General features: G+C 68.2%; 56 protein-coding genes and 1 pseudogene (1 of these 57 running past the window's edge). 32 read left to right on the top strand and 25 right to left on the bottom strand.

Annotation, left to right across the window (positions count from 1 at the left end):
- The first annotated feature begins 128 nt into the window (after window positions 1-128).
- Both ACFWFP_RS22465 and ACFWFP_RS22460 read left to right on the top strand, forming a co-directional pair.
- Window positions 129-905: a hypothetical protein gene (locus ACFWFP_RS22465; RefSeq protein WP_379297998.1), complete on the top strand. Its 777-nt coding sequence runs from the start codon at window positions 129-131 to the stop codon at window positions 903-905.
- A 140-nt stretch (window positions 906-1,045) separates the two neighbouring features.
- Window positions 1,046-1,405 (top strand): hypothetical protein, encoded by a 360-nt coding sequence (locus ACFWFP_RS22460; protein ID WP_379297996.1) that lies wholly within the window; start codon window positions 1,046-1,048, stop codon window positions 1,403-1,405.
- A 1-nt stretch (window position 1,406) separates the two neighbouring features.
- Here ACFWFP_RS22460 and ACFWFP_RS22455 read toward each other — a convergent pair whose 3' ends face one another.
- The 3 genes from ACFWFP_RS22455 to ACFWFP_RS22445 all read right to left on the bottom strand — a co-directional run bounded on the left by ACFWFP_RS22455 (window position 1,407) and on the right by ACFWFP_RS22445 (window position 4,203).
- Window positions 1,407-2,117 (bottom strand): DUF1906 domain-containing protein, encoded by a 711-nt coding sequence (locus tag ACFWFP_RS22455; RefSeq protein WP_379297994.1) that lies wholly within the window; start codon window positions 2,115-2,117, stop codon window positions 1,407-1,409.
- 164 nt (window positions 2,118-2,281) lie between these two features.
- On the bottom strand, window positions 2,282-3,430 hold the full coding sequence (locus ACFWFP_RS22450) for a hypothetical protein (RefSeq protein WP_379297992.1): 1,149 nt from the start codon (window positions 3,428-3,430) through the stop codon (window positions 2,282-2,284).
- 188 nt (window positions 3,431-3,618) lie between these two features.
- Window positions 3,619-4,203, bottom strand: a complete 585-nt coding sequence (locus ACFWFP_RS22445; protein WP_379297990.1) for a CHAP domain-containing protein — start codon at window positions 4,201-4,203, stop codon at window positions 3,619-3,621.
- A 391-nt stretch (window positions 4,204-4,594) separates the two neighbouring features.
- On the opposite strand from ACFWFP_RS22445, the gene ACFWFP_RS22440 reads away from it, so the two are divergent.
- A complete protein-coding gene (locus tag ACFWFP_RS22440) occupies window positions 4,595-5,320 on the top strand; it encodes a helix-turn-helix domain-containing protein (RefSeq protein ID WP_379297988.1) in 726 nt (241 codons plus the stop codon).
- Window position 5,321: 1 nt separating this feature from the next.
- Here ACFWFP_RS22440 and ACFWFP_RS22435 read toward each other — a convergent pair whose 3' ends face one another.
- Window positions 5,322-6,749 carry an MFS transporter gene (locus ACFWFP_RS22435; RefSeq protein WP_379297986.1) on the bottom strand — a complete coding sequence of 476 codons (1,428 nt, stop codon included), beginning with the start codon at window positions 6,747-6,749 and terminating at the stop codon, window positions 5,322-5,324.
- A 74-nt stretch (window positions 6,750-6,823) separates the two neighbouring features.
- On the opposite strand from ACFWFP_RS22435, the gene ACFWFP_RS22430 reads away from it, so the two are divergent.
- Both ACFWFP_RS22430 and ACFWFP_RS22425 read left to right on the top strand, forming a co-directional pair.
- Window positions 6,824-7,309, top strand: coding sequence for a MarR family winged helix-turn-helix transcriptional regulator (locus ACFWFP_RS22430; RefSeq protein ID WP_379297984.1), 486 nt, complete (start codon window positions 6,824-6,826; stop codon window positions 7,307-7,309).
- A 19-nt stretch (window positions 7,310-7,328) separates the two neighbouring features.
- The gene (locus ACFWFP_RS22425) at window positions 7,329-7,652 is read left to right on the top strand and encodes a hypothetical protein (protein WP_379297982.1); all 324 of its coding nucleotides are present in this window, start codon (window positions 7,329-7,331) and stop codon (window positions 7,650-7,652) included.
- Here ACFWFP_RS22425 and ACFWFP_RS22420 read toward each other — a convergent pair.
- Window positions 7,649-7,939 carry a hypothetical protein gene (locus tag ACFWFP_RS22420; protein WP_379297980.1) on the bottom strand — a complete coding sequence of 97 codons (291 nt, stop codon included), beginning with the start codon at window positions 7,937-7,939 and terminating at the stop codon, window positions 7,649-7,651. The genes ACFWFP_RS22425 and ACFWFP_RS22420 overlap by 4 nt on opposite strands.
- A gap of 250 nt (window positions 7,940-8,189) precedes the next feature.
- Entirely contained in the window at window positions 8,190-9,143 is a 954-nt protein-coding gene (locus ACFWFP_RS22415) for a DoxX family protein (protein WP_379297978.1), read from the bottom strand.
- 121 nt (window positions 9,144-9,264) lie between these two features.
- On the opposite strand from ACFWFP_RS22415, the gene ACFWFP_RS22410 reads away from it, so the two are divergent.
- The 3 genes from ACFWFP_RS22410 (at window position 9,265) to ACFWFP_RS22400 (ending at window position 11,676) form a co-directional block, all read left to right on the top strand.
- On the top strand, window positions 9,265-9,864 hold the full coding sequence (locus ACFWFP_RS22410; RefSeq protein WP_379297976.1) for a class I SAM-dependent methyltransferase: 600 nt from the start codon (window positions 9,265-9,267) through the stop codon (window positions 9,862-9,864).
- A 96-nt stretch (window positions 9,865-9,960) separates the two neighbouring features.
- The gene (locus ACFWFP_RS22405) at window positions 9,961-11,055 is read left to right on the top strand and encodes an agmatine/peptidylarginine deiminase (protein WP_379297974.1); all 1,095 of its coding nucleotides are present in this window, start codon (window positions 9,961-9,963) and stop codon (window positions 11,053-11,055) included.
- 51 nt (window positions 11,056-11,106) lie between these two features.
- Window positions 11,107-11,676, top strand: coding sequence for a TetR/AcrR family transcriptional regulator (locus tag ACFWFP_RS22400; protein WP_379297972.1), 570 nt, complete (start codon window positions 11,107-11,109; stop codon window positions 11,674-11,676).
- Window positions 11,677-11,692: 16 nt separating this feature from the next.
- On the opposite strand, the gene ACFWFP_RS22395 is transcribed toward ACFWFP_RS22400, so the two are convergent.
- Window positions 11,693-12,214, bottom strand: a complete 522-nt coding sequence (locus ACFWFP_RS22395; RefSeq protein WP_379297970.1) for an ATP-binding protein — start codon at window positions 12,212-12,214, stop codon at window positions 11,693-11,695.
- Window positions 12,215-12,270: 56 nt separating this feature from the next.
- Between ACFWFP_RS22395 and ACFWFP_RS22390 the strand changes: the two genes are divergently transcribed.
- Both ACFWFP_RS22390 and ACFWFP_RS22385 read left to right on the top strand, forming a co-directional pair.
- Window positions 12,271-12,489: a ribbon-helix-helix protein, CopG family gene (locus ACFWFP_RS22390; protein WP_379297968.1), complete on the top strand. Its 219-nt coding sequence runs from the start codon at window positions 12,271-12,273 to the stop codon at window positions 12,487-12,489.
- The gene (locus ACFWFP_RS22385; RefSeq protein ID WP_379298349.1) at window positions 12,486-12,905 is read left to right on the top strand and encodes a PIN domain nuclease; all 420 of its coding nucleotides are present in this window, start codon (window positions 12,486-12,488) and stop codon (window positions 12,903-12,905) included. The genes ACFWFP_RS22390 and ACFWFP_RS22385 overlap by 4 nt, the downstream gene beginning before the upstream one ends.
- A 23-nt stretch (window positions 12,906-12,928) precedes the next feature.
- On the opposite strand, the gene ACFWFP_RS22380 is transcribed toward ACFWFP_RS22385, so the two are convergent.
- The 4 genes from ACFWFP_RS22380 to ACFWFP_RS22365 form a co-directional block, all read right to left on the bottom strand.
- Window positions 12,929-13,876: an alpha/beta fold hydrolase gene (locus ACFWFP_RS22380; RefSeq protein WP_379297966.1), complete on the bottom strand. Its 948-nt coding sequence runs from the start codon at window positions 13,874-13,876 to the stop codon at window positions 12,929-12,931.
- A 161-nt stretch (window positions 13,877-14,037) separates the two neighbouring features.
- On the bottom strand, window positions 14,038-15,342 hold the full coding sequence (locus tag ACFWFP_RS22375) for a cytochrome P450 (RefSeq protein ID WP_379297964.1): 1,305 nt from the start codon (window positions 15,340-15,342) through the stop codon (window positions 14,038-14,040).
- Window positions 15,343-15,491: 149 nt separating this feature from the next.
- On the bottom strand, window positions 15,492-16,571 hold the full coding sequence (gene ychF / locus ACFWFP_RS22370) for a redox-regulated ATPase YchF (RefSeq protein WP_379297962.1): 1,080 nt from the start codon (window positions 16,569-16,571) through the stop codon (window positions 15,492-15,494).
- Between the two features lie 113 nt (window positions 16,572-16,684).
- Window positions 16,685-17,602, bottom strand: coding sequence for a zinc-binding alcohol dehydrogenase family protein (locus ACFWFP_RS22365; protein WP_379297960.1), 918 nt, complete (start codon window positions 17,600-17,602; stop codon window positions 16,685-16,687).
- A 192-nt stretch (window positions 17,603-17,794) separates the two neighbouring features.
- Between ACFWFP_RS22365 and ACFWFP_RS22360 the strand changes: the two genes are divergently transcribed.
- The 7 genes from ACFWFP_RS22360 to ACFWFP_RS22330 all read left to right on the top strand — a co-directional run bounded on the left by ACFWFP_RS22360 (window position 17,795) and on the right by ACFWFP_RS22330 (window position 24,684).
- Window positions 17,795-18,637, top strand: coding sequence for a helix-turn-helix domain-containing protein (locus ACFWFP_RS22360; RefSeq protein ID WP_379297958.1), 843 nt, complete (start codon window positions 17,795-17,797; stop codon window positions 18,635-18,637).
- Window positions 18,638-18,641: 4 nt separating this feature from the next.
- On the top strand, window positions 18,642-19,049 hold the full coding sequence (locus ACFWFP_RS22355; protein ID WP_379297956.1) for a VOC family protein: 408 nt from the start codon (window positions 18,642-18,644) through the stop codon (window positions 19,047-19,049).
- 125 nt (window positions 19,050-19,174) lie between these two features.
- On the top strand, window positions 19,175-21,427 hold the full coding sequence (locus ACFWFP_RS22350) for a carbon starvation CstA family protein (RefSeq protein WP_379297954.1): 2,253 nt from the start codon (window positions 19,175-19,177) through the stop codon (window positions 21,425-21,427).
- Between the two features lie 170 nt (window positions 21,428-21,597).
- Complete coding sequence (locus ACFWFP_RS22345) at window positions 21,598-21,768, top strand: YbdD/YjiX family protein (RefSeq protein WP_379297953.1); 171 nt, start codon at window positions 21,598-21,600, stop codon at window positions 21,766-21,768.
- A gap of 67 nt (window positions 21,769-21,835) precedes the next feature.
- Entirely contained in the window at window positions 21,836-23,449 is a 1,614-nt protein-coding gene (locus ACFWFP_RS22340; protein WP_379297951.1) for a DNA-3-methyladenine glycosylase 2 family protein, read from the top strand.
- A complete protein-coding gene (locus tag ACFWFP_RS22335; protein ID WP_379297949.1) occupies window positions 23,442-23,954 on the top strand; it encodes a methylated-DNA--[protein]-cysteine S-methyltransferase in 513 nt (170 codons plus the stop codon). The genes ACFWFP_RS22340 and ACFWFP_RS22335 overlap by 8 nt, the downstream gene beginning before the upstream one ends.
- Before the next feature lie 76 nt (window positions 23,955-24,030).
- The gene (locus ACFWFP_RS22330) at window positions 24,031-24,684 is read left to right on the top strand and encodes a YitT family protein (RefSeq protein ID WP_379297947.1); all 654 of its coding nucleotides are present in this window, start codon (window positions 24,031-24,033) and stop codon (window positions 24,682-24,684) included.
- Between the two features lie 34 nt (window positions 24,685-24,718).
- Here ACFWFP_RS22330 and ACFWFP_RS22325 read toward each other — a convergent pair whose 3' ends face one another.
- Both ACFWFP_RS22325 and ACFWFP_RS22320 read right to left on the bottom strand, forming a co-directional pair.
- Entirely contained in the window at window positions 24,719-28,144 is a 3,426-nt protein-coding gene (locus tag ACFWFP_RS22325; RefSeq protein WP_379297945.1) for an AAA family ATPase, read from the bottom strand.
- A gap of 43 nt (window positions 28,145-28,187) precedes the next feature.
- Window positions 28,188-29,375, bottom strand: coding sequence for an exonuclease SbcCD subunit D (locus ACFWFP_RS22320; RefSeq protein ID WP_379297943.1), 1,188 nt, complete (start codon window positions 29,373-29,375; stop codon window positions 28,188-28,190).
- Window positions 29,376-29,558: 183 nt separating this feature from the next.
- On the opposite strand from ACFWFP_RS22320, the gene ACFWFP_RS22315 reads away from it, so the two are divergent.
- Window positions 29,559-30,707 (top strand): DNA recombination protein RmuC, encoded by a 1,149-nt coding sequence (locus ACFWFP_RS22315; protein ID WP_379297941.1) that lies wholly within the window; start codon window positions 29,559-29,561, stop codon window positions 30,705-30,707.
- A 51-nt stretch (window positions 30,708-30,758) separates the two neighbouring features.
- Entirely contained in the window at window positions 30,759-31,604 is an 846-nt protein-coding gene (locus tag ACFWFP_RS22310; protein WP_379297939.1) for a DUF6542 domain-containing protein, read from the top strand.
- Between the two features lie 72 nt (window positions 31,605-31,676).
- Here the strand turns inward: ACFWFP_RS22310 and ACFWFP_RS22305 are convergent, their stop codons facing one another.
- Window positions 31,677-32,696, bottom strand: coding sequence for a 4-hydroxy-3-methylbut-2-enyl diphosphate reductase (locus ACFWFP_RS22305; RefSeq protein ID WP_379297937.1), 1,020 nt, complete (start codon window positions 32,694-32,696; stop codon window positions 31,677-31,679).
- A 114-nt stretch (window positions 32,697-32,810) separates the two neighbouring features.
- Here ACFWFP_RS22305 and ACFWFP_RS22300 point away from each other — a divergent pair, with 114 nt between their 5' ends.
- The 4 genes from ACFWFP_RS22300 (at window position 32,811) to ACFWFP_RS22285 (ending at window position 36,579) form a co-directional block, all read left to right on the top strand.
- On the top strand, window positions 32,811-33,404 hold the full coding sequence (locus ACFWFP_RS22300) for a lipid droplet-associated protein (RefSeq protein WP_379297935.1): 594 nt from the start codon (window positions 32,811-32,813) through the stop codon (window positions 33,402-33,404).
- A gap of 88 nt (window positions 33,405-33,492) precedes the next feature.
- Window positions 33,493-34,779 carry an exodeoxyribonuclease VII large subunit gene (xseA, locus tag ACFWFP_RS22295; RefSeq protein ID WP_379297933.1) on the top strand — a complete coding sequence of 429 codons (1,287 nt, stop codon included), beginning with the start codon at window positions 33,493-33,495 and terminating at the stop codon, window positions 34,777-34,779.
- The gene (locus ACFWFP_RS22290; protein WP_378638114.1) at window positions 34,776-35,036 is read left to right on the top strand and encodes an exodeoxyribonuclease VII small subunit; all 261 of its coding nucleotides are present in this window, start codon (window positions 34,776-34,778) and stop codon (window positions 35,034-35,036) included. Before xseA ends, ACFWFP_RS22290 begins: the two co-directional genes overlap by 4 nt.
- 127 nt (window positions 35,037-35,163) lie before the next feature.
- Window positions 35,164-36,579, top strand: coding sequence for an FAD-binding oxidoreductase (locus ACFWFP_RS22285; protein ID WP_379297931.1), 1,416 nt, complete (start codon window positions 35,164-35,166; stop codon window positions 36,577-36,579).
- 2 nt (window positions 36,580-36,581) lie between these two features.
- On the opposite strand, the gene ACFWFP_RS22280 is transcribed toward ACFWFP_RS22285, so the two are convergent.
- Window positions 36,582-37,151: a DUF4245 domain-containing protein gene (locus ACFWFP_RS22280; protein WP_379297929.1), complete on the bottom strand. Its 570-nt coding sequence runs from the start codon at window positions 37,149-37,151 to the stop codon at window positions 36,582-36,584.
- A 127-nt stretch (window positions 37,152-37,278) separates the two neighbouring features.
- Here ACFWFP_RS22280 and glpX point away from each other — a divergent pair, with 127 nt between their 5' ends.
- From glpX to ACFWFP_RS22265, 3 genes are all read left to right on the top strand, one after another.
- Entirely contained in the window at window positions 37,279-38,322 is a 1,044-nt protein-coding gene (glpX, locus tag ACFWFP_RS22275; RefSeq protein ID WP_379297927.1) for a class II fructose-bisphosphatase, read from the top strand.
- A 30-nt stretch (window positions 38,323-38,352) separates the two neighbouring features.
- Window positions 38,353-39,195, top strand: a complete 843-nt coding sequence (locus tag ACFWFP_RS22270) for a patatin-like phospholipase family protein (protein ID WP_379297925.1) — start codon at window positions 38,353-38,355, stop codon at window positions 39,193-39,195.
- An 86-nt stretch (window positions 39,196-39,281) separates the two neighbouring features.
- On the top strand, window positions 39,282-40,685 hold the full coding sequence (locus ACFWFP_RS22265; RefSeq protein WP_379297923.1) for a class II fumarate hydratase: 1,404 nt from the start codon (window positions 39,282-39,284) through the stop codon (window positions 40,683-40,685).
- 146 nt (window positions 40,686-40,831) lie between these two features.
- Here ACFWFP_RS22265 and ACFWFP_RS22260 read toward each other — a convergent pair whose 3' ends face one another.
- From ACFWFP_RS22260 to ACFWFP_RS22250, 3 genes are all read right to left on the bottom strand, one after another.
- On the bottom strand, window positions 40,832-41,686 hold the full coding sequence (locus tag ACFWFP_RS22260; protein ID WP_379297921.1) for an acyl-ACP desaturase: 855 nt from the start codon (window positions 41,684-41,686) through the stop codon (window positions 40,832-40,834).
- Window positions 41,687-41,781: 95 nt separating this feature from the next.
- On the bottom strand, window positions 41,782-42,408 hold the full coding sequence (locus tag ACFWFP_RS22255) for an esterase (RefSeq protein ID WP_379297919.1): 627 nt from the start codon (window positions 42,406-42,408) through the stop codon (window positions 41,782-41,784).
- A 181-nt stretch (window positions 42,409-42,589) separates the two neighbouring features.
- Window positions 42,590-43,984: a PhoH family protein gene (locus ACFWFP_RS22250; protein ID WP_379297917.1), complete on the bottom strand. Its 1,395-nt coding sequence runs from the start codon at window positions 43,982-43,984 to the stop codon at window positions 42,590-42,592.
- A gap of 307 nt (window positions 43,985-44,291) precedes the next feature.
- Here ACFWFP_RS22250 and ACFWFP_RS22245 point away from each other — a divergent pair, with 307 nt between their 5' ends.
- Window positions 44,292-44,564 carry a hypothetical protein gene (locus ACFWFP_RS22245; protein WP_379297915.1) on the top strand — a complete coding sequence of 91 codons (273 nt, stop codon included), beginning with the start codon at window positions 44,292-44,294 and terminating at the stop codon, window positions 44,562-44,564.
- 1 nt (window position 44,565) lies between these two features.
- On the opposite strand, the gene ACFWFP_RS22240 is transcribed toward ACFWFP_RS22245, so the two are convergent.
- Both ACFWFP_RS22240 and ACFWFP_RS22235 read right to left on the bottom strand, forming a co-directional pair.
- Window positions 44,566-44,985, bottom strand: coding sequence for a limonene-1,2-epoxide hydrolase family protein (locus ACFWFP_RS22240; RefSeq protein WP_379297913.1), 420 nt, complete (start codon window positions 44,983-44,985; stop codon window positions 44,566-44,568).
- 44 nt (window positions 44,986-45,029) lie between these two features.
- Window positions 45,030-45,743 carry a TetR/AcrR family transcriptional regulator gene (locus ACFWFP_RS22235; protein ID WP_379297911.1) on the bottom strand — a complete coding sequence of 238 codons (714 nt, stop codon included), beginning with the start codon at window positions 45,741-45,743 and terminating at the stop codon, window positions 45,030-45,032.
- Between the two features lie 109 nt (window positions 45,744-45,852).
- Here ACFWFP_RS22235 and ACFWFP_RS22230 point away from each other — a divergent pair, with 109 nt between their 5' ends.
- Both ACFWFP_RS22230 and ACFWFP_RS22225 read left to right on the top strand, forming a co-directional pair.
- On the top strand, window positions 45,853-47,028 hold the full coding sequence (locus ACFWFP_RS22230) for an FAD-dependent monooxygenase (protein WP_379297909.1): 1,176 nt from the start codon (window positions 45,853-45,855) through the stop codon (window positions 47,026-47,028).
- 41 nt (window positions 47,029-47,069) lie between these two features.
- A pseudogene (locus ACFWFP_RS22225) lies at window positions 47,070-48,054 on the top strand (LLM class F420-dependent oxidoreductase).
- A 6-nt stretch (window positions 48,055-48,060) separates the two neighbouring features.
- On the opposite strand, the gene ACFWFP_RS22220 reads toward ACFWFP_RS22225, so the two are convergent.
- Window positions 48,061-49,359, bottom strand: coding sequence for a hypothetical protein (locus ACFWFP_RS22220; RefSeq protein WP_379297907.1), 1,299 nt, complete (start codon window positions 49,357-49,359; stop codon window positions 48,061-48,063).
- A complete protein-coding gene (locus tag ACFWFP_RS22215; protein WP_379297906.1) occupies window positions 49,359-49,571 on the bottom strand; it encodes a hypothetical protein in 213 nt (70 codons plus the stop codon). Before ACFWFP_RS22215 ends, ACFWFP_RS22220 begins: the two co-directional genes overlap by 1 nt.
- A gap of 337 nt (window positions 49,572-49,908) precedes the next feature.
- Here ACFWFP_RS22215 and ACFWFP_RS22210 point away from each other — a divergent pair, with 337 nt between their 5' ends.
- Both ACFWFP_RS22210 and ACFWFP_RS22205 read left to right on the top strand, forming a co-directional pair.
- Window positions 49,909-50,277, top strand: coding sequence for a type II toxin-antitoxin system RelE/ParE family toxin (locus tag ACFWFP_RS22210; protein ID WP_379297904.1), 369 nt, complete (start codon window positions 49,909-49,911; stop codon window positions 50,275-50,277).
- Entirely contained in the window at window positions 50,274-50,594 is a 321-nt protein-coding gene (locus ACFWFP_RS22205; RefSeq protein ID WP_379297902.1) for a helix-turn-helix transcriptional regulator, read from the top strand. Before ACFWFP_RS22210 ends, ACFWFP_RS22205 begins: the two co-directional genes overlap by 4 nt.
- Window positions 50,595-51,361: 767 nt before the next feature.
- Here the strand turns inward: ACFWFP_RS22205 and glyA are convergent.
- Together glyA and ACFWFP_RS22195 are read right to left on the bottom strand one after the other, a co-directional pair.
- Window positions 51,362-52,657, bottom strand: a complete 1,296-nt coding sequence (glyA, locus tag ACFWFP_RS22200) for a serine hydroxymethyltransferase (RefSeq protein ID WP_379297900.1) — start codon at window positions 52,655-52,657, stop codon at window positions 51,362-51,364.
- Between the two features lie 157 nt (window positions 52,658-52,814).
- Complete coding sequence (locus tag ACFWFP_RS22195) at window positions 52,815-54,026, bottom strand: DUF885 domain-containing protein (protein WP_379297898.1); 1,212 nt, start codon at window positions 54,024-54,026, stop codon at window positions 52,815-52,817.
- A 199-nt stretch (window positions 54,027-54,225) separates the two neighbouring features.
- On the opposite strand from ACFWFP_RS22195, the gene coaA reads away from it, so the two are divergent.
- Window positions 54,226-55,158: a type I pantothenate kinase gene (gene coaA / locus ACFWFP_RS22190; protein ID WP_101465876.1), complete on the top strand. Its 933-nt coding sequence runs from the start codon at window positions 54,226-54,228 to the stop codon at window positions 55,156-55,158.
- Between the two features lie 22 nt (window positions 55,159-55,180).
- On the opposite strand, the gene ACFWFP_RS22185 is transcribed toward coaA, so the two are convergent.
- On the bottom strand, window positions 55,181-56,070 hold the 3' portion of the coding sequence (locus tag ACFWFP_RS22185; RefSeq protein WP_379297897.1) for a hypothetical protein. 229 nt of this gene lie beyond the right edge of the window; only the last 890 of its 1,119 coding nucleotides appear in the window; its start codon lies off the right edge, out of view; its stop codon occupies window positions 55,181-55,183.

The following is a 56,070-nucleotide window of genomic DNA, read 5'->3' as shown; positions in this document are numbered from 1 at the left end:
TCGGCCGGTGATCCGCTCAGGGCCCGGCGGCTGTACAACACGGCAGCGTTGTCCTTAGAGTGACCCCCGACATGTTGGGGTCGACAACCCTCGCCCATCGCAAAACCGAGGTAAGGACGGCTAGACAAGTGTTTCGTAGCCGAGGATCGCGGATCGCAACGACCGCTCTCGCCATCGCGGCAGGCGCCATGCTCGCCGCGCCCGCATCTATTGCCGCGCCCGCGCCTGCCCCACAGGCGGCGCCGATCAGCGTCCCGATGGTGCCGGAGGGCGTCCCGGTCGACGCGCTAGCCGCCTTCGCCCCCGCCGTGGCGGGCCTGGTCGCGGGCCCCGCCGACGTCGCCAGCCCGCAGACCGCCCTGCTCGATCAGGCGCGCGTACTGCTGGCCACGCTGAACCTGCCGCCCGCCATCAAGGCCACCCTCGAGCGGATCATCACCTTCCTCGACGGCAGCGGCGGCGGCGGACCCGAACTCCCGCAGGACGGCCCGGTCATCGCGCAGTTCCTGTACCCGACGATCGGCAAGGGCTGCATCGGCGACGGCGCCGATTCGGTCGGCACCGCGCTCGCGGTCGCCGGTCCGGCGCAGCTGCCCCCGCCCGGCCCCGCCGCCGGACAGGCCGGTTTCGTGTTCACCGCGCTCGGCACCAAGGCGCCGACCGGCGACCAGAACCCGCCGATGACGGTGCAGTGGCTCAACCTCGACACCCGTCAGTCCGCGGTCCAGACGCTGACCGACGAGGCCAAGATCAACCCCGGCGGTCCGGCCACTCTGTCGGCCGTCGCGAACACCGGCCACGGCCGCGTCGTCGCGGTGATCTCGGGTTCGCTCACCACCGCCGCCGAGGGCGCCGCACCGCGCACCTGCACGTTCATGCCGACCCTGGGCTTCTTCACCGTCTGAGTTCCCCCGCCTCCCCGCTACTTCAGGCCGGACCTGAGGTGCGGGGAGGTGTGCGTTGGCGGCCCGCGCGCCCTGTGCTCACGTTGCACTGTGGTCGCGCAGGGTTCCCACCGGCCACACAGCGTGGTAGACCGGGATCCATGGCGGCCAAGCGGCATTCCTCGGTGGACCTTCGGACGATTCGGAGTCGGCGGTCGCAGCGGTCCATCTTGTCCTATCGATCCGAGGGGTCGATCCTGTCGATCGGATCGGCCTATTCGGTGCTGTCGATCGGCAGTGTCGGATCGGTGCTGTCCATCGGCTCGATCGGGTCGTTCGGGTCGGCGATCTCATCGCTGTCGTTCGCCAGCATCGGGTCGGCGCTGTCGGGCCTGTCGCGGTGGTCGCTGCTGTCGTGGCTCGGGAACCATTCCGCACCCGACACCAGGACGCCGCTGTGTGTGGTGCCCGACGACGAGCCCGACCTGCGTCACGGGTCGACGTGCCACTGCCAGACCTAGCTCACCACTGGCCGTAGTCCTCGGCCAGTACCCGGTTCAGGTCGACGCCGATACCGTCGATCGAGCGCTTGTCGATCTCGAATTGGTGCAGGTGCGCGGAGTCGTGCACGAATCCTCGCGCGGTGCCCCAATTGTGCTGCCAGAACCAGGAACCCAGGCCCGCGTCGAGTGCGCGGTCGATGGTCGGCGCGTTGGCGTAGATGCCGACGAGTTCGGATCCGAGCACCGACTGCCAGCCCTCGATATAAGGCGCGATCATCTCGTCGAACTCCTCGTCCGAGGGGTTGTCGTCGATGGAGGCGTAGATCGGCGCGGTGTCGGGTCCGCCCGCGGCGACGTGGATGGCCCAGCCGCGTTCGGCGTGTTCCTTGCCCGCTTCCAGGCCACCGCGCCAGTCGGCCGTCGGGCCCTTGCCGAACTGGTAGTTCGACACGATCGACAGGCCGTGGGTCCACAGGTCCTCGACCTCGGCGGCGAGCAGCGGCTTGCCTTCCATCCACTCCGCGCCGGGCCTGCGCTCGGAGACGTAGCGGATGACGCCGATGTGTCCTTCGGCCGCGATCGACGCGGCGGAGGGGACCCCCGCGGCGTAGTCGACCATGGTGCCGAAAGAGTGGGCGCGGGCAGGTGCGGCGGCGAGGCCGGCACCGATCGTGGCCGCGGCGGCGGCGAAGCCGAAGAACTTCCGCCTGGTCACCGGAACAGAACGCATCGCAGGACTCCTTCGCGCAACCCGACCGTCAACCGGTAAGCCGAACCCGGCGCGCCTTCCCCGAATCTCGCGCGCCGGGAGTCTGGAACGTGCGACTCATTGCACCACAACCCCAGGGGAACCGCCAGAACCAAGGGCAACATTCGCCCCACGAGTCACACGGGTCAGGTCGCGCCGTCGATCGCCGCGCCCACATCGATGGTGCGGCCGGTCGGATCGGCCAGCTCGGTGCTGACCACCGCGACGACCTGCGCCATGACCTGTTTCTTGATCCCGGCCAGCCGGCCGAGGGTTGCCGCGCGCAGGCCCTTCGCGGTGAATTCCATCGAGATGTCCTCGAGCGCGGGCGGCGGCACCTGGATCACGATCTGGAGCGGCTCGGCGGCCCTCGCCGTGAGCACGAGCGGGATCTCCAGGTCGGCGCGATAGTGGTTGGCCTTGAGCACGTCGACGGTGATATCGAGCCCCACCGGCAGCGTCATATCGAAAATCCGCAGGTCACCCGGCTCGCCGAGACCGCGGTCGATCACCCGTGGCTGCTCGATCGCCCCGCGCACGGTCACCGTGGCCGCGCCGCGCGGGCCCTCCGACAGCGGTCCCACTTCGATCTCGCTGCCCGCCAGCTGGCCGACCACGCCGTGTACACGGTCCCTGGTGACGATGGTGGTGAAGAAGCGCAGACCGAATTCGCGGTAGTCGATCCAGTCGAAGACGGTGTCGTTGCGATGTGGTGAGCGGTAGCCGTCCAGGATCGCCTCGATGTCGAAGACGCGCTCCGAACGGACCTTCGGGTCGCCGACGATGGCGTTGACCCGGTTGGCGACCTCGCGCTGCACCAGGCCCGCGATCGGGTCGAGCAGCATCTCCCACGCGCCGTCGATGGCCTCGGCGCGCAAGGTGAAGCTGACGTCTTTGGCCGTCACCGGGGCGACATCGATCACGACCAGCAGGGGGGCGGCGGTGCGGGCGTGCAGCGTGAGCCCGATCTCCACCACGGCGGCCAGGCGCAGCTTGCGGCCGCCGAGAACCAGGTTCACGGCCAGGGTCAGCGGGATCCGCACGCCGAAGCTCAGCGCGTCACCGGGCGTGCGAGTGACCACCGGGGTGCCCAGCGTGCCCTCGGCGACGAAACCGGCCAGTCCGGCGGGCCCGAGCGAGAACGGTCCGATCGTCACGCCGCGCCCGGTCATCCCCGACACGGCGGCGGCGATGCGCGCCTCGGTCACCGCGTAGGTGACGAACCGTTCGCCGAAATCGGCGTACTCGATCCATGTCGGCTCACGACGTGGCTTTTCGTCCACCTTCACACGCACATCGAACACCGTACGTGACGTCGGCGAACCCGCTGCTGGTGGCACAACTCCCCCGTCCTGCCGATGAGGGGGAAGCAGGACGGAGGAGCCGGCAACGGCGCTGCCGGGCGCCGCGAGTTCCATGGTACGGGTATCGGCGTGGTACCGCCGTCCAGGATCGTCGCAGTTGTCTTGAGCGCCAATCGATTTCAGAATCGTCCGTAACCGACCAGATCGGCGGTTTCGGCCGGGGTGATGGTGCGCACCCGAACTCCGCCCATTTCGTTGCCGCCGATGGTGGTGATCGTGTCCCCCTCGGCCTTCAGCACGATGTTGGTGTGCTGGCCGAGCGGGCTGTCGGGACCGTAGAGCACCACATCACCGGTGCGGGGGCGATAGCCGACGTCGGCGCGGGTGAATCGGCCGACCTGCTGGTAGTACTCCTGCAGCGTGTACACGCCGGGGATGCGCCAGGAACCGGAATTCGGGTTCGCCAGCGGCCTGCCCGCCTCGCGCATCGTCCAGCTCACGAAATCGGCGCACCAGGCTTCCTGGACGCCCTCGGCGTACTTCGGGCCGTCGCCGGGCTGCTCGTATTCGCGGCGCAACACGTCCACGAGCACGATCTGCTGCTCGTCGAGACGTTCGCTGTCGAGCGCGGGGAACTGATCGCCCCAATCGTGCTGCCACCACACCAGCCCGACAGCGACGACCGTCGCGGCCGCCAGTATCCCGGAGATTCCGACGATCCAGGACGTGCGCCGTCCAGGTCGTTCGGCTTGAATCTGCGTCATCGCCCCCCGCTCTCGTTCATCCTCTGACCTATTGGACGAATCACGAGCGCATTCGGTTCCCGATCACGCGTGTTTTCCGAAGCGGCCGGGCGACCACCGGATGGACCCCTGCGCCACCCGGGTATCAGCCCGGCAATCGCTCTCGGCGCGCACGAAGCGAGCGCGCGCCGTCCCCTCCGGCGACAATCGTGCGCGCAGGGGGTGGTGTAGAACACTTCCGCTCCGGAACACACCGGCCCGACCAGCACAAAGGCCGAAAATCGGCCTGGCGCGGCGGCCGGGCAGCCAGGCGATCTCCCGCTCGGCTGACATGAGTTTTGCGAAACCTTTACCCTCGGTCAAGCTAGACGACTGTCCCAATTTGTACCGGCGACCGAAACAGGAGTGCATTGTGGAAGACCCGAACGCGTCGATATCGCGGTACCTGCGCGAACGCCGCGAATCGTCGGGCCTGACCAGGGCGGCGCTCGGCGAGGCGGCAGGCATCTCGCCCGCTCTCATCCAGAAGATCGAACAGGGTACCCGCACACCGACATTGGAGGCGCTCACCGCGCTGTTCGATGCGCTCGCCGTGCCCGAGGTGTTTCGCGACCATCTGGTCTCGCTGTCGGTGGCGCATCGCTACGACTCGGCCCCGTCGCTGGTCCGCCCGGCCGACCAGGTGCTGATCGACGGGATTTCCCATCCGGCCAGCCTGCAACTGCATCCGGTCTACGAGGTCCTGGCCACCAATGCCGCGTGGCGGCTCGTCTTTCCCGGCCTGGAAACGGGCGAGTCGATGCTCGAGTGGATGCTGCTCGACCCGCGTGCCAAGACGGCAATGGTCGACTGGGAGCAGCAGGTGCACATGTGCGTCTACGGGTTTCGGGTGATGGGGCCCGGATTGGCGGCGCGGGCGCGGATCGCCGGGATCGTCGAAACGTGCTCGCAGGCCCCCGAATGGGAGAAGTTCTGGACCACCGAGCCCCCGGCCGTGTTCGGGCCCGACGGTCCGCAGGTGCAGCTGCGCGATCCGCACACCGGCGCGGCGATTCCGATGGCGGTGCACTCCCTCGGCGCCGCCCTGGTGCCGCGCCGGGACTGGTCGCTGGTGGTGTACTCGCCGATCGCGGGCTGACTCAGTCGGCCTGCTTCTTGCCCATCGGGATGCACAGGGTCAAGGCGATCGCCGCGACCGCACCCGCCATCGCGATGAAGAACGCGGTGTGGAACGCCGATCGGGTCGGCACCAGGTGCGGGCCCAGCTGCATGGTCATGTGCGCGAGCACGACACCCATCACCGCCGCCGAGGTCGAGGTGCCGATGGAACGCATCAGCGAGTTGAGGCCGTTGGCGGCGCCGGTCTCGTTCAGCGGCACCGCGCCCATGATCAGCGCGGGCATGGCCGCGTACGCCAGGCCGACGCCGCCCGCGACGATGACCGCCGACAGGATGATCTGCCACACGGTGTCCATCATCACGACCGCGCACAGGTAGCCGACAGCGATCACGGCCGAGCCGAGCGCCAGCGTGAATTTCGGGCCCTTCCTCGCCGACAGCCGCGCCGACACCGGCGAGAGCAGCATCATCACCAGGCCGGTCGGCGCCATCGCCAGGCCCGCGACCACCATCGACAGACCGAATCCGTAGCCGGTCTGCTCGGGCGCCATGAGCAGCTGCGGGAAGGTCAGTGACATGCCGTAGAGCGAGAAGCCGACCGCGATCGAGGCCATATTGGTGAACAGCACCCGAGGGCGGGCCGAGACCCGCAGGTCGACGAGCGGCGCGGTGCGGCGCAGTTCATAGGCGCCCCAGCCGAGGAAACTCACCAGCGACAGACCGAACAGCGCGAGGATCGAGCCGCTGGCCCAGCCCCAGTCGGCACCCTTGGTGATACCGATCAGCAAGGTGAGCAGGGCGATCGAGAGGCCGATCGCACCAGCGAAGTCGAAGCGTGCGGGCGTACGCACCGGCGATTCCGGCACGAACACCACAACCAGCACCGCGCACACCACACCGAGTCCGGCCGCGGTCCAGAACAGCATGTGCCAGTTCGCGTTCTGCGCGATCAGCGCCGAGAACGGCAGGCCGACGGCACCGCCGACACCGAGGGTCGCGCTCATCACGGCCATCGCGCCGCCGACCTTCTCGGGCGGGAGTTCGTCGCGCATGATGCTGATCCCCAGCGGGATCGCGCCCACCGCGATGCCCTGCAGCGACCGGCCGATCACCTCGGGCAGCAGCGAGCTCCCGGTCGCGCAGACCACCGAGCCGATGATCATGAAGCCGAGATTGGTGACCAGGATGCGCCGCTTGCCGAACATGTCGCCGAGTCGTCCGGCGATCGGCGTCGACACCGCGCCGGCCAGCAGGGTGGCGGTGACCACCCAGGAGGCATTGGACGCCGACGTGTTCAACAGGGTCGGCAGCGACGGAATGATCGGGATGACCAGCGTCTGCATGAGCGAGACGACGATGCCGACCGTACTGAGCACCGCGATCAGCACGGCCGGGGCCGGGCGCCGGATTTCGGGTGTGGCCGGTAGGGCCTCGGCAGTGACAGACACGAAATTGCACAGTACACAGCATGTGCATAGTGCACAATTTGGTGCCGCAGTGACCCACACCGCATAGTTGGCACATGTCCGACTCCGGCCCCGCCGACGACACCCCGTTCACCCGCCTGGTGTTCGAGCTGAACCTGATCTCGCGGCACTTCCCCACGACCACCCGCAGACGCCCCGGTTTCCTGCTGGACCGATCGGCGTTCCTCATCCTGACCCGGCTCGATCTGGGCGAGCCGCTGAGCCTTCGCGAGTTGTCGGAATCGTTCCAGCTCGACATCTCCACCATCAACCGCCAGGTCAGCGCGATGCTGAAACAGGAACTCGTGCAACGAGTCCCCGATCCGGACGGTGGTGTCGCCCGCAAGGTCAAGACCACCGCCGACGGCAAGGCCGCGCTCGAGGCCGATCGACGGCACCGCAGCAGCGATATCGGCAAGGTCGTCGCCGGCTGGGACGCCGACGATGTCACCGAGCTCAGCAGGCTGATGCGCAAGTTCAACCGCTCGGTCGAAGAGCTGGAGGAAAACCCGTGGCCCAGACCGCCGCACAGCGACAGCTGAGCGCGCTAGGCTGCGCGGCGTGGTCACTCACCGGTCTACCCGCCCGAGCTGGCTCTCCTGGGACAACTACTTCGTCGGCGTCGGCGGACTGGTCCTCGGCCTGTGCTTCGGCACCTGCGCCGCGCTGATCGCCGGGCCGGGACACGATCTCGCGGCGATCGTCCTCGTTGCGCTCGCCGCGCTCTGTGTCCTGCCCGCGCTGCTGCGCGCCCTCGCTGAACTCAGCGTGTGGGTGCGGCTGGCGATCCTGCTGATCGGCTTCGCGCTGCTGCTGCCCGCGATTCTGCTCAGCGGCGAGGTGCGCGACTGGGCAGCGGAGCGCTGGGAAAAGGCCTGGAACTAGCTGTTGCGCAGCGGGACCGAGAGCAGCATCCGCAGGGTGTTGTGGATGAACTGCGTCGACTGCCAGGTGAGGTAGGCGCCGGCCGCGGTGGCCGGACCGATCGACGACGACCCGGACGCCGAACCCGAGGCCAAGTCCGCGGATCCGCTGGCAGAACCGGATGCCGAGCCCGAACCCGGAAGCGCCGCAGCGGTTCCCGCCGAGCCGAGGAGCCCGATCAGCACCGCCGCTCCCACCACTGTGACTCGAACGGCATACGGCTTGGACGTTTCACGACCGGACAACATCAGATGGATCCCACTCTGTCGAAAAGCATTGCGAATGCCCAGTATTCACACCAGAACTCACCGCCAAACCTGATTCGCCGGGATTGCCCCGATGTTCGGTTCGCGCGGTGAGTTCGTCGGTATGCCCGACCCCGGGTTTATGGTGCGCCACAGCAGGTGGGAGCGCCAGACCACGATTTTCGGGGCAGCACGAACAGACCGGCCGGTTCGGCCGCCTGCCGCGTGGGGATCGCCCTGCTGAGATCCGGGCTTATCGCCTCGACCACCGGCGTGCGGGAGCTGCGATCTCCTCACGCTCCCGTGCCGCCGCGGCCAATTCCGCACCGCGCTCGCGAGCCGTATCGACCAGAGACGTGCCGCGCTCGCGCGCGGCTTCGGCCAGCTCGGGGCCCTTCTCCTTGGCGACGTCGGCGATCTGGGCGCCGCGGGTGCGTGCCGCCTCGGCCACCTCGGGACCGCGATCCTTGGCCACCTCGACCAGATGGGCCCCACGGGTCCGCACGGCCTCGGCCACCTCGGGGCCACGATCCTTGGCCACCTCGACCAGATGGGCACCGCGGCTGCGTACCGCGTCGGCCAGCTGGGGCCCCCGTTCGCGGGCGATCTCGGCCAGCGCGGTGCCACGCTCGTTCGCGACCTCCGCCAGATGCGCGCCCTGTTCGTGGGCGACATCGGCGAGCTGCGCGCCACGAACCTTGGCCGCGGCCGCGATGGCAGCGCCTTCGGCCGCGATGCGGGGCTCCTCACGGGAGAACGCCCGGCGGGCCCGCCAGCCCAGCGACGGCTTGCCCTCGGTGTCGGCCGCCGCGATCATCAGCCCGCCGAGCAACCCGAGGTCCTTCAGGAACCCCACCCGCTTGGCGGCCTTGCGGTCCGGGTCGTTCTCTGCCCAGAAGTCCTGCTCGGTGACGGTCCCCGGCACCACGGTCGCGGCCAGCACCAGAGCCGCGGGCCGCGGTGCGCGTCCACTGGCCAGCAACAGCCCACCGACCACCTGCACCGCGGAGTTCACGCGCACGAATTGACTCGGATCATCGGGCACCCGTGCGGCCAGTGCGTCGGGCAGGCCGGTCCTGCCCTTCTCGGCCAGCGCGTTGGCGGCGGCGGCGCGGGGCTTCTGATTCATCAACGCGTTCACTCCGGTGGCCACGAATGTGGCCCCCAGCAGTACGCGGGCAGTGCGGCGAACAGGCTTGATCGGCATCGTCGATCCCTTCGTGTCTACGAGTGGGAAAACGGCTCCCACCATTCGACTACCCGGGTCTTCCCATGACAAACGATGGACGGAACCGGGCATGCCCTGTTCAGTGACTAGCGTCGACCCCGTGCCCGACCACACCGTCCAAGCCGCCTACACCGCCATCCACGCCCTCTACATCGACCTGTTCGGCTCCCCGTCCGACCTCGCCGCCGACGACGCGGCGTTCGCCCTCACCCACCTGGCTCCCGGCCCTGTCCTCGACCTCGGCTGCGGCCCCGGCCACTTCACGAAATTCCTCACCGACGCCGGTGTGCCCGCCACCGGCATCGACCTGGTCCCCGAATTCATCGCCTACGCGCAGGCTGCCTACCCGGACATCGCGTTCGAACTCGGCTCGATCCGCGCCCTCGACATCCCCGCCGCGTCCGTCCCCGGCATCCTCGCCTGGTTCTCGCTCATTCACCTGACCCCCGCGGAACTGCCCACCGTGCTGGCGGAATTCCACCGGGTACTCATCCCGGACGGCCGCCTGGTGATCGGCTTCTTCGAGTCCACCGACACCGTCGAACCTTTCCCCCACAAAGTCACCACCGCCTACCGCTATCCCACCGACCAGCTCTCCGAGATCCTGCGCGAGGCCGGATTCACCGAGGTCGACCGCCTCCATCACCCCGCGGCGGGCGACGTCCGCCCCCACTCCGCCCTGGCCGTCGTCAAGTCGTGAAACCACGACACCAGCGCACGGGTGACACGCATCGCCATTCTTGACTAAATTTTCAGTCAGGATGTACCGTTCTCGTCAGCGGAAAAGGAGAACCCGATGCGACGACGCACATTCGTCCAGACCACGATGGCCGCGTTCAGCGTGCTGCTGGCCGGCTGCGACGACCTCGCCGACAGCGACGAAAGGACCTGGCTCATGCCGGAGGAGGGGCAGCCGCACCGGCGCACCTGGATGGCGTTCGTGGCCGACGAACAGATCTGGGGCGCGAAGCTGGTGCCGGAGGTGCAGCGCAACCTGGCCACCATCGCCACCACGATCGCCCGCTTCGAACCGGTCTCGATGCTGGTGCGCCCCGGCGATCTGGCGCGAGCGCAGAGCCTGATCGGCACCGCGAACGTGGAACTGATCACCACCGACCTCGACGACCTGTGGATGCGCGATACCGGCCCGGTGTTCGTGCGAAGCGGAAATGCCAGGACCGGAGTGGATTTCAACTTCAACGGCTGGGGTGAGAAGCAGGATTACCGCGCCGATGCGAAGGTGGCGCAGATCGTCACCGGCCGCGCGGGCGTCGAGACGCTGCACACCGATCTGGTACTCGAAGGCGGCGCGCTCGAGGTCGACGGGGAGGGCACGGCGATCATCACCGAGAGCTGCGTGCTCAACAGCAATCGCAACCCCGGCTGGAAAAAGGCCGATGTCGAAGAAGAACTCGATCACCTGCTCGGTATCGAGAAGGTGATCTGGCTTCCCGGCATCGCGGGCGAGGACATCACCGACGGGCACACCGATTTCTACGCCCGCTTCGCCGGGCCCGGCGTGGTCGTCGCCGGACTCGACAACGACCCGGATTCCTTCGACTACGACGTCACCCGTCGCCACCTCGACATTCTGCGCTCGGCGACCGACGCGCGCGGTCGCCCGCTGCGAGTCGAGGTGCTCGAAGGTCCGGCCACCGTGCGCGAGCAGTTCGCCGACGACGACGATTTCGCCGCCGGCTACATCAACTTCTACGTCTGCAACGGCGCCGTCATCGGCCCCGAATTCGGTGATCCGGCGACCGACGCCGCCACGAAATCCACCCTGGAGCGGCTGTTTCCCGGCCGGGAGGTGGTGCAGATCAACATCGACGGCATCGCCGCTGGTGGCGGCGGTATCCACTGCACCACCCAGCAGGAACCCGTCGGCTGAACCCAGCAGCGGCCCCACCGCCGCGATCACGTGCGCCTACTGTGAGGAATCGTGTCGGACCGTCGTACCCAGATCATGGAAGCCGCCGTCCGCGTCATCGCCGAGGACGGCGTACGCGGCCTGCGAGTGGAGAAGCTCGCCGCGGCGGCCGAAGTGTCCACCGCGTTGATCTACTACCACTTCAAGGATCGCGCGGGCATCCTGCGAGCCGCGCTCGAACACATCAACCACCGCGCCCAGACCTACACGGACGCCGCCGGCACCACAGATCCACGCACGCAGGTCGAGCACATGCTGCTGCTCGAACTCCAAGACACCGACCGCGTCCGCGAAACCAGCGTCGCCTGGGGCGAACTGCGCGCCACCGCGGTCTTCCACCCCGACCTGCGCGAGCCCCTGTGCGCCACCACCGAAGCCTGGAACGCCGACGTGGAGACCCTCATCCGCCGGGCCCAGCAATCCGGCACCGTCGCCCCCACCGTCGATGCCCCCACCACCGCGGAACGCCTCACCACGCTGGTGGAAGGCCTCAGCGAACGCTGGCACAGCGGCTCCCTCTCCCTGCCCCGGGCTCGCCAAATCCTCACCAGCGCAATAGAACTCGAATTCGACAGGGTCTAGCCGACGGTGCGAGGAGTCACTTGTTGACCGCGTCCGCGATCCGCTGGGCAGCCTCGCCCGGAGTGAGGCGGGTGGTGTCGACGACCTCGGCCTCGCTGTGCAGCCACGTACGGGCAGCCTCCGCGTAGGGCTCGAGATACGCGAGACGGAAGCTCGAAGGACCGAGAACGGTGTCGCCCTCGATGCGCCCGCGCAGGGTCTCCTGATCCGCGTGCAGGACGAAGTGCCGTACCGGGATCGCGTGCCGCGCGAGCCCGGTACTGATCTCGCGCCAGTACTGCTCGACCAGCACGGTCATCGGCATCACCAGGGTGCCGCCGGTGTAGTCGAGAATGTGCCGGGCGGTCTCGACCACGAGCGGCCGCCACGGTGGCCAATGCTGGAAGTTGTTCGTCGCGGGCAGCCCCGGTGTGACGTCCATGAGCGTCTCCCCGACCTTCTCCGCATCGAACACCCGCGAATCCGGAATCAGCTGTTGCACGAGCCCACTGGTCGTGGTCTTCCCCGCACCATGGGTCCCGTTGAGCCAAACGATCACAGAATCGGAATGTAGCAGCTACCTCCTGATATCATTGATATCAGGAGGTAGCGACCATGACAGACATCCTCATTCGGGACGTCCCGGAATCCGCGATCCGAGAAGTCGACCGCCGCGCCGAAGAGTTGGGAATCTCTCGGGGGGAGTTCTTGCGGCGTTGGCTCGCGCGGGACTTTCAGCGCACTGTGCCGGTCACCGTCGGCGATCTGAATCGTGTCGCCGAGCTAGCACAGGACCTGGACGACCCCGAGGTCATGAGGCGCGCGTGGTCGTGAGTCCGCGCCCGTGGCTGATCGACAAATCCGCCCTCGTCCGCCTCGGCGCCGCGCCGGACGCGCACGTCTGGGCCGACCGCATCGAACGTGGGATGGTTCGCATCGCCACGGTCACCCTGCTGGAAACCGGTTACTCCGCACGTACCGCGACAGATCTTGCCCAACTGCTGGATATGCCCCCGCTCGCGAACATGCCGGTCGAATACCAGACGCCCACGTCGGAAGACCGCGCGCTGGAAGTGCTCCGGGAACTCGCCGTCCGTGGTCGTCACCGGGCGCCTTCGATTCCTGATCTCCTGATCGCCGCGATTGCCGAACGCTCGAAACTCACCGTCCTCCATGCCGACAAGGACTTCGAGCTCATCGCCGACGTCACCGGCCAATCCGTTCAGCGTCTCCAGTTCGACGAGAGCTGACACGGCACCGGTGGCCGGCCGACTCAGGCGGCGAGGGCCAGCTGGGCGCGGGCGGGCCGGTCGGCGCGACCCACCAGGCGGGCGATGGCCTGGGCGACCTGAGCGGGCTGTTCGAGGATGACCGAGTGACCCGCGCCGTCGATCTGAACGAAGTCGGCGTAGTCGACGGCGGCGGCCATGGCCACCGAATGCGAGGGCGGCGTCATCAGGTCGGCGGAGCCGCACAGGATCATGGTGGGGATGGTCGAGAGGGTGGCCAGGGCGGCGGTGCGGTCGAAGGTCTTGAAGGCGCTCAGGAAGGTGGCCATGGTCACGATCGACGTCGCGTTGTGCATCGCCTCGGCCAGTGCCAGCACGCGCTGACTGACCTTGCGATCACCGAACTCGGCGGTGCGCACGACCGGCGCGAAGACCTTGCAGGCCAGCACTTTCGCGTGCTGCATCAGACGCGGTGCGCGCCGCACCGCGGCCTGGAAAACCGGGACGATCGGGTTGTGCAGCAGTCGGCCGAACCCCGCGTCGGCGAGCCCGCTCGCGGCGGTGGCGACGAGCCCGACACCGACGATGCGCGTCCCGACCTCGTGCCGGTACTGGTCGACGTAGGTCAGCACGGTCATGCCGCCCATCGAATGCCCGACCAGCACGACCGGCCCGGTCGGAGCGACAACGTCGAGCACGTCGTGCAGATCATGACCGAGCTGTTCGATGTTGTAGGTCTTCCTCGACGCGGTAGCGGAGTCGCCGTGCCCGCGATGGTCGTAGCAGACGACCTTGGCACCGGAGTGCTCGCGCAGCAGCGCGTCCCGCACATCCGTCCACGATTCGGTCCGCAGGCAATGCCCGTGCAGGAGAACAACCGTCAGGTCCCCGTTTCGCCGACCGTACTCACGAACCGCGAGCTCCACGCCGTCGCTGGTCGACACCGAAACACGACGCTCGGCTGAGCGGGCAATTGTGCTGATGTTCGACATCGGAGCCTCCGGTTCGCGTCTGGTGACAACATCCACTCTGCGCCGAACCGGGGCCCCTCATCAGGCCCCCGAGTACTGAGCCCGCTCCCCCGTGGGTGCACAGAACACCACCTTGGTGTCGCCGGCGACGTCAGCTCCGTTCGAACGATGTCCCGCGCGGGTCAGCCGATGGGCAAGGGGCTGCGGACGCGTGGGCCGGTGTGCGCGGGAAGGTGCTGGTAGCCGTGCAGGGTGAACAGTGGCCGGCGGGTGGGCGGATCGGTCAATCGCAGATCCGGGAACGTCTCGAACAGCGCGCGCAAGGCGTGCGCCGCTTCCATCCGGGCCAGACCGGCGCCCAGGCACACATGGCTACCGCTGCTGAAGGACAGATGATTCTTGGCGTTGTCCCTGGTTATGTCGAGCCGGGCCGGGTCGGTGAACACGGCGGGGTCGCGGTTCGCGCCCGCCAGCGACAGCACCACGGTCGACCCCTCGCGCAACCGGACACCACCGATCTCCAGCGCCGTCCTGGTGGTGCGCGCGGTGGACTGCACCGGCGGATCGATCCGGAGGATCTCCTCCACCGCGTTGGGCCACAGTTGCGGCTCGGCACGCAACCGGGCCAGCTGTTCGGGATGCTGGAGCAGCCAGACGATGCCCTTGCCGATCAGGTTGACCGTTGTCTCGAAGCCCGCGGCCATCAGCAGGGTCGCCGACGCGCACAGTTCGTAGGTGGACAGATCGCCCGAGGTGACCAGGCTGCTGAGGATGTCGTCGCCGGGTTCGGCGCGGAGCTGTTCGAGGTGCTCGACGAGATACTGGTGCAGTCGCTCCGAGGATTCCATCGCCCGCTGGTGGGTCTGCCACGAGATCCCGAGGTCGAGCAGCGGACTGATCTCGTCGCCCCAGTGCAGGAACATCTCGCGGTCGGCGTCGGGGAAGCCGAGCATCTCGGAGATGATGGCGATGGGCACCTGCGCCGCGTACCGCGTCACCAGGTCGGTGGGCCCGTTGTCGGGCAGCGCGGCGAGCAGTTCCCCGGTGACCGTTTCGATCCTGTCGCGCAGCCGGGCGATGGCACGCGGGGTGAACGCCGTGGAGACCGGTTTGCGCATCCGGGTGTGCTCGGGCTCGTCGACCACCAGCATCGACGGCGGATCCATCAGATTCGGCGGGAGGGGCTGCCGCTCCAACGCGCGCATCACCGGCCCGGGTACGCCGAACACAGTCGGTATGCCGACACCGAAACGGTTGTCGCGCAAGATTTCCCGGACCATATCGTGATCGAAGGTGATCCAGACCGGAAGCGCCCGGATCAACCCGCCCTCCCCGCGCATCTCCTCGATCAGCGCGTACGGATTCTCGATACCCTCGGCGCCGCCGATCAACCGGGCGAACGGATTGCCACGACGGAGCAGTATCTTCTTGAACAGCAGAACCAACCCGTGATTGTTGACCCACCGATACATGTAATGCGGTTTCATCGAGCCCTCCGATCGTCGAACCGGCGCAATCTTCGGTTGCTACGAATATCACACGGGTGTAACGAAAATCACAGGGCACGCGGAAGCCTATCGGGACGGATCCTGCGTCCGGGACACCGACGATGAGGAGGCAGAGCGATGGCCGAGGATTACACGTTGAAGCGGAACTCCACCACGTCGCCGTCGACCATGATGTAGTCCTTGCCTTCCATGCGGACCTTGCCCGCGGCTTTGGCAGCTGCCATGGAACCCGCGTCGACCAGGTCGTCGAAAGCGACGATTTCGGCCTTGATGAAGCCGCGTTCGAAGTCGGTGTGGATGACGCCGGCGGCCTTGGGGGCGGTGTCGCCCTGGTGGATGGTCCAGGCTCGGGATTCCTTGGGGCCTGCGGTGAGGTAGGTCTGCAGGCCGAGGGTGTGGAAGCCGGCGCGGGCGAGAGCGTGCAGGCCGGGTTCGGTCTGGCCGATGGATTCCAGGAGTTCGAGGGCGGATTCGTCGTCGAGTTCGAGGAGTTCGGCTTCCACCTTGGCGTCGAGGAAGACGGCGTCGGCGGGAGCGACGGAGGCCTTCAGCTCAGCGACCTTGGCCTCGTCGGTGAGAACGGATTCGTCGGCGTTGAAGACGTAGAGGAACGGCTTGACGGTGAGCAGGGAGAGCTCACGCAGCAGGTCAGCGTCGATCTTCTTGCCCGCGGCGAACAGCGTGGTGCCCTCATTGAGGAAACCCTCGGCGACCTTGGCCGCGTCGAGCAGGGGCTTGCGGTCCTTCTTGACCCTGGCTTCCTTCTCGAGGCGCGGGATGGCCTTCTCGAGGGTCTGCAGGTCGGCGAGGATCAGCTCGGTTTCGATGACCTCGATGTCGGCGGCGGCGTCGACCCGGCCGTCGACGTGGATCACGTCGTCGTCGGCGAACACGCGCACGACCTGGCAGATCGCGTCGGCCTCACGGATGTTGGCCAGGAACTTGTTGCCGAGGCCCGCGCCCTCGGAGGCGCCCTTCACGATGCCGGCGATGTCGACGAACGACACCACGGCGGGCACGATCTTCTCGGAACCGAAGATCTCGGCGAGCTTGTTCAGGCGCGGGTCGGGCAGCGGGACCACGCCGACGTTGGGCTCGATGGTCGCGAACGGGTAGTTCGCGGCCAGCACGTCGTTCTTGGTCAGCGCGTTGAACAGCGTCGACTTTCCGACATTGGGCAGGCCGACGATTCCGAGGGTGAGGCTCACTGTGAATATCTTGCCGCACCTGCGGCGCGGTGGGTTCGCGGCCCCCTTGTGGCTCGCTGGTCACGTACCTGACCAGCGAGCCGGGCCGCGAACGGCCGTCCCGAACGATCAGGTCAGGGAACGAGAACGACCTTGCCCGAGTTGGCGCGCTGCTCGATGACCGCGTGGGCGGCCGCGGCGTCGTCGAGGGCGAACTCGGCGTGCACGACCGGGTGCAGCAGGCCGGAGGCGTAGTACTGCCAGACCTCCTGGCGCAGGTCTTCGTAGCGAGCCGGGTCGCGCTGGGCGAGACGGCCGATCCGGAAACCGGTGAGGGATTTGCCGCCCGCGAGGAGGTCTTCGGTGTCGACGAGGCCGCCGCCGGTGCCGTAGGTGACCGCGCGACCGCCTTCAGCGAGACCGGCGAGGGTGCCCCCGAGGCCGGTGCCGCCGACACCGTCGAGGGCGTAATCGGCCTGCTTGGCGCAGTGCAGCTGGTCGTAGGTGAACACCTCGTCGGCGCCGAGTTCACGCACGAAATCGATCTTCGACTCGTCGGAGACCGCGCCGACCACCCAGCTCGCGCCACGCACGCGGGCCAGCTGCACCGCGAGGTGGCCGACACCGCCCGCGGCGGCGGTGACCAGCGCCGTTTCGCCGTCGCGCGGTACGGCGGTGTCGAGGGCGCCGAGGGCGACGAGACCGCTGCGCATCAGGGCGACGGCGTCGACGGCAGAAGCGCCGTCCGGGATCGCCGAGACCTGGTCGATCGCGAGCACGACGTACTCGGCGTAGGCGTCCGCGGTGCACAGGCCGACGACGCGGTATCCGGCGCTGTAGCCGTCGACCCCGTCACCGACCGCGACGACCTCACCGGCCACCTCGGCACGGACCTGCTCCGCGTCGCCACTGATCCGCCGAATCGCCGACAGGGTGACCCCGATCGCCTCGACGCGGACCAGCAGCTCACCGGCGCCGGGGACCGGAACCTCGGCCGCGACGACCTCGAGCGCCTCCGAACCACTGCCGCGCTCGTATTGAACCCGCCGCATGACACCTCCTGCAGAATTGAGCGAAGGCGCAAGATTAACCGGCTGACCTCGCGTTTCCACAGACAGTGAGCCCGTGAGTGCGAAATCTCACCGCCTCCGCCGCGCTGCGGAGAGCACCTTCACGGTCCGGTTACCCCGCGGCGATGCCCGAGACGCGTGGGTAATCCCACACACCCGGCGTAGCGTTGCCGTATGGAGGCGACCACGGAGGTGGTGACCGCGGCCCCCGCGCCGGTGCTGGCAGCGTTCATCGACCGGTACGTGGGCTATCGGCTCACGGGTTTCGAGCCGGGCTTGCACCGCGGCCTGCCCTCACGGCACATGACGTTCATCGTCGCCGTCGGACCGACCATCGACGTCGTCGAGCAGACCGACCCGCGCCAGGCCCCCGGCAGCTACCGCTGTGTCGTGAGCGGTCTGCAGGCGAGCCCGGCGTTGATCGCGCACACCGGTTTTCAAGAGGGCGTCGCGATCGAGCTGACTCCGCTGGGTTGCCGGGTGCTGTTCGGCATGCCCGCGAGCGAACTGTGGGACATGTCGATCGAATGTTCCCAAGCGCATAGAACTCTGGGTGACCAACTCGCCGACGCTGTGCAATCGCACCAGGATTGGCCGAGCCGATTCGCCGCGTGCGATCGGGCCTTGACCGCCGCGGCACGCACCGATACGCCCGCCGGGCCCGAATTGACCTGGGCCTGGCACGCTCTCGTGAAAACCGGCGGCACCTGCTCGATCAACCCGCTCGCCGATCGGATCGGCTGGACCCGCCAGCACCTGACCCGCAAGTTCACCGCCGAATTCGGCGCGAGCCCCAAGCTGGCCGCGCGGATCATCCGATTCGAGCGAGCCAAGCGCATGCTGGCGGGCACCCCCTCCTATGTCTCCATCGCCCAGATCGCGACCACCTGTGGCTACTACGACCAGGCGCACCTCAACCGCGACTTCGCGGAGCTGGCCGGCGTGGCCCCCACCGCCTGGCTCGCCGAGGAGATTCCATCCGTCCAAGACCCGAACGCGGAGCAAACGCGAGGCTGAACACATGGACACTTCAACCAACACCACCACCATCTGGCCCTGCCTCGCCTTCGACGACGCCCGCGCCATGATCGAGTTCCTCACCACCGCCTTCGGTTTCGAAGCGACCGCGGTCTACGCCAGGGAAAACGACGACTCGGTCGTCGAGCACGGCGAACTGCGCCTGCCGGGCGGCGGCGGCATCATGTTCGGCTCCACGGGCCGCGACGACACCCCCTTCGGCACCCGGCCACCGGGCGTCGCCAACCTCTACCTGGTCACCGACAACCCCGACGCGCTCTACGACAGGGCGAAGGCCGCGGGCGCGACGATCATCCGCGACCTGCGCGACGAGGACTACGGCTCCCGCGGCTTCAGCGCCGCCGACCCGGAAGGCAACCTCTGGAGCTTCGGCACGTACCGGGGCGAATGACCAGCTGAACAAAATTTCATTCTGCGTTCGATCGTGTGCGAACCTCTCCGTCGCAGTTCCGCGATCGGCTACGTTGTCGATTGCTTCACCCGAGGCTCTGCGCGTTATACAGGAGAGTTGAGTCAATGGCGACCATCGAACATCTGCGGACCGACCCGGACTTGCCTCCGGTCGGTGTCGTCGATCGCACGCCGATCACGCCCGCCAAGAAGGCCGTGTTCGCGGGGATCGCCGTTCTCGGCGCCGTCGCGTGGGCGATCATCGCGTTCGTGCGCGGCGAGTCCGTGAACGCGGTGTGGATCGTGATCGCGGCGGTCTGTACCTACATCATCGCCTATCGCTTCTACGCGCGGTTCATCGAGTGGAAGATCACCAAGCCGCGCGACGACGTGGCCACGCCCGCCGAAATCTATGACAACGGCAAGGATTTCATGCCGATGGACCGGCGGGTGCTCTACGGGCACCACTTCGCCGCCATCGCGGGCGCCGGTCCGCTGGTGGGTCCGGTGCTGGCCGCGCAGATGGGTTATCTGCCCGGCACCATCTGGATCATCGTCGGCGTGGTGTTCGCCGGCGCGGTGCAGGACTACCTGGTGCTGTGGGCCTCGACCCGTCGGCGCGGCCGCAGCCTCGGTCAGATGGCGCGCGACGAGCTCGGCCTCGTCGGCGGCGTCGCGGCGATCGTGGCGATTCTGGTGATCATGACGATCCTGCTGGCGGTGCTGGCGCTGGTCGTGGTGAACGCGCTCGGCGAGAGCCCGTGGGGTGTGTTCTCCATCGCGATGACCGTCCCGATCGCGCTGTTCATGGGCGTGTACCTGCGGTATCTGCGACCGGGTGCGGTCGGCGAGGTGTCCGCGATCGGCATCGTGTTGCTGCTGGCCGCGATCATCGGCGGCGGCTGGGTATCCGAAACCGAGTGGGGCGCGGACTGGTTCACCCTCTCGCGCACCACCATCGCGTGGTGCCTGATCGCCTACGGCTTCATCGCCTCGGTCTTGCCGGTGTGGTTGCTGCTCGCCCCGCGTGACTATCTGTCGACGTTCATGAAGGTCGGCACGATCGTGCTGCTCGCGGTCGGCATCCTGATCACCATGCCGGTGCTGAAGGCGCCCGCCGTCTCCGAATTCGCGCACACCGGTGCGGGCCCCGCGTTCGCGGGCAGTCTGTTCCCGTTCCTGTTCATCACCATCGCCTGCGGTGCGCTCTCGGGTTTCCACGCGCTGGTCTCCTCGGGCACGACGCCGAAACTGCTGGCCAAAGAATCCAACGCCAGGATGATCGGCTACGGCGGCATGCTGATGGAGTCGTTCGTCGCGGTCATGGCGATCATCACCGCCTCGATCATCGACCAGCACCTGTACTTCGGCATGAACGCCTCGGCCGGACTCACCGGTGGCACGGCCGAAGGTGCCGCCAAGTTCACCAATTCGCTCGGGTTGTCGGGTCCGCCCGCGACGCCGGAGCTGTTCACCGACGCCGCCGCCGATGTGGGCGAGAATTCGATCGTCTCGCGCACCGGTGGCGCCCCGACCCTGGCGGTCGGCATCTCCGAGGTCTTCTCCGAATTCCTCGGCGGCTCGACGATGAAGGCCTTCTGGTACCACTTCGCGATCATGTTCGAGGCGCTGTTCATCCTCACCACCATCGACGCGGGCACCCGGGTCGCGCGCTTCCTGGTCTCGGACGCGCTGGGCAACTTCGGCGGCGGGTTCAAGAAGTTCCGTGATCCGTCGTGGCGGATCGGCGCCTGGCTGTGCTCGCTGATCGTGGTCGCGGGCTGGGGCGGGGTCCTGCTGATGGGCGTCAACGACCCGTTCGGCGGCATCAACGCGCTGTATCCGCTGTTCGGCATCGCCAACCAGCTGCTCGCCGCGATCGCGCTCACCGTGGTGCTCACGATCATCGTCAAACGCGGGCAGTGGAAGTGGGCGTGGATTCCCGGTGTGCCGCTGGCGTGGGATCTACTGGTCACGATGACCGCGTCCTGGCAGAAGATCTTCTCCGACGATCCCAAGCTCGGTTACTGGAAGCAGCACAGCCTGTGCCAGGCGGCCAAGGACGCGGGCAAGGCCTGTCTGACGGCCAAGACCCCCGAGCAGGTCGACATCGCGATCCGTAACACCTTCATCCAGGGCACGCTGTCGATCGTGTTCGCGGTGCTGGTGCTGATCGTCACCGTCGTCGGTGTGCTGGTGTGCGCGAAGGCGATTCGCACGGGCACGGTCACCAGCACCGAGTCCGAGGAACAGCCGTCGAAGATCTTCGCCCCCAGCGGTTTCGTCGCCACCTCGGCCGAGAAGGACGTGCAGAAGGAATGGGACGTGCTGATCGCCGAGGGCAAGGTGAGCGCACCCGGATCGGCGCACGTCTCTTGAGTGTGGTCAGGGATGCGGACGGCCGGTTCAGTGAATCGGCCGTCCGCGCCCCTGCCGTGACGACCGACCGCACCGGGCTGGTCGATCGGACAGCGTCGATCGCTACCGCGAGCTCGGATGCGACCGTGGGGCCTCGCGTGCGGGCGGTTCTCGGCCGAGCGTGGGCGGCGATGCGCGCAGTCGCCCGCTGGTACAGCGCGATCAACGGCGGGCAGGATTACCAGCGGTATGTCGACCACTTGCGTCGCACGCATCCGGGTGCCCCGGTGCCTTCCGTGCGCGACTACTGGCGCGAACGCTATGCCGAAGCCGAGCGCAATCCCACCAATCGCTGCTGCTGATCGCGGTTCCAGACCCGCGGGATCGGTGGCCGATTTCCGCTAGCACCTCGCTCGCACGGGTGCCATTGTGGAACTCGTGACCATCACTGCTTTGGACTTCGAGGGCTGCTACCGGGCGGTCTCCACCCGTGACTCCCGCTTCGACGGGCAGTTCTTCACCGCGGTACGCACGACCGGCATCTACTGCAGGCCCTCGTGCCCGGCGATCACCCCCAAGCGGGCCAATGTGTCGTTCCTGCCCACCGCGGCGGCGGCGCAGCAGGCCGGTTATCGCGCCTGCCGCCGGTGCCTGCCCGATGCCGCGCCGGGATCGCCCCTGTGGAATGTGCGGGCCGACCTGGCCGCGCGCGCCATGCGGCTGATCGGCGACGGGGTGATCGAGCGTGGCGGGGTGCCCGGACTGGCCGCCACCCTCGGCTATTCGCAGCGCCAGCTCACCCGCGTGCTCACCACCGAACTCGGAGCAGGCCCGCTCGCGCTGGCCAGGGCGCACCGCGCGCACACCGCGCGGCTGCTCATCCAGACCACCGAGATGCCGATGTCGGATATCGCGTTCGCGGCGGGGTTCGCCAGCATTCGGCAGTTCAACGACACCGTGCGCGAGGTCTTCGCGGTGAGTCCGACGACGATGCGGACCGAGTTACGCCGGTCGCCGCGCGCCGATGCCGTCGCGCCCGGCACGCCCGGATTGCTGACGTTGCGGCTGCCGTACCGCGAGCCGCTCGACACCGCGTGGCTGACCTGGTTCCTCTCGGCGCACGCGGTGGCCGGGACGGAACAGTGGGAGGACGGGGTCTACACGCGCAGCCTGCGTACTCCGCACGGGCACGCGACTGTTCGGCTGTCTTTTCAGCCCGGTCATGTACGAGCGGAGTTGGCATTACGGGATATGCGTGATCTCGCTCCGACTGTCGCCCGGGTGCGGCGTCTGCTCGATCTGGACGCGGATCCGCTGGGAATCGACGCGGCACTCGGCATCGACGCAACGACCGGAGCCGACGGCCGTGGTGGTCACGGCGGCGGCCGTGGGTTCGGCAGTGACAACCGATCCAGTGATGGTGCAACCGATTCGGGAGCCGCAGGGGTTGCGCACGGAATCGCGGGACACGGATTCACGCCGGGGATTCGAGTGCCCGGGTGCCTTGAAGGATCAGAGTTGTTGCTGTGCACGATGATCGGGCAACAGATCTCGGTGCGGGCAGCGGGGACGCATGTCGCGCGGCTGGTAAACGCACTCGGCGAGCCGATCGAAGGACCGGTGCCGCGATTGTTCCCGACGGCCGAGGCGGTCGCCGAACACGGTGCCGAGGTGCTGACCGGGCCCGCGCGCAGGGTGGCCGCGATCGTGTCCGCGGCGCGGGCGCTCGCCGACGGCGAACTGGTCCTGCACTCCGGCCGTACCGCCGATGATCTGCGGCGCGACCTGCTCGCCCTAGACGGGGTCGGGCCGTGGACCGCCGACTACGTCACCATGCGATCGCTGGCCGATCCCGACATCCTGCTCGACACCGACCTCGTCGTGCGTCAAGGAGCCGCGCAGGCCCGGATCGACCTGCGCGACACCACCCGTTGGGCGCCGTGGCGCTCCTATCTGTCCGTGCACCTGTGGAAGACCGCGCTCGAACACCGTGGCGCGCTTGTCCGTGAACCCGCTCTCCAGGAAGCGAAAGACCATGACTGACACTGCTCTTCGTCTCGCCGATGTCGCGACCGTCGAGACGCCGATCGGCCCGTTCACCACCATCGTCGATACCGACGGCGCCGTGCTCGCTTCGGGCTGGACCGGGGACCCGACCACGCTGACCGGCCTCGTCCACACCACACTGCGCCCGACCGCACTGCGGCAACGGGATTCGCTCGGCGCGGTGACCAAAGCCGTCATCGACTATCACGCGGGGGATCTCACCGCGATCGACGCGATCGCGGTGCGTCAACGGTCCGGCGAATTCCTGGTCCATGCCTGGGAAGTCCTGCGCAAAGTACCGGCCGGTGAACCGGTCACCTACACGGAGTTCGCCGGACTCTCCGGGCGTCCGGCCGCCACCCGGGCCGCGGCCAACGCCTGCGCCCGCAACTCCGCCGCGCTGTTCGTGCCGTGCCATCGGGTGCTGCGGATCGGCGGAGCGCTCGGCGGGTTCCGCTGGGGGCTCGAGGCCAAGGCCTGGTTGCTCGCGCACGAAAGCTGAGCATCGGCGGCCGATCAGGCCAGTGATCGGCGATTGGCTCTTTTTTCCAGGTCCAGTAGGCCGGATTCTGTTACCTATGCTCACTCGTCGGTTGGTCGCGCTGTACGTCGGTTTGTGGTTGTACGGCACCTCGATGGCAGTGATGATCCGAGCGGGCCTCGGGCTCGACCCGTGGGACGTTTTCCACCAGGGGGTCGCCGCGCACGTGCCGTTGAGTTTCGGCGTGGTGACCGCGCTGACCGGAATCGCCGTGCTACTTGCCTGGATTCCGCTACGGCAGCGGCCGGGGCTCGGGACCGTCAGCAATGTGGTGGTGATCGCGATCGCGGTCGATGCCGGGTTGTGGTTGATCCCCGCCGTGGACGGCCTGTGGCTGCGAGTGCTGGCCATGGTCGCCGCGGTGGTGGTGAACGCGGCGGCGACGGTGCTCTACATCGGCGCGGGAATGGGTCCAGGTCCGCGCGATGGACTGATGACTGGACTGGTCGCCCGGACCGGTTGGCCGGTGTGGTCGGTGCGTACCGGGATCGAGGTCTCGGTGCTGGCGACCGGGTGGTTCCTCGGCGGCAGCGTGGGAATCGGCACGCTGGTCTATGCCTTCGGAATCGGTCCGCTGGTCCAGCTGATGATCCCGTTCGTCGACGGCAAGCTCCCCGGATTCGCACCGCTCGCCCGGCAGGAAGCGGTGCCCTCGGTCGAGCGTCCACAGGCCCCCGCCGCGCCGTGCTGACCACGCCGGTACATCGGCCCCGCGGCAGCGTGGGCTAGGCGACGGTGGCTTCCAGTCGCGATCCTGCCCGGCCGCGCACCACGTGGAGGCGACTGGGGATGCGCTGGCGCATTTCGTCTACGTGGCTGACGACGCCGACCACGCGGCCGTTCGCCCGCAGTTCGTCGAGCACACCCATGACGGCGTCGAGGGTGTCGGCGTCGAGGCTGCCGAAGCCCTCGTCGATGAACAGGGTGTCCAGCACGAGGCCGCCGGTTTCGGCGGCGACCACATCGGCCAGACCGAGCGCCAATGCCAGTGAGGCCATGAAGGTTTCGCCGCCGGAGAGCGTTTTCGCCGAGCGGATCGCGCCGGTGTAGTCGTCACGGACATCGAGCCCGAGGCCGCCGCGCCTGCCCCGTGGGCCCGCCTTGTCCGAATGGACGAATTCGTAACGGCCACCCGACATCCGGCGCAGCCGCAGCGACCCCGCGACCGCCACCTCTTCGAGCCGCGCCGCGAGAACATAGGAGCGCAACGACATTCGCCGGTTGTTCTCGCCCCTGCCCGCGACCACTTCCGCCAGGGCCGCCAGCTCGTCGAAGACACGCTGCTCGGGCGCGATCCGCTCGACCTCGGCCCACAGCTGCGTTCCCAGCTGCTCGAGCTGGGCGACGCGCTCGGTGGCCGCCGACTGGGCCGACACCGCCGCGGTGAGCGCGCTCTGCGCCGCGGTGAAGCGCTGTTCGAGCGCGTTCAGGTCGCCTGGCGTCTGCTCGGCGACCGCCTGGATCCGGGGTTCGGCGAGCACCGTCTCGGCATGGGCGCGGGCCCGGTCCGCGGCAGTGAGTTCGGCTTCGATCGCGGCCTGCTGCCGCGCGGTCCGCGCGGCGGCGGTGACGACCTGGGCATAGGCGGTCAGCAGCGCGATGTCGTCGCGAGGCGGTGCTGGTTCGACCGGCTCGTCGCCGATCGGCTCGTCGTCGAAAAGATCGAACAGGCTGGGCATTTCAGGCTCGCTACGGATCGCTCGAGCTCGGCCCGCACTCGCCGCTTCGCGGCCCGTAGTCGCCGTCTCCTCAGTACCGCGCTCGCCGGCCGTAGCCGCCTGGGCCACCGGACCCGAGTCAGCGCCAACACAGGTCTCGACACCGACACCCGTGTCGGTGACAGCGCCCGCCGCCGCGACAACGCCGGTATCGGCATCATCGACCGCAATTCGGCCGGCGGTACGAGTGGTCGATTCGTGTGCCTCGAGCTGCGTGCTCGCCTCGTATCCCTCCGGCACGAGACCTGCTGTGCGGGCGAGGTTTTCCACGCGGGTGGCGATGGTGCGGACGGCGTCGCGGGCGGTGGCTTCCTCGGTGCGGGCGGTGCGGAGGGTGGTGGCGGAGGTGAGGAGGAATTCGAGGCGGGTGGTGCGAGCGTCGACGGTGGTGTCGGCGCCCGCGGCGGCCCGCAGGCGGGTGGTGAGTTCTTCGAGGCGGGTGCGGGTGGCGGCGATAGTGGCCGTGCTGGTGCCGAGGCGGGCATCCAAGTCGCGGGACTGGTCGTGCAGGGCGGCTTCCTCGGCGCGCAGGGCCTCCAGGCGGCTGGTCAGGGCGGGAGTGCGCTCGGCCGCTTCGGCCGTGTCGTCGAAGCGGTGGGTGGCAGTGCGGACCGCGTCGGCGAGGGTGACGGGGTCGGCGTCGCCACCGCGCGCGGTGAGCGCCTCGATCTCGCGTTCGATGGCGCTGATGCGTTCGGCGAGGCGATCGCGCGCGGCCTCCGCGACCTGTTCGGCCGCCTGTGCGGCGTCCTCGGCTTCTTTGGACACCGCGTCGTCGGTGGGCTGCGCCGGCTCCGGGTGATCAGCGGACCCGCAGACCGTGCACGGCGTACCCTCGGTGAGCGCGCCCGCGAGTTCGGCGGCCATGCCCGCCAGGCGGCGGGTGCGCAGATCGAGGACCCGTTCCCTGGCGTCGAGGTGGGCGCGCCAGGCCGTGTCGTGTTCCCCACGCGCGATGTCCACAGCCGGTCGGCGACGGGCGATCTCGACAGCGGCGGCCGCCGAGTCCTGCCACTTGGCCAGCTCGTTGCGAAGCCCCGGCAGCGCGGCGGCGGCATCGGTGGCCTCACGCAGTTGTTCCTGCACCGAACCGATCATCGTCGGCAGTTCGACCCGCCGCCGCGCCAACTCCGCCGCACGCTGCGTGAGCTGGGCGGATTCTGTCTCGTGCGCGGCGAGATCGTCGGCGAGCCTGCGGGCGATCACCGCGTCCGCGCGCACCTCACCGAGCACACCGAGCAGCGCGTTCCACTGGCTGATCGCCGCATCGAGATCACCATCGACCTCCACGGCTCCTGTCCCCGGCTCCCGGCCGCGCGCCTCGAGAGCATCGCCCTGATCCGAGGCGACGGTCAGCAGGCCCACACCCGCGATATCGGCTGCCTCCGGCGCACGCAGACGGTCGGCCAGATCAGCCGCGGCGCTGCGGGTGGCGCCTTGGGAACGACGCAGGTCGCGGACCGCGGAGCGCGCCTCATCGATGGCCTGGACGACGGGTTCGGCCAGGCGAGCTCGATCGAGTTCGCGTTCGAGGTCGGCGCGGCGAGCCGCGGAGGCGGTGTAGGCGGCCAGTTCGGTCCGCGCCGCGGTCATGCGGGTGCGCAGCTCGGTGACGCGGCGTTGCTCTTCGGCTTCGGCGCGGGCCTCGGCCGATTCCTTGTGGCGCAGTTCGGCATTCGTGGTCGCCTCGGCGAGGGCGGTCCGCGCGGTGGCCAGCAGCTCCTGAGACCACGTCACCGAGTCCTGGATGCCGATCGATTCCGCGCCGCCGTATCCCGCCGCCATGCCGACCTTGGTGATCAGGCGGTCGATGCCCTGCTGGCGCGTGGTGAGTTCGCCTTCGGCCGCGCGTCGCCGATCCGACAACCACTTCTCGGCGGTACCGAAACGTTGGGTGTCGAAGAGCTTTTCGAGCAGTTTCTCGCGATCCTCGTTCTCCGCTCGCAGGAATCTGGCGAAGTCGCCCTGCGGGAGCAGCACCACCTGGAAGAACTGGTCGGCGCTCATGCCGAGCAGACGCAGCACCTCGTCGCCGATATCGGTGATGCGCGAGAGGTTCTCGCCACTGCCGTCGAGCCAGGTGAGCGTGGCCTGGGGTTGCAGGAGCCGGGTTCCGGTGCCGTTCTTCTTCGGGCGCTCGAATTCGGGCGAGCGGGTCAGGCGCAGCAGGCGTCCGCCGAGCGTGGCCTCCAGCACGACGCTCGGTGGTGTCTGCGGATCGGCGTGGTCGGAGTGCAGGCGCTTGCTCTCACCGCGCGCCCCCGGCACCTTGCCGTAGAGGGCGAAGGCGATGGCGTCGAGGATGGTCGTCTTGCCCGCGCCCGTATGCCCGTGGAGCAGGAACAGACCATCGGCGCCGAGTGCGTCGAAATCGACGACGGTGGTCTCGGCGAACGGTCCGAACGCGGTGAGTTCGAGCCGGTGCAGCCTCACGCGATGCCCCCGGCGACGAGCGCGGCGAACCGGGCGCGGTGGCTCACGCAGTCAGCTCCGACGGCACCGGTTCCTGGGCGGATTCGGCTCGGCCCGAGTCGGTTTCGCGAACCGCCGCGGCCAGCGCCCGCTCCACCCATGCCATCTCCCCCTTGCTCGGTGTGCCACGCACGTCGGTCAGGAAGCTCGCCGCGACCTCGGTGTCACGACGGCCGTGCACCCGCTCGCGGTAATGCAGCTCCGGATTGCCTTCCGGTCGAGCCCATTCCACGTGCACCGCGTGCGGGAACCGCTCGCGCAGCTTACGCATCGGGTCCACCGGGCGGGTGGTGTCGGTGAGCGTGGCGGATACGTAGTGCTCTTCGGCCGCAGTGTATTCGGAGTCGGTGACCAGGGATTCGATAGTGCCGGTGATCCTGCTCAGCCCGCGCACCAGCGGCAGCTCGTGTCGGTGCACCGACGCGAGGCCCGTCGCGTCGAGGTCGACGATCCACACCGCTTTGCGGTGTGAGCTCTCCCCGAACGAATACGGCAGCGGAGACCCGCTGTAGCGCACCGACTCCGAGAGTGTCTGCGGCGAATGCAGGTGTCCCAGCGCCACATAGTCGATGCCGTCGAAGGCCGACATCGACACCGTCTCCACCCCGCCCACCGAGATGGACCGTTCCGAGCCCGTCGCCTCGCCGCCGATCACGAACGCGTGCGCCAGTACCACCGTGCGCGGGCCGGACCTGGCGGCGATGTCGTCGCGAATCCGGCCCATCGCGGCATCGAGGATCTCCGCGTGTGAGTGCGCCTGCGGCACACCGAGTTCGGTCCGGGTGATCTCCGGTTCCAGATACGGGATGCCGTAGAAGGCCACGTCGCCGTCGTCATCGGACAGCACGATCGGCCGGTGCGCGTCGGCGACCCGGGTGCACAGATGCAAGCCACCGGCCGCGGCGAAGCTCGCGCCCGCACCGAGCCGGGCGGGCGAGTCGTGATTGCCCGAGGTGGCGATGATCGTCGCGCCCGCCGCCCGGATCGCCTCGAATCCACGATTGCAGACCCCGATGGCATCGGCATTGGGGATGGAGCGGTCGTAGATGTCGCCGGGCACCACCACCACGTCGACCGATTCGGCCGCGACCAGCTCCGCGACGGCCGCCAGCACCCGCGCCTGATCGGCCAGCAGGTCGACACCGTGAAAGGTGCGCCCGATGTGCCAGTCGGAGGTGTGCAGGATCCGCATGTCGCGAACCGTAGGGCACACCCCCGACAGAATTCAATCGACGCACCACACGCGTGTAATTCATCGGCGTGGCGCGCGAGGCGGCGCGCACACCACCAGCACATCCGGGCGATCCGCCGCCGCCGTGCCCGATTTGCCGGGCAATTGCGAACTTGTCGGTGGGCTCGGGCAGTATCGCCTCCCATGACCGCTTCGATGCTCGTCGCGCTCGTCTTCGTCTTCGCCGCAGGCTTCGGTCTCGGCTGGTTGGGACATTCCGCCCGGGGTGGCCAACGCGCCGCCACCGCGGAGGCCCGGCTCGCCGCAGCCGGAGACAATCAACGGTTGCTGCAGCAGTCGCTGCACTCGGCCAACGAGGATGCGGCGCGCAGGCATTCGGCCGCGATCGGCGCGATGGTCGATCCGCTGCGCGACGCGGTCGGCGCGTTGGAACAGCAGATCCGGCAGGTCGAACACCATCGGATCGACGCGTATTCGGGATTGCGCGAGCAGGTCGCGGGCATGCAACGCACCTCGCACCGGCTCTCCGATCAGACCGGTCAGCTGGTCGCCGCGCTGCGTGCGCCGCAGGTGCGCGGCCGGTGGGGTGAGATCCAGCTCGAACGCGTGGTCGAACTCGCCGGCATGACCCGGCATTGCGACTTCGACACCCAGGTATCAAGGCCGGGCGGCGACGATCGGGGTGTGATCCGGCCCGACCTGGTGGTGCGGCTGGCCGGTGGCAGACACATCGTCGTCGACGCGAAGGTGCCGTTCTCGGCGTATCTGGACGCGGCGACCACCGACGATCCCGGCGCACGCACCCAACTACTGGCCCGCCACGCCAAGCACCTGCGCGCCCACGTCGACCAATTGGCCGACAAGGCGTACTGGGCGGCCTTCGATCCGGCACCCGAGTTCGTCGTGCTGTTCGTGCCCGGCGACCCGTTCCTCGACGCCGCGCTCACCACCGACGCCGGCCTCTTGGAGTACGCGTTCGGCCGGAACGTGATCCTGGCAACCCCCACTACCTTGATCGCGCTGCTACGCACCGTGGCGTTCAGCTGGCGGCAGGAAGCGCTCTCGCGCGATATGGCAACGGTGCAGCAACTGGGCAAAGAGCTCTACACCCGGGTGGGCAAGGTCGCCGAGCATCTGGACAATCTGGGCGTGAATCTCGGTAAGGCCGTAGCGGCTTTCAACGCGACAGTAGGCTCGGTGGAGTCGCGGGTCATGGTCACCGCGCGCCGGATGCACGATCTCGGCATCGCCGATCAGGAGCTCCCGGCAATCCGGCTCACCGAGACCCGGCCACGCGTCGTCGCGTTCGCCGACGTCGAGGATCGCGTCTGAGTTCCCCGTGCCGTAGCGCCCACAGGGACGATGTGCAGTTAGTGTCATAGTGTGGCTGCTTCCCAACGTGCGCGATCCCGGGTGCCCGCGCCGCAACGTTCGATCGTGCCCTCGGTACCCGGCATCCCCGCCTGGGCCGCGATTCTGCTCGCCGCGGGTGCGACAGGTCTCGGGTTCCTGATCGACGGACTCGGCGGCGAGACCTATCCGACCGGCACGTTCTCGGCGCTGTATGTGCTCGGCTGCGTGCTCGCTGTCTGCGCGGTGCGCTTCCGCGGCCTGTTCTCCACCATGGTGATGCCGCCGCTGCTGCTGTTCGTCGCGGTGCCCCTGGCCTGCCAGATGCTGGGTGGACGCGCCACCACGTCGATCAAAGACGTGCTGATGAACCTGATCATCCCGCTGGTGGAGCGCTTCCCGACGATGGCGCTGGCGACCGTGCTGGTGCTGGCGATCGGCGGAGCCAGGATCGCGATCGCCAAGCGCGTCCCCCAGACCGCTCGCCCCGCCCCGGAGCGCCGGACCGAACGCAAGCCGGTCAAGCGCCGTCGCCCCGAGTCGACCCCCGACCTGGCCACTGCCGCCCGCAAGCGGCCGCGCCGCGGCACGGCGGTACTGGACGAAGCCGACACCGAGGTCGACATGGCCAGCCCGGCTCGCCGACCCGCCAGGCCCGCCGAACCGAAACGGGCGCCCGCCGCTGCCAGGCCCCGCGAGCCCAGGGCCGCCCGCGGTGAACCGCGCGCCGCGCGCGCAGCCGCCGCGCCGCGCGAACCCGAACCTGCCCGCGTCCCGCGCCGCCGTGGCGAAGCACCCCCGCATCCGCAGCCGAACGTGCGCTATCGAGACCGCGCCGACTCCGCCCGCACGGAACGACGCCGCCCCGACAGCGTCTGAGAACAAGCGTCCGAGAACGAAGAATCCCCGCCGAGATCAGTCGGCGGGGATTCTTTGTTCAGCTCAGGCGTGTCAGCTCGGCGAAGGCGCGTCCCGGCGCGCGGGGCGCAGCTCACGGGGCAGGGAGAACACCAGCGTCTCGTTGGCCGTGGTCACCGGCTGGACCTCGCCGAAACCGTGTTCGGCCAGCAGGTCGAGGACCCCGGTCACCAGGATCTCCGGTACCGACGCGCCGGAGGTGATGCCGATGGTCTGCACACCGTCGAGCCAGGCCAGATCGACCTCACGCGCGTAGTCGACCAGATACGCCGCGTTCGCGCCGGCGCCGAGCGCCACCTCGACCAGTCGCACCGAGTTCGACGAGTTGCGCGACCCGACCACGATCACCAGGTCACATTCGGGCGCCATCGCCTTGACCGCGGTCTGCCGGTTGGACGTGGCGTAGCAGATGTCGTCACTGGGCGGGTCCTGCAGCGTCGGGAAACGTTCGCGCAGCCGCTCGACGGTCTCCATGGTCTCGTCGACCGAGAGCGTGGTCTGCGACAGCCAGATCACCTTCGACGGGTCGCGCACGGTCACCTTGTCCACCGAGTCGGGCCCGTCGACCAGCTGCACGTGCTCGGGCGCCTCACCGGCGGTGCCCTCGACTTCCTCGTGGCCCTCGTGGCCGATCAGCAGGATGTCGAAGTCGTCGCGGGCGAAACGCTTGGCTTCCTGGTGCACCTTGGTGACCAGCGGACAGGTGGCGTCGATGGTGCGCAGGTTCCGTTCGGCGGCGGTCTCGTGCACGATCGGCGCGACACCGTGCGCGGAGAACACGACCAGCGCGCCCTCGGGCACCTCGTCGGTCTCGTCGACGAAGATCACGCCCTGCTCACGTAATGTTTCCACGACGTGGCGGTTGTGCACGATCTCCTTGCGCACATAGATCGGGGCGCCGTGTTTCTCGAGAGCCTTCTCCACGGTCTCGACGGCACGGTCGACGCCTGCGCAGTAGCCGCGCGGCTCGGCCAGCAGCACGCGCTTGCCACCGGCAGCAGCCGCGCCCGCGGAGCGCGTGATACCGACGTTCAAGGGGATTGCCGAGGTCATATTCCACAGCTTACGTGCGCGCGACAGGCCGGATCAGGCCGGATCAAGGGGCGAAAGTCACACAACAGGGGTGTGGACCTTTGCATCACACCCGGTTTGCGGCAGGCTGGAGTCATGTTTCGACCTCCGTTCCTGGCCAGGGTGGCCGCCGGCGCCGCCGTATACGCCTTAGAAGAGACCCGGCGACTGCCCGTCGCCGCGGTCAACTTCCCGATCACCGCGCTCAGTCGCGTGTTGCAGACCACGATGCATCTGCAGCAGTTCGTCACCAGCCTCGCGCTCAAGGGTGACGGTGTGTTCGAGCGGCTCGGTTCGGCTCCGGCCGAGCAGCCCGCGTGGGCCACCTTCGACGAGGACCTCGAGCCCGCGCCCGCCACCAACGGCCACACCAGCCGCTTCGACCTGTTCGAAGCGCCGGAGGCCCCGCAGACCAACGGCAAGGCCGTGCCCGCGTCCCTGCTGCTGCTCGAGACCGAGGACGAGGTCATCGAGCCCGCCGAGGAGCCCGCCGCGGAGGAGGTCGTCGCCCCCGAGGTCGCGATCCGCTACGACTACCCCGCGATGACGCTGGCCCAGCTGCGTGCCCGGCTGCGGATGCTGACCGTCGAGGAGCTGGCCCAGCTGCTGGCCTTCGAACAGCAGACCCGCGCCCGCGCCCCCTTCGTCACGATGCTCACCAACCGCATCGCCACTGTCCAGGCGCAGTGACAGACTGTCCGTCGAAGCGGCCGCCATCCGACACCTCGGATGGCGGCCGTTTTTTGGTTGTGTCGGTGGCCGCGCGTAGAACTGACCTATGACTCAGGACGGCGTCGCGCAGACCGGCGCTCCGGCGAATTCGGCGGAGCAGCCGTATCCGGTGCGCTCGGTCGCGGTGAAGGTCGCCCAGTGGATCGATCGGCTCGGCAGCATCTGGGTGGAGGGGCAGGTCACCCAGATCAATCTGCGCCCCGGCACCCGCACCGCGTTTCTGGTGCTGCGCGATGCCTCGGTGGACATGTCGCTGTCCCTGACCTGCGACCCCGACCTGTTACGCAGGCTGCCGGTGCCGTTGACCGAGGGCAGCCGCGTGGTCGTCTACGGCAAGCTGCACTTCTTCACCGGCCGGGGCACGGTCTCGTTGCGGGTCACCGAGATTCGCGCGGTCGGCATCGGTGAGCTGCTGGCGCGGATCGAGCGGTTGAAAGCCCTCTTGACGGCCGAGGGCCTGTTCGATGCCCGGCTCAAGCGGCCGCTACCGTTCCTGCCCGCGACGATCGGGCTGATCACCGGACGGGCGAGCGCGGCCGAACGCGATGTCCTGTCGGTGGCCCAGAACCGGTGGCCCGCGGTCCGTTTCGTCATCCGCAATACCGCGGTGCAGGGGCCGACCGCCGTGCCACAGATGCTCGAAGCGCTGACCGAACTCGATCGCGACCCCGACGTCGAGGTGATCGTGCTGGCGCGCGGCGGTGGCAGCGTCGAAGATCTGCTGGCGTTCTCCGACGAAGCACTGTGCCGGGCGGTCGCCGCCGCGCGAACCCCGATCGTCAGCGCCATCGGCCACGAACCCGACAACCCCCTGCTCGACCTGGTGGCCGACCTGCGCGCGGCCACCCCCACCGACGCCGCCAAACGCATCGTCCCCGATGCTGCCGCCGAACTGGCCGGGGTAAGGGAGATGCGGGCTCGCTCGGCGGCCGCGTTGCGGGGCTGGGTCCAGCGCGAGGAACACACCATCACGCAGTTGCGATCGCGACCCGTTCTCGCCGATCCCCTGCGCGAGCTGACCCACCGCCACGACGAGCTGGAACGCTTGCGCACGGCCGCCAGACGCACTGTCGACCAGCTGCTGCGCAGCGAGTCGACCACCACCGTGCACCTGCGCGAGAAGCTGACCGCGGTGGGGCCCGCCGCCACCCTGGCCCGTGGTTACGCTGTCGTGCAGCGCGTCGCCGGTCCCGAACGCCATGTCGTGCGTTCGATCGACGACTCCCCCGCGGGCAGCCAGCTCCGCATCAGGGTCGCCGACGGAGCCGTCACCGCCGCGGCACTGGGCACCCAGCGGCTGACGCCACAGACCACCGACGAGAAGAGGAAGTGACCGTGGCCGACGCCGGTTCCGAGAACACCGCTGCCGACACCCTGGCCGAGATCGCGGCCTTCGGCTACGAACGCGCCCGCGACGAGCTCATCAACGTGGTGAAGATGCTCGAACAGGGCGGCCTCGACCTGGACGACTCGCTGGTGTTGTGGGAGCGCGGCGAAGCCCTGGCCACCCGCTGCGAACAGCATCTCGCCGGTGCGCGCCGCCGCGTGGAAGACGCCCTGTCCCGGGCCGACCTCGACACCGCCGACTGAGTACGCGCACCGACATTCGGCTTTTACCGCCGCGAAACACCGGCCGGGCACGCTGGTGCCAGGTCGGTCCGACGAGGGATCGCCCTGCGCGCGGCGCACGGAAAGTTCGAATGACGGAGTACGGCCGATGTCACCCACCGATTCGCTGACCAGCCTGCGCACCGACCTGGGTGCCATCACGTTTTCCACCGACACACGCAAGCTGCGCGCCAAGAGCCGTGACCGGTTCGCGCAGAGTCCGGTCCTGCGAGACCTGTTGCGCGGGCGCAATGCCGAGATCTTCATCGCGCCGCGAAGCAAGGACGAGTTGCGCACCGCCGTGGCCGCCTGCGCGCGCCATCGCATCCCGATCACCGTGCGCGGGGCCGGTTCCGGGCAGTTCGGTCAGGGTGTGCCGCTGCGCGGCGGCGCGGTGATCGATGTCACCGCCCTCACCGGCGTCATCGGCTGGCACGGCGAACCCGGCAGGCGCCTGCCGACCACGGTGCGCGCGCTGGCAGGCACCGTCGTCGCCGAGATCGACGCCGCGATCCGCCCGTCCGGTTGGGAGCTGCGGATGCATCCGTCGACGGCCCACCAGGCCACTGTCGGCGGCTACATCGCGGGTGGGCACGCGGGTGTCGGCAGCTGCCGCTGGGGCATTCTGCGCGATACCGGCAACATCACCGCGCTGGAAGTGATGACGGTCGAGGAACACCCACGGCTGATCGAGTTGCGCGGCCGCGATGTGAACACCGTGCACCACGCGTACGGCGCGAACGGCATCATCACCGAGGTCGAACTGCCGCTCGCCCCGGCCTGGGAGTGGCACGAACTGGTCGTCTCGTTCCCCGATTTCGCGCGGGCGGCCCGCTTCTCGGTCGACATCTGCCGCAGCGACGGCGTGCTCACGAAAGTGGTTTCGCCCCATGCGCATCCGCTCCCGCGGTACTTCCCCGAACTCGCCGGGTTGATACCCGACGGCGAGTCGATGGTGCTGCTGATGGCCGCCGTCCAGTCGGTGCCGGATGTGGAGGATCTGGTGCGGGTCAACGGCGGCCGGATCCGGTACCGCTGCCTCGAGGGCAAGGGCAGCTACGGTTCGCCGCTCTACGAGTTCACCTGGGGCCATTCGATGCTGCGCTACCAGCGGCACAACGCCGAGCTCACCGGGCTGATGGCCCTGTTCCCGCAGCGGGATCTGTACGAATCGATCGTCGGCATCCACCGTGAGTTCGCCGAGCTGGGGCCGTTGCACGTGGAGATGAAGCGGATCGACGGCGGCCTGTCGTGTCAGGGCTCGCCGGTCTTCGCCTTCGAGAGCCAGGAGCACTTGGCGGCGACCACCGAGCGGTTGCAGCGGGCGGGATTGTTCATCGCGAACTCGCACACACCTGTCCTCGGTGCGGGCGGCATGAAGCCGTGGGGCCCGAAAGAGGCTGCCGCCAAACGCGAATTCGATCCCTACGGCCTCCTGGCCCAGGGCAAGTCCGACGATGCCGAGGACACCATCACCACCTCGACCGCGCTACCCAACAGCGGCTGGTCCTACCGGCTCAGCTGAGGCTACTTCTTCGCCAGCGGCTGAGCTGTCGTGATCGCCGTCGCGAGGGTGGTGAAGGCGGCTTCGTTGCCCGCGCCGGTGATCAGGATCCGGACGCCGCCGAGGTCGGCGATCCAGCCGGTCTCCTCGGTCGGTTCGGCGTAGACGACCCATTTCTGCCCGGCCACTTCCTGTGTTCCGGTCGGATAGCGGGAGCCGAGCTCCTGGCGTGACAGCGCCTCCTCGGAGGCATCGGTCTGCGAATACCGCATGTAGGTGCCCTGCGGCGTGATGTAGCCGACCGTGCTCACGGCACCGCCACCCGCGGTGGCGATGGTGTCGCGGCTACCCGAGTTCGACACCCAGCCCTGCGGCAACGCCGGCTTGCGGATCGGGAACGACAGGGTCTTCGCGTCGGAGGTCAGCGCGGCGTCGGCGTCGAAGTGCGGGATCTGACCCTGCGTCGGGCCGTTCGTCGCCACCGTGCACTGGCTCGCCACCCCGGCCAAGACCACCGCGGCCAGCACCAACGGGATCAACGACCAGAACAGATCGCGGTAGTCGTTGAAAATGCGGTGCTTGGTCTGTGCCACGGCTACCAGTATCCACTCGAGCCCTGACCAGGCCGCCAAGGGGTCATCGCAGGAGGTCGTGCACGAGCGTGCCGTTTCGAAATGCGACAATGCCCCCGTAACACCAACGCCAAGGAGGCACTCCGCAATGACGGCATCATCGCCCGCCCCCAGCCGCCGCGAGGCACCCGATCGTAACCTCGCGCTGGAGCTGGTCCGCGTCACCGAGGCAGGTGCGATGGCGAGTGGCCGGTGGGTCGGCCGTGGCGACAAGGAAGGTGGCGACGGCGCGGCCGTCGACGCCATGCGCCAGCTCGTCAGCTCGGTGTCCATGAAGGGCATCGTCGTCATCGGCGAGGGCGAGAAGGACGAAGCGCCGATGCTCTACAACGGTGAGCTCGTCGGCGACGGCACCGGTCCCGAGGTCGACTTCGCCGTCGACCCGGTCGACGGCACCACCCTGATGTCGAAGGGCTCCCCCGGCGCCATCTCGGTGCTCGCGGTCGCCGAGCGCGGCGCCATGTTCGACCCGTCCGCGGTGTTCTACATGCACAAGATCGCCGTCGGCCCCGACGCCGCGGGCTCGATCGACATCACCGCCCCGATCGGCGAGAACATCCGCCGCGTCGCCAAGGCCAAGCGTCTGTCGGTGTCCGATCTGACCGTCTGCATCCTGGACCGTCCCCGCCACGAGGACATCATCCAGCAGGCACGCGACGCGGGCGCCCGCATCCGCCTCATCTCCGACGGTGACGTCGCCGGCGCCATCGCCGCCGCGCGTCCCGAGTCCGGCGTCGACATCCTGGTCGGTATCGGTGGCACCCCCGAGGGCATCATCGCCGCCGCCGCGCTGCGCTGTCTCGGCGGCGAGCTGCAGGGCATGCTCGCACCCAAGGACGACGAAGAGCGCCAGAAGGCGATCGACGCGGGCCACGATCTGGACCGGGTGCTCTCGACCACCGACCTGGTCTCCGGCGACAACGTGTTCTTCTGCGCCACCGGCGTCACCGACGGCGACCTGCTGCGCGGTGTCCGCTACTACGGCGGCGGCGCGTCGACCCAGTCGATCGTGATGCGGTCCAAGTCGGGCACCGTCCGCATGATCGACGCCTACCACCGCCTGACGAAGCTGCGCGAGTACTCCTCGGTCGACTTCGACGGCGACGACAGCGCGAACCCGCCGCTACCGTGATCCGGGGCTGGGCGTCCCTATAGTCGAACTATGGCAGCGCCCAGCACCGCCCTGGTCCTCGGCAACGGCGGAATCGTCGGTATCGGCTGGCAGATCGGCATGATCGCCGGATTGGCCGAGGCCGGGGTGGACCTGCGGTCGGCCGATCTGGTGATCGGCACTTCCGCGGGCGCGGTCGTCGGTGCGCAAATCCGCAGCAAGCTCTCGACCGACGAGCTCTACAAGCGGCAATTGGGGCGGCTCAACGCCGAGATCCCGAACCGTCTCTCGGTCAAGCAGTTGGCCAAGTGGGCGTTCGTCGCGGGCACCGCGCCCAGCGAGACCAGCGCGGCGCGCCGGGTCGCGAACGCTTCGCGCGGCAAGTCGGCGATCGATCCCGTGCTGCGGCTGGCCGCGGTGTCCTCGCGCCTGCCCGAGCAGCTCTGGCCGGCACAGCCGTTGTGGATCACCGCGGTCGACGCCGACACCGGCGTGTTGAAGGTCTTCGACCGCGACAGCGGCGTCTCACTCGCCGAGGCGGTCAACGCCAGTTGCGCGATCCCGTTCGCCTGGCCGGAGGCGTCGTGTCACGGGCACCACTACCTCGACGGTGGGGTTCGCTCCCCGCTGAATCTGGATCTGGCGAAGGGCTACGACCGGATCGTCGGCCTCGCGTCCAACATTCTCACCCCGCGCCGCAGCGGGAAGATCTCCGCCCAGCTCGCCCACCTCGGCTCGGCCAGGGTCACGGTGATCCATCCGGACCAAGCCGCACGCAAGGCCATCGGCCCCAACGAGCTCGACCCGCAGCGCGTACACGGGGCGACCCTGGCCGGTCGCACCCAAGCCAGGGACTTCGCCGACGAGGTGTGCGCGGTCTGGCCCACCGACTGAGCCCGGCGAGTATTCCTGTCGCGGATGTGGGATTTCGCGCTGGTGTGTGGCCACCATTCACGGTGTTCTCGTCCTAGGGTCGAACTATGGCTGACGACGACAGGCAGTACCGGATCGAGCACGACACCATGGGAGAGGTTCGCGTCCCTGTCGACGCCCTGTGGCGGGCGCAGACACAGCGGGCCGTCGAGAACTTCCCGATCAGCGGGCGAGGGCTCGAGCGAGCCCAGATCCGGGCGCTGGGCCTGCTGAAAGCCGCTTGCGCGCAGGTCAACAAGGATCTGGGCCTGCTCGATCCGGTGAAGGCCGATGCGATCATCGCCGCGGCGGGCGAGATCGCGAACGGTGAGCACGACGACCAGTTCCCGATCGACGTGTTCCAGACCGGTTCCGGCACCAGCTCGAACATGAACGCCAACGAGGTGATCGCCTCGATCGCCGCACGCGAGGGGGTGAGCGTGCACCCCAACGACGACGTGAACATGTCGCAGTCCTCCAACGACACCTTCCCCACCGCGACACACCTGGCCGCCACCGAGGCCGTGATCACCGAACTCGTTCCCGCGCTCGACCATCTGCGCCTCGCCCTGCTCGACAAGTCACAGCAGTGGCGCACCGTGGTGAAGTCGGGCCGTACCCACCTGATGGACGCGGTGCCGGTGACCCTCGGTCAGGAATTCGGCGGCTACACCCGCCAGATCGCCGCGGGTATCGAGCGCGCGATGGCCACCCTGCCGCGCCTGGGCGAGTTGCCGATCGGCGGCACCGCGGTGGGCACCGGGCTCAACGCGCCCGCCGGATTCGGCGCGAAAGTCGTCGCGGAACTGGTGCGCACCACGGGAATCGACGCGCTGCGCGAAGCGCAGGATCATTTCGAGGCCCAGGCCGCGCGCGACGGACTCGTCGAGGCCTCCGGCGCGCTGCGCACCATCGCGGTCAGCCTCACCAAGATCGCCAACGACATCCGCTGGATGGGTTCGGGCCCGCTGACCGGGCTCGGCGAATTGCAGCTGCCGGACCTGCAGCCGGGCAGCTCGATCATGCCCGGCAAGGTGAATCCCGTTCTGCCCGAGGCAGTTACCCAGGTCGCGGTGCAGGTGGTCGGCAACGACGCGGCGATCGCGTTCGGCGGGGCGAGCGGGGCGTTCGAGCTCAATGTCTACATCCCCGTGATGGCCCGCAACCTGCTCGAGTCGATTCGCCTGCTGGCCAACGTTTCCCGCCTGTTCGCCGACAAGTGTGTGCGCGGCCTGGTCGCCGACGAGGAGCACCTGCGGACCCTCGCCGAATCATCGCCGTCGATCGTCACCCCGCTCAACTCGGCCATCGGCTACGAGGAAGCCGCCGCGGTCGCCAAACAGGCGCTGCGCGAGAAGAAGACGATCCGCCAGACCGTCATCGACCGCGGGCTCGTCCCGGACAAGCTCTCACTCGAAGAGCTCGACCGCAAACTCGACGTGCTGGCCATGGCCGACGTCGACCGGCGATAAACGAAACCCGGCCCCGCACGCCCGACCTCGAGGAGGGGCGTTCGCGGCCGGGTCGCCGGTCAGGTACCGCGGCGTAGGCGACGAAGGAGCAAGCCGCGGTGCCTGACCGGCGGCCCCTCGGGGCCGCGAACACGCGGCGCCAGCCGCTATTGATACAGCGCGAGTTCTGCGCGGGCCTTTTCGCCTTCTTCGCTGAAGTCCGTGCGGGAGAAGATGTTCCAGCGCTGTAGCAGCGGCTTGAACACCAGCTCGCCCTGCTTCGCGGGGTCGTAGATGCCCGCCTCGGCGAGCGCCTCGTCGCTGGATCCGCCACCGGGCAGATCCACGTGCGGCACCCGGAAGTCGGCGGCCCGATCGGCGATCGCGCGCACCGCCTGATCGGGAACCAGGTCGAGAGCGGCGGCGACGAGCACGGCGAAGAACTCGGCCTGCAGTTCGTCGTCGGCGGCCAGCTTCTCGGCCATCCCGGTGACGATCGGGTTCTCGCCGAGCGCGGCGGTGTTGCGATGGCGGATCGCTGCGGCGGCCTCTTCGAACGCGCAGGTGGCCAGCACGTCGATCAGGTGCATCGGGGGCCGGTTGAAGCCGTCGGTCATGTGCTGCATCCGGGCCCGCTCGAGCGCGACCGGGTCCACCGCGCGGGTGAGCATGAGGTAGTTGCGGATCATGATCTCGTGGCGGTTCTCCTCCGCCGTCCACCGGCCGACCCAGCGCCACCAGGGACCGGTGCGCAGGTGCTTGCCGAGCTCACGGTGGTAGGAGGGCAGATTGTCGGCGACCAGGACACTCACCGTCAGCGCGAGCCGGGCGGTATCGCTGAGCTCGGACTGTTCCGGGGTCCAGTCCTGGCCACCGAGGAAGGCGAAGTTGCGCCCGTCCGACCACGGCACCTGCTCGTGCGGCTGCCAGCCGTCGGCCACCTCGATATGGCGACGCAGGTTCGTTTCCACCTCGTCCGCGAGCGAATCCAGCAGCTCGCGGTCGGTCAAAGTTTTCTGCACCCCGACAACTTAGTACCTCGTGCGCAAGCGCGGGGACCTACGGGGTGAACCGGGTCCCCGCGCTGGGCGGAGCGCGATGCCGAGGTGGGAACCGACTACTTCGGGGTCACCGTGGTCTCGCCGTTGACCCAGGTGATGGTGCCACCGGTGAAGTCGCTCTGCTTGCCTCCGGGAATGTCCTTCTCGTCGCTGGTCGGGTAGCCCAGCGTGCCGTTGGCGCCGCCGTTCTCCTCCCAGGTCTCGCGGATGTCGCCCCAGACGATGTGGGCGCCGGAATCCTTGCTCCAGTAGATGGTGCCGCCGGTGAAGTCCTGGTACTCGCCGCCGTCGGGGCCGGATTCCTGGGCTTCTTCCGGTGCGCCGAGCGGGCTGCTCGCGCCACCGGCCGCCACGTACTTCTTGTACACCTCGCCGGAAATGACGATGTCGCCGTTCGGGGTGGAGACGGTGGTCGATTCGCCTGCCGCTCCGCTGGTGGTGGCCGCACCGGAGGTGGTCTCGGAACCGGACGTGGTTTCCGAACCGGGGCTGGTGGTCATCGCGCCCATGCCGGGCTCGGTGGTGGCGCTGCCACCCGGAGCGCCGATCGCGGAGGTCACCGAGGCGACCGCGTCGTTGGCCTTGTCCTTGTCGTCATCGCTGCAGCCGGCGGCGAGCAGCAGACCCGCCGCGGCCAGAACCGCGGCACTCCCGGCAGCAGTACGTCGAGCGAAGTGGTTCATATCCATCCTCTCGCGAGTGGCCCCCGGGGCTGCCCCCGGAATGGAGCCTGGCCGACATCCGCAACGGCCCGGCGGAACAGTGTTCGCCGAGCCGTTGCTGGATTGGTGTCGGAGCGGATATTACCCACTGTTTGCGGTAATCAAACGGATCCCGGCCGCGACGCGGCCCGATTGCCGGTGATTACGCGTTCGGCCCGTATTCCTCGAGCATCTCGGTCACCAGCGCCGCGATCGGCGAGCGCTCGCTGCGAGTGAGCGTGATGTGCGCGAAAAGCGGATGGCCCTTGAGCTTTTCGATCACCGCCGCCACACCGTCGTGCCTGCCGACCCGCAGATTGTCGCGCTGGGCGACGTCGTGGGTGAGCACCACCCGAGAACCCGTGCCGAGACGGCTCAACACCGTCAGCAGCACATTGCGCTCGAGCGACTGCGCCTCGTCGACGATCACGAACGAATCGTGCAACGACCGACCTCGAATGTGGGTCAGCGGCAGCACTTCGAGCATGTCGCGACTGAGCACTTCCTCGAGCACTTCGCGGCTGGCGAGCCCGTCGAGGGTGTCGAAGACGGCCTGCGCCCACGGGCCCATCTTCTCGCTCTCCGAACCCGGCAGGTAGCCCAGCTCCTGCCCACCCACCGCGTACAGCGGCCGGAACACCACCACCTTGCGCTGGGTCCGCCGCTCGAGCACCGCCTCGAGTCCGGCGGTCAGCGCCAGGGCCGACTTGCCGGTGCCGGCGCGCCCACCCATCGACACGATCCCGATGCTCTCGTCGAGCAGCAGATCGAGGGCGATGCGCTGTTCGGCCGAACGCCCGTGCAGCCCGAAGGCCTCCCGCTCCCTGACCAGCTGGATCCGCTTGTCCGCGGTGACCCGGCCCAGTGCGCTCGAGCTGCTGCCCAGCAACCGGACACCGGTGTGGCACGGCAACTCTCGCGCGTCGTCGAGGTCGATCACCGAATCGGTGTAGAGCTGGTCGATCTGCGCGCCCGCGACGTCGAGTTCCACCATCCCGCTCCAGCCGGAGGTCACCACGTCCTGCGCGTGGTACTCGTCGGCCGACAAGCCGACCGCGCTCGCCTTGACGCGCAGCGGGATGTCCTTCGACACCAGTACCACGTCCGCGCCCTCGGCCGAGAAGTTCAGCGCGCAGGCCAGGATGCGGGAATCGTTGGTGTCGGAACGGAACCCGGCGGGCAGAACCGACGAATCGGTGTGGTTGAGCTCCACCTGCAGGGTGCCGCCGTCGGTGCCGATGGGCAGCGCCTGGTCGAGCCTGCCGTGCTGCACGCGCAGGTCGTCGAGCATGCGCAGAGCTTCGCGGGCGAACCAGCCGAGCTCGTGGTGGTGCCGTTTCGCCTCCAACTCACTGATCACGACCAGGGGTAGGACCACACTGTGTTCCCCGAACCGGGTGACGGCCCAGGGATCCGACAGGAGTACCGAGGTGTCTACGACGAAAGTCTTGCGACCGGAACGTGAGGGGCGAGCCCCTTTCTTCGAGGCCGAATTGCTCGAGGCCGAGGCCGAGGCCGTGTGCTTCGCGGAAGCGGAAACGGAGCGTGCAGCAGTCACGGTGGGCTCCTTATGTGTTCGCACGGCACCCGCGCGAACGATCTCGCTGGACCGGTCCGTCCTTGTGGGCGTTTGACGCTGAGTCAACCGCCCCGAGGGCCAGGTGCCGGCCCTCTCGCACTGAGTAGCTCAGTCACGGTCAGGACCTCCCGTACGAATCACACCGACGCGACTCGCATCACCGACGCTACCGCCGAATTCGTAGCCGCGCTGCTGGACCGGCGCACGTGTCCGTGAATTTGTCGTTAACCGGCACTGTCGCGACGGATCCGGCACGTGTGCGCCACCGAGGGCTAGAGTCGATGACATGGCCGATGACCAGGATCTGGAGAAGCTGTCGTCGAAGGAACTGCACGATCGCGCGGTGAAGGCGGCCGTGCGACACGGCGACGTGAAGTTCCTGTGGGAACTGCTCAAGTCGATCCCGGCGGCCCAGGCCGAGGCCGGAGATCTCGGCGAGAGCTCGGCCGACATCAAGTACGTGCTGCCGATGCTCGACGACTACTTTCACGCGGGCGACGGCAAGCTGGCCGATGTGCTGCGCCCGACCTACCTGGAGTACCTGCGCAAGCACGGATAGCTCAGCGGCCGGTGATCGCCTTCACCACGCCGACGACGGTGCCGCGCAGGACGTTGCCCTTGCTGAAGTGGTCGTCCCACAGCACGATTCGGCCCTCGTGCAGCTCGAAGGTGCCGCTCACCCAGAAGCCGATGCGCACCGGGCCGACGTGCAGGTAGTCGGTGCGGTCGGTGAGCACGATGTCGCCGTCGGCGGCGATGTGGTGGATCTGCGCGGAGAACCCGAGCTTCGGTCGATCCAGGCCGCGCAACAGCCCGGCGACCCGATTCTTGCCGCGTACGGTCGGCAGCGAGGCGTTCTTCCAGACGATCGCGGGATCGAGCAGATCCAGCGCCTCGTCGACCGCGCTGAGCTCGAGCGCGTTGAAGAACTCGCGAACGATGGTGACGGCGGGCTCCGGCAGTTCCGGCTGGTCGGTCATGTCCTGAGCCTAGGGTGCCGATCGCGGTCGGGCCAGGGGTCTGCTCAGGTTCGCTGATCGATCAGGACGGCGAGCCCGTCGAGGATGCGGTCGACACCGAAACGCAGGGCGTCGTTGGGTCCGCCCTTGCCCGCCGGCGCGGCGGCTTCCTCGGCGAAGGCAGCCCGCACCTCGGGGTAGCGGCCCGCGGCCGCGGTCATCATCTCGGCGAACTGCTCGGCGAAGTGCACTTCCCCGCCCCCACCCATCGACGCGACCTGCTGGGCCAGGCTGCGGGCGTGGCCGTTGAGCAGGACGATCGTGTCCAGCTTCTCCGAGCCGGAGAGCCCGGTGCCCGCCAGTGCGGTGAGGGCGGCCTCGGTCCAGCCCATCTCGTTCGGGCCGAGGGGTCGCACGCCGAGGGTGAGCTCGATCGACCACGGGTGGGCACGGTAGCGAGCGAACAGCGCTTCGACCCAATTCCGGAGGGCGACTCGCCAGTTCGGCTGCACACCCGCGGTATTAGGGGGTTCACCCATCGCCGTGTCGAGCATCAGCGCGGTCAGCTGCTCCTTGCCCGGCACATACCGGTACAGCGACATCTTGGTGAAGCCGAGCCGTTCGGCCAGCCGCTGCATCGACAGCGCGGACAGCCCTTCGGCGTCGACGAGCGCGATGGCCTCGGCGACGATTCCGTCGAGGGTGAGGGCGGGTTTGGGCCCGCGCTTGGGGCGCTGCGCGGTTCCCCACAACAGCTCGACCGTGGTCGGCGGCGGCATGTGCCCATCCTCTCGGAAATCGTCTTGACGTGAAACTGTGTCTACCATACTCTTATCTGCATCCACCGGATACAGATTCCATAGGACACAGATTATCGGGAGTTGCGTCATGCGTACTGTCCTCATCTCCGGCGCGAGCGTCGCCGGCCCCGCCCTCGCCTACTGGCTGCACCGCTACGGCTTCTCCGTCACCGTTGTCGAACGTGCGTCGGCGCTGCGGGCAGGTGGTCAGGCGGTGGACTTCAAGGGCAAGACCCACCTGACCGTACTCGAGCGGATGGGCATCCTCGACGCGGTCCGGGCCCGGCGTACCGGCACCACCGACCTGGTCTTCGTCGACGGCGACGACCGTGCGCTCGGCGTGATGCCGGGCGAGTTCACCGGTGGCGATCTCGAGATCCTGCGCGGCGACCTGGCCGAGGTCATGTACGACAAGACCGCCGCCACCGTCGAGTACCTCTTCGGCGACACCATCACCGACCTGCGCGACACCGGCGACGGCGTAGCCGTGCGGTTCGAGAAGAACCCGCCCCGCACCTTCGACCTCGTCCTCGGCGCCGACGGAATCCACTCGCGGGTAAGGAAATTGGCGTTCGGCCCCGAGACCGACTACGTGGCGCACCTCGGCTACTACTACTGCGTCGCGGGCGCGAGCCGCTGGAGCGAGGCGGCCACTCCCCGCGAGAAGGCGGCAGGCTCCGCCCACAACACCCCGGGAAAACTCGCCATCGACGGCGGCCCGAAGGCCCAGCAGATGTACCTGTTCACCGCCCCGGAACTCGACTTTCCCCGCAACGACGTCGACACCCAGCGCCGCATCATCACCGAAACCTTCGCCGACATGGCATGGCACGCCCCCCGCATGCTCACCGACCTGGCCGACTTCGACGACATCTACCTCGACTCGATCAGCCAGGTCCGCATGAACGGCACCTACACCCGTGGCCGCGTGGCCCTCATCGGCGACGCCGCCTACGGAAACACCCTGGCCGGCTTCGGCACCGGCCTCGCCGTCGTCGGCGCCTACGTCCTCGCGGGCGAACTGGCCTGCGCCGCAGGTGATCACGGCATCGCCTTCGCCAACTACGACCGGATCATGAAGCGCTACGCCAAGATCGCGGGCAACAGCAACGCGGGCCCCTTCCTCGCACCCAGAACCGCCCTGGGCATCAAAGCCCGCAACTGGTTCCTCGGCTCCCGCTTCTTCACCCTCATGATGAAATACGGCGACAAGGCCGCCAACGACATCGACCTGGTCGACTACCCGCAGCTGGTCGGGGTGTAGCGCTTGACTTGGAGTGCACTCCAAGTCATACGCTCGGCGTCATGAGCATTCGACTCGGTTATCAGATGCCCAACTTCAGCAACACGGCCTCGGTGCGTGAGCTGTTTCCCGCGGTGATCGCGCAGGCCAGGGAGGCGGAGGGGGCGGGGTTCGACGCCGCCTTCGTGATGGATCACATCTATCAGTTGCCGTTGATCGGCGAGCCGGAGGAACCGATGCTGGAGGCCTACTCGGCGCTGTCGGGTCTGGCAACCGCGACCGAGCGAATTCAGTTGTCGGCCTTGGTCACCGGCAATACCTATCGCAATCCGGCCCTGCTGGCCAAGACCGTCACCACCCTCGACGTGGTGAGCGGTGGCCGGGCGGTACTCGGCATCGGGGCGGGGTGGTTCGAACTGGAGCATCAGCAGTACGGATTCGAGTTCGGCACCTTCACCGAGCGGGTTCGAGCGGCTCGACGAGGCATTGCAGATCATCACGCCGATGCTGCGCGGGCAGCGCTCCACCTTCGACGGAAAGTGGTACCACACCGAGAACGCGATGAACGAGCCACGCATCCGAGACGACCTGCCGATTCTGCTCGGCGGCGGCGGCGAGAAGAAGACCTTCGGCATGGCCGCCCGCTTCGCCGATCACCTCAACATCATCTGCAACGCCTCCGAACTGCCCCGCAAACTCGACGCCCTGCACCAGCGGTGCGCGGAGGCGGGCCGCGACCCCGCCACCCTCGAGACCAGCTTCCTCGCCCTGACCATCGTCGACGAAGACGGTGACCGCGCCCGAAAGACCCAGGCCGACATGCTCTCCCGGCTCGGCGTCGACCTGTCCACCCTGTCCGAGGCCGAACGCCGAGCCACCGTCGCCGACCGCCAATTCGCCGGCACCCCGGACGAAGTCGCCGAACAGATCCGATCCCGGGTCCTCGACCAGGGCGTCGACGGGGTCATCATCAACCTGATCGCCAACGGCCACGAGCCCGGCGTCATCGACCGGATCGGCGGCGCCCTACGGCCTTTGGTGCACTGATCGACCTCACCACGACGCGAAGTGGTCTTCTCCTCGCTGGCGGATCTGTTGACGACGGCGGAAGAAGACTTCTTCGGCGGTGACGGTGGTGAGGGCATCGGTGATGCGGCTCAGCCGGGTGTCGTAGCGGTTTTCGTGGATGTGGCGTTCGATCCCGGCTTGCCACTCGGGGGAAAGGCGCGACCAGATCGCGGCGACTCGGGACTGGGCGGCGGGTTCGGATTCGGCGAGTAGTTGCAGGAGCGCGGGCCAGTAGGTGGCGTCGGTGGCGTGCGCGGGCAGGGCGGCTACCGAGGTTTCGTCGAGTTCGGCGAGGGTGGCGGCGATGTGGCGGCGGGCCGGTTCGCTCAGGCGGGCGGAGAGGGCGAACAGGCCGCGCCACGGATCGGCTTCGTCCTTGCCGTCCAGCGAGCGGACCAGCGCGCCGAGCACGTCGGTGTTCGCGAATTGCGGGTTCGTCGACAAGGCCCACAGGGCAACAGGATCGAGTCGGCCGATCACGGTGAGCAGCGCGGGCGAGGCGTTCCGGTTGACCGCGGTGAGCAGGAATCGGCCGACCTCGTGCGTGGTGCCGCGGCCGAAGAAGATGTCGCCGAGGGTGCCCGCGAGATCGGGGTCGACCTTGCAGAACAGGGCGAGCATCGCGTGATGCAGGGTGGGTGGGCCCGCCAGGACGGTGTGGAGCATGGCCGGCACCCGCTGGCGTGGGCCTGCCAGCAACTGCCGCACGATCCGGCTCAACGTGTGCGCCGGATAGGCATACGCGGCGGTGAAGACCAGGCCCGCGTCATCGAGGACGGTCTGCTCCAAGGCCGCGATCAGCGGCTCGTTCACCACCGAGAGGAACCGCGCGGCCGTCACATAGTCGCGACGCCGCAGCAGCTCGTTGATGATGAGGGTGATCGGCTCCGGCCTGCCGTATCGCATCAGCTGTTCGAAGACGTTCGGGTCGAGGTACGGCGCACCGTCGGCCGCGTAGACGGCATCGACCGCGCACAGCGCCTGCGCGCATTTCTGTGGATGTTTGATGCCGACCGCGCCGAGGAATCGAGCGGCGAGCACCGGCGGCACCACCCGCTCGAAGAGCGCGACGCCCACGGCCACCGGAAAGATCGGCACGATCGGGCTGACCCGCCGGAAGGTGTCCGCGTGCTCGGCGTGCAGTGCGCGCAGGATCTGCTGCTGTATCGCCGACAGGTGCACCGCGCCGAGACGGGCCAGCGGTGCGAGGTGTTGCGGCGGCACTTGCAGTGTGCGCGCGAGGACCACGAGCTGTGTCTGAGCTTCCAGTTCGGTTTCGATCATCAGCTGCCGAAGAGGATCTTGCGCGAGACCTTACGCAGCGGAGCGGGCATCGCGGTGAGGGCGGCGTCGATAGCCCGGCGCAGCGCCCGCACCTCGTTGTTGCGCGCGGCGCGGAACAGTTCGATCAGCTCCCTGGCCTCGGCTTCGGTGAGCAACTCGAACGCGTGCACCTCCCCGCCGACCTCACGCGCCAGCGCACGTCGATATTCCATGCGGACTGACCATGCCCTATTCCATTAGGCACGTACGCGATTCACCGGAACTTTGTGTGTTCCGACAACTATTGCTCCACACCACCTGTTTCCGCGGTGTGGCATCGCCTCGTGCCGATGAACACCTCCAGACACACGACGGCCCCCGGTCAGCAGATATCGACAGGGGCCGTCGGGCAACGGTTTTCGGCTCAGCCGATCCGACGCCAGTTCTCGAGCGCGCTGGATGCCAACACCTGACGTGCCGGTCAGCACGGCGGGCACCCCAGTAAACCGGGCCTCGGCTCGCACTTCAGATCGAGATTTGCCGAGCTATAGGAAATGCTATAGTTCGAGGGTGGATTGGGACATCTACCAGACCGAAGAGGTCGCATCGTGGATCGAGGATCTGCGACGCACCGATCCAGTCGCCGCCGACCAGGCAGAGGCGGCGGTAGACATCCTGTCCGAACACGGTCCGACGCTCGGCCGCCCGCTCGTCGACACTCTCACCGGGTCGAAACTCGCCAATCTCAAAGAGCTGCGCCCCCGCCGAACGATGATCAGAATTCTATTCGTCTTCGATCCATGGCGGTCGGCGATTCTGCTGGTGGGCGGGGACAAGACCGGCAGGTGGAAGACGTGGTATGAGCAGGCGATTCCCCAAGCCGAGACGCTCTACGAGATCTACCTGAAAGAACGAGCAGAAGAGGAAGGCCAACGATGAGCAGCTTCAAGAAGTGGGATCGGGACGCCTACCGCAACCGCGTCGGCGACGACGAGGCCGCACGGCGGCGTGGTGCGATCATGGCCGAACAGTGGGGCTACCAGCTTGCCGAGGAACGCAAGCGGCTGGAGTTCACACAGGCAGGCTTGGCGGAAATCATGGGCGTCAGCCCGGGACGGGTCTCCCAGATCGAGCGCGGCGAAGTCGCCACCGTCGCGGCGATCGCCGCTTACGTCGCCGCGCTGGGCGGGAAGCTCGAACTGCTTGCAGACATCGGTGGACACCTGCTCCGCATGCCAGCCGATCCAGCCGCATAAACAGCCCAATTCGCAATATCCATTTTGCAAGCAATCATTGGGGGCGACCGCCTCCTGAACCTCAGCCGTCAGCATCGCAAGGCCGCTTCAGAGAGCACGGACCTGCCTGGATTACAGCAATCGCGGCGCTCGTCGCAGCGTTAACCGGCCTTGCAGGAGTCGTAGTGGGCCGAGCAACGGCGCCACCGCAGACACCAGTCGCTGCTCCAGCACCGACAAGCTATTCGCTGTCGACTACCTCGCCCCCTGCACCAACTATTGCTGCTGACCCCACGACCGTGGCACCGAGTTCTGCGGTACCCCAAACCGCCGGTCAATTGTTGGTCACCGACTGCTAGGTCGCTGTGGCGCCAGGGTATGGCGTCGGGCTATCGAAATCGAAGGACTGCCCGTTGCCGACTGAGAGTGAAGTCTCAGGCGTACGGTTCGGCAGCGTCATGCTCTCGGTTAGCGGGAAAGGCACGCTGACAATCCTGGAGCCATCGCAGGAGCCCGGCTACGATCCCTGCCGGAAGAATACCCGCTACAAACAAAACGTGAACCAGGTCGACGCGGGCACGACTGTCTGCTTCATCGGAAATGGCATCGTAGCGGCGATCACGCTCACCGAACCTATGCCGTATACGAGGTTGAGCGACGCGCTCGCTTTCCGACTGACAATCTGGCAAGGATAAGCGCGGCTCGCCAGAACATCACCGGGCCGCAGGAATCAACCTGTTGCCCGGCTACCTCTCATCGCAAGGGGCAGCCGGGCAAGGGCTTTCGGCTCAGCCGAGCAGGCGCCAGTCTTCGAGGCCCTGGTAGAGCGGGACGCTCTGGGCCAGCTTGGAAACCCGACCACGCAGGGTGTCGACATCGGAGGTGCCTGCCAGGGCGGCGGCGATGATGTCGGCCACCTCGGTGAACTCGGTGTCGCCGAAGCCGCGGGTGGCCAGGGCAGCCGTGCCGATGCGCAGGCCCGAGGTGACCATCGGGGGGCGAGGGTCGAACGGAACCGCGTTGCGGTTCACGGTGATACCGACCTCGTGCAGCACGTCTTCGGCCTGCTGACCGTCGAGTTCGGAGTTACGCAGGTCGACCAGGACCAGGTGCACATCGGTGCCGCCGGTCAGGACCGAAACACCTTTGCCCTGCACATCGGCACCGGTCAGACGCTCGGCGAGGATCCGCGCACCGGACAGGGTACGTACCTGACGGTCGGCGAACTCCTCGGTGGCAGCGATCTTGAACGCGGCGGCCTTGGCGGCGATCACATGCATGAGCGGGCCGCCCTGCTGACCGGGGAACACCGCGGAGTTGAGCTTCTTGGCGAACTCCTGCTTGGCCAGGATCAGGCCGGAGCGGGGGCCGCCGAGGGTCTTGTGCACCGTCGAGGACACCACGTCGGCGTACGGCACCGGCGAAGGATGCAGACCGGCGGCGACCAAACCGGCGAAGTGCGCCATGTCGACCCACAGGTAGGCGCCGACCTCGTCGGCGATCTCACGGAACCGCGCGAAGTCCTGATGACGCGGATACGCCGACCACCCGGCGACGATCACCTTCGGCTTGGCCTTGCGCGCGATGTCACGCACCTCGTCCATGTCGATCCGGTGATCTTCCTTCGACACACCATAGGAGTGGACGTCGTAGAGCTTGCCCGAGAAGTTCAGGCGCATGCCGTGGGTGAGGTGACCACCATGGGCGAGGTCCAGACCGAGCAGGGTCTCGCCCGGGTTCATCAGCGCCATCAGCACCGCGGCGTTGGCCTGGGCGCCCGAGTGGGGCTGCACGTTGGCGAATTCGGCGCCGAACAGTTCCTTGGCACGGTCGCGAGCCAGGGTCTCCACCACGTCGACGGCCTCGCAGCCGCCGTAGTAGCGCCGGCCCGGGTAGCCCTCGGCGTACTTGTTCGTGAGGACCGAGCCCTGCGCCTGCAGGACCGCGCGCGGCACGAAGTTCTCCGAAGCGATCATCTCGAGGGTGTCGCGTTCACGGGCGAGCTCGCCCGCCATCGCGGCGGCCAACTCGGGATCGAGCTCACCGAGAGACTGGGTATTCACCGAAGCGGTCGTCTGCGTCACGCCGTCGAGTCTATTGCCGACCGTGTGCGAGCCGAGCACGGGGATACCGCAACACCGTCCGAGCCGCTACCGGAGAGATCAGGGTCACAGCCCGTCTGACCAGGTTCGATAGCCGTCGAACGTGCGAACTCGCTGTTCAACCCCGGCCGCCACGCCGTCATCCGGTAGCGACACCCATCCGCCGGATCGCCCCCGGCGTCAGCGGCTCGTCGAGCAGACGCCCGAACCGCTCGACCCGATCCTGGGCGTCGACCGCGCCGTCGAGCCACCCACCGAGCAGGCGGTAACCCTCGACATAGGTGCTGATGTAGGCCCGCCACAGCGGCGAGGACAGGAACCGCAGCGACTGGCGCGCCCGTTCCGGCGTCGCCAGGATCCACCGCTGCAGGAACAACGCCACCTCGTCCTCGCTGCGATGCTGATCGTGCAGCAGCAGCGCGGCGTCCTGACGAACGTTCAGCAGTTTCGCCGACGCGGTCGAGAAGCGTTCGGCCCGTTCACCGTCGAAGCGAAGGCCGAGGTCGGCGTAGATCTCCTGCGCCCAGACTCCCCAGCCGGGCCCGACGATCGACCGCAGGGCCAGGTCGGCGAGGCCCTCGGCCATCAGGCACTGCGGGGTGTTGACCAGGAACAGCGTCTGCTCGTCCTCGCCCGCCGCGACCAGCCCGGCCTCCTTGCGGCAGTGCTCGGTGTGGTGGCCGGGGTAGGCCTCGTGCGCGATGAGCGCGGGGAGGTTGCCCATGTGCTGTTTGAGGTCGGAGTTGATCGCGACCGTCGAGGCGAAATTGCCCAGGTAGTAGTTGAAGCCGGACCACGGCTTGTCGCCGACGACCTCGTAGGTGACGTGCTCGTTGTCGGGCAGCGGATAGCGGTCGCGCACCCGCTCGCGCAGCGCACTGGAGAACGCTTCGACACAGGCACCGAGCTTTTCCGGGGGGATCTCGTCACCGCGACGGTAGGCGGCCGCGCGTTCGGCCAGCGGTCCGTCGCCGCCGAGCACCTCGTCCATCTGCCGGTGCGCTTCGCGGTAGTCGTCGGGGTCGCCCGGTGCGATGTCGACGTCGAAGTAGGCGCGGACCTCGTCGACGAAGCCGATCGGCTCACCGGCGAACTTGCGGGCCGAGCATTCCATCGCCACCAGGTGGGCATCGAGGAATTCGGTGCGCTGCGCCGAGAGCCCGGCATCGGGCAGGGCGGCGCGCAGATCGACCGCGCGCCCGGCCAGCTCGGTGGGCACCGGGACGGCCGCGTTCTCGACATCGCGGCGCAACTGCGGGTCGCCGGTGTAGGCGTCGACGAACCCCTCTTCGAGGCGTTCGAAAGCCAAACCCAGGCGCAGGTATTCGGTGACAAGTGGATGTGACCCCATCCGCCCGACCTTACGTGGTCGATCGGAAAATGGTGTCTTACCTCGGCGTTGTCGCTGGTTACCGACCAGTAGCCAAACCCCCTGTTGCGCGCGGGCAGCGAGCACGGAGCACAATCTCGCTATGCGGTCAGAGTTATCCCGGATCTCACCAGACGGGCAGCCAAGCTGTGCGGATGCGCCCGGACGGAGGGTCGGGTAGGTGGCGCGGATGAGTGAACCGAGCCCCTATGTGGAGTTCGATCGAAGCCAGTGGCGCACACTGCGCAAGTCGACTCCCCTGGTACTGACCGAGGACGAGCTGACCGGCCTGCGCGGTCTCGGCGAGCAGATCGACCTCGACGAAGTCGCCGAGGTCTATCTGCCGCTGGCCCGGTTGATCCATCTACAGGTCGCGGCCCGGCAGCGGCTGTTCGCCGCCACCGCCACCTTCCTCGGCGAGAAGCATCCCGACAAGCAGGTGCCGTTCGTGATCGGTGTCGCGGGCAGTGTCGCGGTCGGCAAGTCGACCACCGCGCGCGTGCTGCAGGCGCTGCTGGCGCGCTGGGATCACCACCCCCGGGTCGATCTGGTGACCACCGATGGATTCCTGTATCCCACAGCAGAACTCATTCGTCGCGGCATCATGCACCGCAAGGGTTTCCCGGAGAGCTACGACCGGCGCAAGCTGCTGCGATTCGTCACCGAGGTGAAGTCGGGCGCCGAAGAGGTGTGCGCGCCGGTGTATTCGCACAAGTCCTACGACATCGTGCCCGACGAGAAACACTGTGTTCGTCAGCCCGACATTCTCATCGTCGAGGGGCTGAATGTGCTGCAGACCGGGCCGCGACTGATGGTGTCGGACCTGTTCGACTTCTCCATCTATGTCGACGCCCGCATCGAAGACATCGAGAACTGGTATGTGCAGCGCTTTCTCGCGTTGCGCAAGACCGGCTTCGCCGACCCCGACGCGCACTTCCACCACTACGCGGCCTTCGACGACGAACAGGCCACCGCGGCCGCGCGCGATATCTGGCACTCGACCAACCGGCCCAACCTGGTGGAGAACATCCTGCCGACGCGCCCCCGCGCGACCTTGGTGTTGCGCAAGGACTCCGACCACACGATCAACAGGCTGCGGCTGCGCAAACTCTGATCGGCTCGCCCGCCGGCACCGCTCAGCCGGTGGCCGTCGGCGAGCCCAACGAGACGACCTGCGTCGCCACTTCCGTGGTGTCCTCGCCCTGGTGGACGACCAGGACGCCATGCGGCGTGCCGCGCGCGTCGGTGGGCTCACCGGCGACCACCTCGAACATCGGCTCCTGCGCCTGTTTGCGCGGGAGCATGTCGACCACCGGGTACTCCCCGACCGGCGCCCACCCCTGCGCCGCCAACTGCATCCGGTCGACCGTGCTCGGCGCGCCCGCGAGGTCGGCCCACTTGCGGGTGGCGATCGTGATCGAACCCTCGGCGCTCCAGCGCGGGCTGTAGGCCGCCGAGCACTCACCCGGCAGCGTGGGCATGGCCAGGACGCCGTTGGTGGCGGCGTCGATGGTCGCCACGTTGCCGCTGCCGCAGGTCGCGCTGCGCGCGGTGGCCCCGGCCAGCACGAAGGTGTGCCCATCGGGACCGGCGGCGGCCGACAGTCCGGCGTCGATGCCGGGCACCCGGCCCAGCGGCAGGATGACATCGGCGCCGATGGCGTAGAGGTGATTCTTCTCCCACCACAGGCCGCGCGATTCCACCCGGGCCAGCAGCACGAACTCGTCGGTGGCCGCCACCAGTTCGGCCCCGCCCCACCCGCCACCGGTGAGCGGACTCGGCGAATCCGGCAGGACGATCTCGCGTTCGGGCGCAGCGGGCTCGGAACCGGCCAGGTCCATGCTCATGATTTCGCCGGGCTCCCGCCACCAGCCGACCACCGAACCACGCAACGCCACCGCGTTGGCGCAGTCACACGGTATGCGGGTCACCGACCGGTCGCGCACACCCACCGCGACCAGCGTCTTGCTACCGCTCTCCACCGCGAAGGCGTAGTGCCCGTCCCTGGTGAACGCCACCGCGGCCG

It is taken from the genome of Nocardia sp. NPDC060249 (assembly GCF_042728755.1).
Classification (GTDB): Bacteria; Actinomycetota; Actinomycetes; order Mycobacteriales; family Mycobacteriaceae; genus Nocardia.
Note: the sequence above shows the minus strand (reverse complement) of the source record. Positions and strands in the feature narration are given on the sequence as shown.

Coding starts and splice junctions, on each gene's coding strand:
- ACFWFP_RS22330 (WP_379297947.1), top strand. CDS start 24,031: ATGCTCACTCGTCGGTTGGTCGCGCTGTACGTCGGTTTGTGGTTGTAC.
- ACFWFP_RS22270 (WP_379297925.1), top strand. CDS start 38,353: ATGGCAGCGCCCAGCACCGCCCTGGTCCTCGGCAACGGCGGAATCGTC.
- ACFWFP_RS22405 (WP_379297974.1), top strand. CDS start 9,961: ATGCGACGACGCACATTCGTCCAGACCACGATGGCCGCGTTCAGCGTG.
- ACFWFP_RS22335 (WP_379297949.1), top strand. CDS start 23,442: ATGACTGACACTGCTCTTCGTCTCGCCGATGTCGCGACCGTCGAGACG.
- ACFWFP_RS22350 (WP_379297954.1), top strand. CDS start 19,175: ATGGCGACCATCGAACATCTGCGGACCGACCCGGACTTGCCTCCGGTC.
- ACFWFP_RS22455 (WP_379297994.1), bottom strand. CDS start 2,117: ATGCGTTCTGTTCCGGTGACCAGGCGGAAGTTCTTCGGCTTCGCCGCC.
- ACFWFP_RS22230 (WP_379297909.1), top strand. CDS start 45,853: ATGCGTACTGTCCTCATCTCCGGCGCGAGCGTCGCCGGCCCCGCCCTC.
- ACFWFP_RS22300 (WP_379297935.1), top strand. CDS start 32,811: ATGTTTCGACCTCCGTTCCTGGCCAGGGTGGCCGCCGGCGCCGCCGTA.
- ACFWFP_RS22245 (WP_379297915.1), top strand. CDS start 44,292: ATGGCCGATGACCAGGATCTGGAGAAGCTGTCGTCGAAGGAACTGCAC.
- ACFWFP_RS22240 (WP_379297913.1), bottom strand. CDS start 44,985: ATGACCGACCAGCCGGAACTGCCGGAGCCCGCCGTCACCATCGTTCGC.
- ACFWFP_RS22430 (WP_379297984.1), top strand. CDS start 6,824: ATGTCCGACTCCGGCCCCGCCGACGACACCCCGTTCACCCGCCTGGTG.
- ACFWFP_RS22205 (WP_379297902.1), top strand. CDS start 50,274: ATGAGCAGCTTCAAGAAGTGGGATCGGGACGCCTACCGCAACCGCGTC.
- xseA (WP_379297933.1), top strand. CDS start 33,493: ATGACTCAGGACGGCGTCGCGCAGACCGGCGCTCCGGCGAATTCGGCG.
- ACFWFP_RS22320 (WP_379297943.1), bottom strand. CDS start 29,375: ATGCGGATCCTGCACACCTCCGACTGGCACATCGGGCGCACCTTTCAC.
- ACFWFP_RS22420 (WP_379297980.1), bottom strand. CDS start 7,939: ATGTTGTCCGGTCGTGAAACGTCCAAGCCGTATGCCGTTCGAGTCACA.
- ACFWFP_RS22460 (WP_379297996.1), top strand. CDS start 1,046: ATGGCGGCCAAGCGGCATTCCTCGGTGGACCTTCGGACGATTCGGAGT.
- ACFWFP_RS22215 (WP_379297906.1), bottom strand. CDS start 49,571: ATGGAATATCGACGTGCGCTGGCGCGTGAGGTCGGCGGGGAGGTGCAC.
- ACFWFP_RS22380 (WP_379297966.1), bottom strand. CDS start 13,876: ATGTCGAACATCAGCACAATTGCCCGCTCAGCCGAGCGTCGTGTTTCG.
- ACFWFP_RS22345 (WP_379297953.1), top strand. CDS start 21,598: ATGCGCGCAGTCGCCCGCTGGTACAGCGCGATCAACGGCGGGCAGGAT.
- ACFWFP_RS22365 (WP_379297960.1), bottom strand. CDS start 17,602: ATGCGGCGGGTTCAATACGAGCGCGGCAGTGGTTCGGAGGCGCTCGAG.
- ACFWFP_RS22315 (WP_379297941.1), top strand. CDS start 29,559: ATGACCGCTTCGATGCTCGTCGCGCTCGTCTTCGTCTTCGCCGCAGGC.
- ACFWFP_RS22285 (WP_379297931.1), top strand. CDS start 35,164: ATGTCACCCACCGATTCGCTGACCAGCCTGCGCACCGACCTGGGTGCC.
- ACFWFP_RS22255 (WP_379297919.1), bottom strand. CDS start 42,408: ATGAACCACTTCGCTCGACGTACTGCTGCCGGGAGTGCCGCGGTTCTG.
- ACFWFP_RS22235 (WP_379297911.1), bottom strand. CDS start 45,743: ATGCCGCCGCCGACCACGGTCGAGCTGTTGTGGGGAACCGCGCAGCGC.
- ACFWFP_RS22375 (WP_379297964.1), bottom strand. CDS start 15,342: ATGAAACCGCATTACATGTATCGGTGGGTCAACAATCACGGGTTGGTT.
- ACFWFP_RS22445 (WP_379297990.1), bottom strand. CDS start 4,203: ATGACGCAGATTCAAGCCGAACGACCTGGACGGCGCACGTCCTGGATC.
- ACFWFP_RS22355 (WP_379297956.1), top strand. CDS start 18,642: ATGGACACTTCAACCAACACCACCACCATCTGGCCCTGCCTCGCCTTC.
- ACFWFP_RS22220 (WP_379297907.1), bottom strand. CDS start 49,359: ATGATCGAAACCGAACTGGAAGCTCAGACACAGCTCGTGGTCCTCGCG.
- glpX (WP_379297927.1), top strand. CDS start 37,279: ATGACGGCATCATCGCCCGCCCCCAGCCGCCGCGAGGCACCCGATCGT.
- ACFWFP_RS22360 (WP_379297958.1), top strand. CDS start 17,795: ATGGAGGCGACCACGGAGGTGGTGACCGCGGCCCCCGCGCCGGTGCTG.
- ACFWFP_RS22415 (WP_379297978.1), bottom strand. CDS start 9,143: ATGCCGATCAAGCCTGTTCGCCGCACTGCCCGCGTACTGCTGGGGGCC.
- ACFWFP_RS22390 (WP_379297968.1), top strand. CDS start 12,271: ATGACAGACATCCTCATTCGGGACGTCCCGGAATCCGCGATCCGAGAA.
- ACFWFP_RS22195 (WP_379297898.1), bottom strand. CDS start 54,026: ATGGGGTCACATCCACTTGTCACCGAATACCTGCGCCTGGGTTTGGCT.
- ACFWFP_RS22305 (WP_379297937.1), bottom strand. CDS start 32,696: ATGACCTCGGCAATCCCCTTGAACGTCGGTATCACGCGCTCCGCGGGC.
- ACFWFP_RS22265 (WP_379297923.1), top strand. CDS start 39,282: ATGGCTGACGACGACAGGCAGTACCGGATCGAGCACGACACCATGGGA.